The following is a 57,671-nucleotide window of genomic DNA, read 5'->3' on the forward strand; positions in this document are numbered from 1 at the left end:
AGAAAGAATGAGCAATTTCGATTAACTCAACACCTGTGAGTGTCCACACAGATTACTTGATAAATTGTTAAAGAGCGTGGAATCAATTTTTCAGACTCCGCCGTTAGACGCTAGGTCGTTGGCTTGGGATGCGTATTTTACGCAATTCCTTTTTCGCGTCAAGTCATTTTTAAACTTATTTAAAAACAATTTTCAGCGTCACTTTACAGTGAACTGATTTGGCGTGTAACCCATGCTAGTGCGTGGTTTGCCGTGTCAGTGGATGCGCATTATAGGCAGATTCTGAATTGGTGCAAGGGCTTTTTATATAAAAACCGTTTAAGCGAATAGCTTTTGAACAGATCGTTTTATTTTTAACTATTATGGGTATTTAAAGAACACTTTTGTCCTACAGTAACTATCAGTAATATGGTTTTTATCGTGTTTTGAGGTCATATTTTCATCAGAGTATGGTGAAAGCTTCAATAATTCATTACCATAGCAATGTTTTTAACAGTTATTTATCATTTTTCATTTTTATTAGAGACAATCATATGCAAAAGTCATTTGTTATTACCCTAATTATTGCCCTTATAGGTGCAATCGTTATTTATGCTCTTTCTACCAATGTTCAATTAGTCGTGTCTTTCATCGCTGGTGTTATGTTAGCGAGTCTTATATTCACTTTTGTTCCGTCTTCAACTGCAACTGATTCAAATAAGCCTTATGTTGGCCCAACAATGACACTTTATGTTGGTAACTTGCCTTACCGTGTTCATGAAGGTGAAGTGAAAGCTTTATTCGGCGAATATGGACCAGTTAATTCAGTACGTTTAGTTAGAGATAGAAAAACAGGTCGCCGTAAGGGATTTGGTTTTGTTGAAATGTCTGAAACTGGCGCCAAGAAAGCAATGAACAAGTTAAACGATTACAGTTTCCAAGAACGCACACTAAAGGTGCGTGAAGCTAAATCACAAGAGTCAGATCCATCTGAGTCAAATAAAGAAGACTAAACCCCTTCTATTAGCTGCCTACGGAAATGCACTCTAGTTGCTTAAAACCGTAGTCAGCTAATGTTAATGCTAAGCCTTTATCTATCTTCTTTGTAAATCCCGCTGTTAACCTGCCTACTTTGTTCGTTTTACCTTTAGCTGACCTGTTTATTGTTTCTAATAATGACGTCACTCTTATTGCAATGGCTTCGCCGGAATCTAATAGTGTGACTGGATGGCTAATGCACTCAGCTATTTCTTGGCGTAATAACGGAAAGTGAGTGCAGCCTAAAACCAAGGTATCTATATCAGTGCCATTTATCGAAGCCAAGATTGGTTTTATCGCATTTAAGTTTATTGGCTTTCTTTTAGCTTTCTCTTCGGCAATAAGCACTAATTCAGATGAACCAATCAAAGAGACTTTACAGCCACCAGCAAACTCACGGATCAACTCTTTAGTATAAGCTCTTTCAACTGTCCCAGGCGTGGCAAGTAATGCTATGTGTTTGGATTGAGTCAATTGCGCTGCAGGTTTAATTGCTGGCACTACGCCCACCACGGGTATGGTTAGTCGTCTTCGTAAATGCGGTAACACTAAGGTGCTGGCAGTATTGCAGGCAACGACCACAATGGAAGCATTAATGCATGCCACTTGCTTGATGATCAGTGCCACACAACCTTCAATTAATGCTTGTTCTGCTAGGTCCCCATAAGGTAGCCGCGCATTATCAAATAAATAGAAGATATCTTTAGCAGGCATTTTTGTTTGAATGTGTTCTAAAACGGATAAACCGCCGATACCAGAATCAAAAATAAGTATTGGACCTGACAATCTCTTCTCCATAATGCGGGTGATAAAAGCTGTATAGATAAAATTAACCACTTAATCCATTAAGATTAAGTCAATCCGCTGGACATCAGCGTTGTGTAGTATAATATTTGCGCCCTTAATTTACAGCCTATGGTGGAACAAAATGAATTTAGCTGCAATGGATCCTAAAAACTATGATGCGCAACTAGCAGAGAAGCGTATCAAGCTTGAACAGGACTTTGCCGATTTTACGCCGCCTAGTTTAGAAGTTTTTGCCTCAGAACCAGCCCATTACCGTATGCGCGCCGAGTTTCGAGTATGGCACGATGGCGATGACTTATTCTATTACATGTTTGATAAAGTCTTAGATGAGAAAGTGCGCTGTGAGCAATATTTGCCTGCAGGGACTTTAATCAATGAAATGATGACTGCATTAATGGAAGAGCTACGTCCTAATCATGATTTACGCTTTAAGTTATTTCAGGTGGACTTTTTAACCACGCTTAGTGGTGAGATCTTAGTGTCGTTACTTTATCACCGCCAATTAGGCGACACTTGGATAGAGCAAGCGACCCAAATGAAGGCGCGTTTAGCTGAAAAGTTTAACGTCAATATCATTGGCCGAGCACGTAAACTTAAAATCGATTTAGATAAAGACTTTGTGGTTGAGACCCTTAATGTAGCCGGTCAAGAATTACATTATAAACAAATTGAAAATAGCTTTACCCAGCCAAATGCGAAAGTGTCAGTCAAAATGCTCGAATGGGCTATTTCAGCAACCAAAGACAGCACTGGCGATTTATTAGAGCTTTATTGCGGTAATGGCAATTTCACTATCGCTTTAGCGCAAAACTTTGACCGCGTACTAGCAACAGAATTAGCTAAGCCATCTGTTGATGCTGCGCAGTATAATATTGCCATCAACAAAGTCGATAATGTGCAAATCATTCGTATGTCTGCTGAAGACTTTAGTGATGCGATGGCGAAAAAACGCACCTTTAGACGTTTAGAAGGTATTGACTTAGATAGCTACGATTGCAATACCATTTTCGTTGACCCACCACGAGCGGGTATTGACGATGACACCTTGGCATTAATGCAAAACTACGACCGCATTTTATATATTTCATGTAACCCAGAAACCCTAAAAGCAAACCTTGAGGTACTGGGAAGCACCCATAAGATCACCCGTTTCGCTTTATTTGATCAATTCCCATATACCCACCATATGGAATCAGGTGTACTACTAGAACGTAAGTAGGTTCAACACATATTAAAAAGCCGTTATAGGATGAATTATCCATAACGGCTTTTTTATTGCGCAAGTTTTACTATTAATTCACTGATGCTATTTAGTATCAACTTTATGTTGCAGCGCTTCTGCGCCTTTTGCCACCATGCGCAATTGCAGCACTAAGTGATCGGCTAATACTTTTCTGTCAGCTCGTTTCATATCTAAAGCTGATGCCCCAGCGTTAAACACTAGGGTAACTAAAGCTTCTGCTTGTACTCTGGCTAGCATCGGCGTTCTTCCAGCAGTCGCCTCTGTGTAATGAGACAACTCTGAAATAAAGTGTTCTATTTCTCTTGCTACAGCGGCACGAAAAGCCGCTGACGTTCCTGAGCGCTCATGTAATAGAATTCGAAAAACATTGGGATTTGATTCTAATACTTCCACAAACGTGTCAACCGAGATGCGAATGACACTGCCACCCGCTTCTGCGCGCTGGCGACCTTTACGCATCATTTGTCGAAGTGTAAGTCCACCTTCATCAACCATGGTTAAACCAAGTTCATTCATGTCTTTGAAATGACGATAAAAAGAGGTTGGTGCTATGCCCGCTTCCCTTGCCACTTCTCGCAAGCTTAAACTGGAGAAACTACGTTCAGCGCTTAATTGATTAAAAGCGGCATCTACCAATGCACGACGGGTTTTTTCTTTCTGTAATGCTCTTACACCCATGTAAAGATCCATTTAGTAAATGTTATTGCACAGATAATACCGCTTTTAAGCTAAAAACACAGCCCCGAGATACTTGACCGAATAAAGTTGGTGAGCTAAATTAGCTTACAACTGTACGCTCAATAAGAATCATGGATTATCTTAATGAAAAAACCACCGATTATTTGGTTAAATACTGCTTTATTTGCGCTAACACTACTTGGCGCGCTGACTTTAGTGCCGTGGCGTGGCTTTACACATGGCTTTGAAGCTATTGAGTGGATTGCTTTTGTGGTACTTGCCTTTGCTAGCGGCCTTTCAATTACCGCCGGTTACCATAGATTATGGTCTCACAAAGCTTATAAAGCGCATCCTGCAATGCGATTCTTATTTGCCCTTGGCGGTGCATTAGCATTACAAAATAGTGCACTGCATTGGTCATCAGATCATCGCATCCATCATAAGCACGTTGATAATAACGACAAAGATCCTTATTCAGCCAAAATGGGCTTTTGGTATAGTCATATTGGTTGGATGCTACGTGAATACCAAGCCAGTCGTTATCATGATTATAATAACGTCCGCGATTTACAAAAAGATGCCATCGTTATGTGGCAGCATAAACATTATCTTACCCTAGTGGTATTGATGAATATCGCACTACCGGCATTTTTAGGCTGGCTCAATGGCGATATTATTTCAATGGTGCTGATGGCAGGACTATTACGTTTAGTGGTCGTACATCACTGTACTTTCTTTATTAATTCATTAGCCCATGTCTGGGGCAGTCAGCCCTATACCAATAAAAATACGGCTAAAGATAATGGCATGATTGCCTTACTGACCTATGGTGAGGGTTATCATAACTTTCATCACATTTTTGAAAATGACTACCGTAATGGTATTAAGTGGTGGCATTACGACCCAACAAAATGGCTAATTAAGTCAATGCAATGGTGTGGTTTAGCCACTGATTTACGAGTAGTACCGCAAGAGCGAATCGAAAGTGCCAAACTTCAAATGCAATTATTAAGAGCGCAAAATAAGGTCGCACATTTACCAAATTGTGATGAAATAATCGCTAATTTCCAAGCCGAATATGATCTTATGAAGCAACATCTAGTGGATTATTATCAAGCGAAAAAGGTACTGCTAGATGCCAAACGTAAACAACTGAGCAACCAGCAATTAAAATTGCAGGTCGAAGAATTAAAAGCACGTTTGTTAGCCCAAAAGAAAAACTGGAATAGCCTCACTGCTGCTTATTAAAGTCTGTTTTAACCCATTAAAAGTAAACGGCTACCTTGCAAGGTAGCCGTATGTGTTTATGATGGATAATCTTCCTTTTTAAGGGTTACCCATTAATGTCTGAATCGTCAGTTAAACTTACTGAATATAGCCACGGCGCCGGCTGTGGCTGTAAAATTTCCCCGCAGGTACTTAGCACCATACTTGCCTCATCTTTACCCTCTTTTACCGATCCTAAATTATTAGTCGGCAATCAAACCCGTGACGATGCAGCAGTTTACCAACTCAATGATGAAACAGGCATTATCAGTACTACTGACTTTTTCATGCCGATTGTGGATGACCCCTTCACCTTTGGGCGTATCGCGGCCACTAATGCCATCAGCGATATTTATGCCATGGGTGGCACGCCTATCATGGCTATTGCCATACTTGGCTGGCCAGTGAATATCTTAGCTGCAGAAGTGGCTCAAAAGGTTATTGAAGGCGGGCGCCAAGCCTGCGCAGATGCGGGAATAATGTTAGCTGGCGGTCACAGCATTGATGCACCTGAACCGATTTTTGGATTGGCGGTAACCGGACAAATCCCTCTTGAGCAATTAAAGCGCAATAATACGGCAAAAGCTGGCGATAAACTGTATCTCACTAAACCGATAGGGATCGGTATCCTCACTACCGCGCAAAAACAAAAAAAACTCACAGAGCAAGACAGTATGATTGCCATTGATGCCATGTGTCAGCTAAACAAGGCCGGCCAAGATATTGCGGCAATCGCTGGAGTAAATGCACTGACAGACGTCACGGGTTTTGGCTTGGCAGGTCATTTGATTGAAGTTTGCCAAGGCGGCGATGTCACTGCGAATTTAGTATTTAATAACATCCCATTATTAGACCGAGCGCTGCACTACTTAAACTTAGGTTGCACCCCAGGCGGAACCCAACGCAACTTCGACAGTTATCAGCAATACTTACCTAAAATGAGCGAGCAACAAAAAGCGATTCTGTGCGATCCGCAAACCAGTGGCGGCTTGTTGATTGCGGTAAGCGCTGACGCAGAACAACAACTGGTTGCTTTACTTGAGGCGCAAAATATTGCCCCTATTTGCATTGGTGAATTGAGCGCTTCAAATACCAATAGCGCATTAATTACACTGAGATAGAGAGTAACAAATGCTTGCTAACATCATTGCTAAAACCGAGTATCAACGTCTTTTCCTTCAGCAGCGCGCGCTCATTGATGTGCGCGCCCCCATCGAATTTAGTAAAGGCGCCTTCGAGCATTCGGCCAATTTCCCGCTGATGAATGACAGTGAACGTACCAAGGTTGGTACTTGCTATAAAGAGCAAGGACAACAGGCGGCTATCGAATTAGGTCATCAATTGGTTAATGGCAAAACCAAGCAGCAGCGCATTGAAAGCTGGCAGCAGTTTATCGCTAAGCACCCCAACAGCTACCTATATTGTTTTCGTGGTGGCTTACGTTCAAAGTTGTCACAGCAATGGCTGAAAGAGGCCGGCATCGATATCCCTTATATTGAAGGTGGCTATAAAGCCATGCGCCAATATTTAATTGATATCATTGATACCGCGGCGACTTTGCAGCCCTTAGTCATTTTAAGCGGCAGCACCGGCAGCGGTAAGACCGAGCTCTTACAACTGCGACCAGAGTCCATTGACTTAGAAGCCATTGCCAATCATCGCGGCTCAAGCTTTGGTAAGAACCTTGAGCCCCAACCAACTCAAATTAATTTCGAAAATCAGCTGGCGACACAGCTACTACAACATCAGCAATTGCCACAACATAAAATCTTGTTAGAAGACGAAAGCTTCTTAATCGGGCGCTCAGCCATACCCAAAGCTTTTTACCAAGCGATGCAAGCCAGTGAGATGATTGTATTAGAAGAAAGCTTAGCGAATCGTATAAACAGAATACATAAAGACTATGTTATTGATAAGTCAGCCGCCTTTATCAATAAATATGGCGCAGAACATGGAAAAGAACAGTTTAGCCAATACCTGCTTAGCAGCATTAATAGCATCAAAAAACGCTTAGGTGGCAAGCAACACCAACAGCTCAGTGCCATTATTGAAAGCGCCATAAATCGACAGTTTTCAATAAACGATGCTAATGAACATTTTGATTGGATTTCAATACTATTAGAGCGCTATTACGACCCTATGTATCAATACCAAATGAGCAAACGTCAGCAAAGGGTAATATTTAGTGGTGATAAAATTGCGATCCAGCAATATTTAGATCAGCTAGCAGGATAATTCACACACTCTGCACTCATAACAACGAACGGTTGCTGTTATGAGTGTCACATAGCAAAGATAGAGCAACCACTTATACTCGTGTTTTAGCTCCATCACTTAACGACCATTAGCGCTCTCATTTAACGAGTAGTTGTGCTATCAAATAACTCAGTGACCTTAGCTTGTAGCCCATGGCGACCCAGTGAGACCCCATCGACCGCTGCATCAATATTCACAGTCACCCTAGACCAAAAACGCTTCGGTGGTGTTGTCAGTGCATGGCCGCCTTTATGGCTAAAGTATGAGCCCCATAAGCCTTGTAATGACATCGGGATTACTGTGACGGGATCTCTCGCTAAAATCGCTTCGATACCGGGTCTAAACTCAGCAATTTCACCATCAACAGATAAACGTCCTTCAGGGAAAATACACACTAGCTCCTCATTACCAAGGGCTTCATGGATTAGCTCAAATGCTTGCTTGTAGGTGGTTTCACACTTTTTAGGTGAGCAAATAGGAATAACTCCAGCATGGCGAAAGAGATATTTTAATAGCGGAATTTCACTGATGGATTTATCCATCACAAAACGAATAGGACGGGTGGATGCACCCATAATAATTAAGGCATCAACATAGCTAACATGATTACAGACAATCACCCCAGCTCCCTGCGCCGGAATATTGAGACGCCCATTAACACTGACGCGGTACATCAAGTGGCTCAACAAGTAACTGATAAAGCGCTGAGCAAACTCAGGTACCTGAGCATACACATATAACGCCACCGCAGTGTTCAACCCAGCAAGGAGTAAAAATAATTGCGGAATACTCCACTCTAAAACGCCAAGTAACAACATAGATAGTATTGCCGCCATCACCATGAATAAGGCATTAATAATATTGTTTGCCGCAATAGCTTGGGCACACTCCCCTGGTGCAGCCCTAGATTGAATAAAGGCATACAAGGGCACAATGAATAATCCACCACTTAAGCCAATAAACAGCAAATCAACCATCAGCCGATAATGCTGCGGATCTGCGATAAAGCTACTAAAGCTGTAAACAAAACTGCTATCTAATGGCGCTGGCGGAATAGCAAAAATTAAATCACCCCCAAATACCGTTAAACCTAAAACCCCAAACGGCAGCACGCCTAACTCCACATGACCATAGGAAATCCGCTCACATACCCACGAGCCAATGCCGATACCAATGGAAAATAATGCCAACAATAACGACACCACGGTGGCATCGGCATACAGGTGTAATTTGGCAAAGTTAGGAAACTGGGTTAAATAAGTGGCGCCCAAAAACCAAAACCAGCTAATGGCGAGAATAGCCATCCAGATACTTGGGGTTTGCCTTACTTTGGCAATACTGCGCCATGTTCCCGTAAAAGGGGTAAAACGAATTTTACTGATTGTGCCTTGTGGCGGTAATGCAGGAATAGCCCGGCTTGATAAGTAACCAGCAATAGATAACGTCACCACAGTCACCGCAGCGCCAAGTAAACTATGCTCACTTGCCACTAACAAACCTGCAGACAAGGTGCCAGCAAGGATCGAGATAAAGGTGCCCATTTCAACCCAAGCATTACCAGTAACTAACTCATCTTCTTTAAGCGTTTGTGGCAATAAGGAATACTTAACTGGGCCAAAGTAAGCCGATTGACTGCCAGTAAGAAATAGCAGCACCAACATCAGCAAATAGCTTTGCGACAATATGGCAAAAGCCGCGCAAGACATGATGATAAGCTCCAGTAATTTAAGTCGTCTTATCAGTCGCGCTTTGTCCATATTGTCAGCCACGACACCTGCATGGGCTGAAAATAAGAAAAACGGTAAAATAAACACTCCGGCAGCTAAATTAACAAACATATTGACGCTAATCGGTAGTGCATCTACCTGGCTGTAAGTCACCAGTAATAGCAGCACATTTTTATAGATATTATCGTTTAATGCCCCAAGGCACTGAGTGATGAAGTAAGGGAGAAAACGTTTGGTTAATACCATGAAACATCCTTATTTTGCCATTCCTGAGGTATAGCCTTGAATATAAATAGATAACAATTTTGGTAAGTAATTTAAGCCATGAATGAAGCTCTGAGTGAACCCCCCCTCTCCTTCACGCATTGCATTTGCCCTTAAGCCGCTATTATCAATAATGCTTTGAACAACAAACTAACAGCAAACAAAATTAAAACAATGCTCATAACCCATTAATTTATAGACAGCATGAGTATTTTATAAATGGCGGCCACAAAAAAGCCCTCTACTAGAGGGCTTAAATAAGTCATGTCGAGCTGACTAATTAGTGAGGATATCGTCCCAAGGTAAATTCGGGCTACCTACAACAATAAAGTTTGGATTTTCAAGGGTTTCACGTTCATTATAAGTTAACGGTTGCAGGTTAATATCCATTAACGCGCCGCCTGCTTCTTCTAGAATAATTTGCGCAGCGCCTGTATCCCACTCACCGGTTGGCCCTAAACGCACGTAACAGTCAGCTCGGCCTTCGGCCACTAAACAACTCTTTAATGCTGCGCCGCCTAACACCACTAATTCGCAACTGCTAGGATGACTGAGTAACTTTAATACTGATTGTGGGTCTTGACGACGACTTACCGCAAGACGTAAACCTGATTCATTAATATCAGTAAGTGGTTTACTGCTAATACGCACTTCATTGTTAGCATCACGTTTGTAGGCTCCTAAACCTGCAATCGCGTAGTAACACACGTTTGTCATCGGCACATACACTATCCCCATCACAGGGCGATTATGCTCAACGAGTGCAATAATCACTGAAAAGTCACCACTACCAGCAATAAATTCACCAGTGCCATCTAATGGATCCACTAACCAATAACGTGGCCACTCGCTACGCTCATTAAAAGGTATATCGGCAGCTTCTTCACTTAAGATTGGAATATCAGGCGTTAATTTAGCAAGTTCAGTACAAATAATTTCATTTGCAGCCAGATCCGCTGAGGTGACAGGAGTATTATCAGATTTTATTTCGCGATCAAAATCACCTTTCAAATAAATATCGCGGATTTTTTGACCCGCCTCGGTGGCAATACTGATGACTTGTTCAATTACTTCTTCTGGCTTCATAACGACTCCAATCGCCAAATAATACTCTGAATAGTGTCAAGTTAGACTAATTTACGATTTATTTGTAGTTAAATTAGATGAGTAAGCTGAAATATTTTAATCATCAGTCAGTAATAACGCTTACAACATCTCAATTGGCTAAATTTAGCCGCTAACACAGTAACAAGATTAACCTTGTAAATGTTGTTGGGCTAAAAATAATGCACTCACACTTCTCGATTCTGAAAAATCAGTGTTATCCAGTAACGCTTGCCATTCACCAAGCGCCCACGGGATAACCTCAATAGGTTCAGGCTCATCACCTTCTAGCCTGCTTTCATATAACTCTTCAGCGATAAAAATTTGCATCTTACTGGCAAAATAACCCGGCGCTAAACTTAACTCTTTTAGTAAGGTCAGCTTACGACTGGCAAAACCGATTTCTTCTTGTAACTCACGATTCGCGGCTTCAACAGCCTCTTCGCCGGGATCAATCAAGCCTTTAGGAAAACCCAACTCATAATTATCAGTGCCTGCTGCATATTCTTTAGCTAACAGAAATTGACCTTGATGTACTGGCACAATCATGACCGCACCGCGGCTGCCACCACTCATTCGTTCATATTGACGCTCAATGCCATTAGAAAATTTTAGGTGCAGCTGTTCTATCTGAAACAGTCGACTTTTGGCGACAATTTCGCGATGAAGAATTTCGGGCTTTTTATGCCGTGATGTCATTAAAACCTCGTATATGACGAATTTAGTAAGACCAGTTACAATCTTACTACCCTAGCTATATTCTACAACCGGAATTTACATGTTTCCTTGGCATAAGATAGACACAGTTTTGCTCGATATGGACGGCACCTTGCTGGATTTGCATTTTGATAACCATTTTTGGTTAACTTTGGTACCTCAACAGCTTAGTACACAAAAGCAAATTTCCTTAGCCCAAGCGCAGGCGCTAGTCGAGCAGTCTTACCATAAGGTTGTTGGCACCCTAGACTGGTATTGCATTGATTTTTGGCAGCAACAATTAGACATAGATATTCTCACCCTGCATTATTCACTGGTTGAGCGAATTCAAATGCGCCAAGACAGCATGCCCTTTTTAGAGGCGCTCGCTACGGCAGGTAAACAAAGAATCCTGTTAACCAATGCCCATCCTAAAAGCCTAGAACTTAAATTAGAACATACTGAACTGGCAAGAGGCCTAGATGGAATGATGTCGAGCCATGAAACGGGTTATCCTAAAGAGCACCCTGAATTTTGGAAGCAAGCATTCGCGAAGTATGATTTAGATCCAAGCCGCTGTTTGTTTGTTGATGACAATGAAAATATTCTTGAAGCATCACGTTTGGCGGGTGTTGGCTTTCAATTAGGTATTAGCAATCCTGACAGTCAAAAGCCCAATAAGGATTTCATCGATTTTCCTGCCATTGATGATTACCAACTCTTACATCAAGACTTATTAGCTGCAGTTAAAGGCTAAGTGCCTATGGTAGCTAATAATTTATAGCCAATAAAAAAGGCAGCTGATGTGATTCAGCTGCCTTTCAAATTTCTGATGAAGCAGTCGTTACTACAACCCTGGAATCGTGCCCTGATAATTAACAGGGTAATAGCCTTGGCTATCTTGTTTACCCAAAAAGCTTAAAGCTTGGGTTAAATCTTGTGGCTGCTCATGGGTCGGTTTGATCTTAGCACTAACCACAATACGATTATTTTCACCTAAAGTGGCGCTACCTTGAATCCCCATTTTGTTCATTGAGTCATCAGTCATCAATTGCACTTGGCCATCAATACAACTCAATCCTAGGGCGATATCCCCTAAAGGATATTCACCAAACTGATTTTTAACATCAATAGCATTCAAAAATAGCTTGCCGGTTAACTGCTCACACCAAGGCGTACCTTGCTTAAGGCTTTCAACAATTAAACTGACATCACCATCTACCATGGTTCTAAAGGGTAATTTTGCGTTGCCTAATAAAAATTTATTCGGCGCTTCAAAGCGCAAGTTTTCAGCTGAGACACCTGAGAAAGACCAACTAATATCACCCTGCCCACTAACTGGCGTTGCCCGGCTACCAATCTGCAGATCGACATTGAGCCGACCAATAAATAATGTCCAAGGATTTAAATCCCATGACACCTGTTCAATCAAACGGCGATCAATCGACACCAAATCAGCAGAGCCTTGCCACAATGTACCACTAACACCGCTTACCTTGATATTATTGGGTAATGGCGCAATCCCTACTAGCCAATTTGCTGGGATAAATACCACCAAAAAGATCAGGTAAACAAAAACACCTAAAATAATTTTCTTAATCAAACTCACTACTATACCTACTTACTTAGATAACTGAATACGGCGCACTTTGACATAACCTGCCAAGTCAGACTCTGATACATCAACACTTTCTAGGGTTAAGCCTTTTTCTTCAACCAGTTCATGCAAGTAATCAAGTAAGCTGTCAAATGGCACATCGTCCATCCATAATTGGATTTTATTGCCCTGTGGCTGCATACGGGTAATGTCTAAATCATATTGGCCAGCTAATTGGTTCACAATCGAACTTAAGCTGCCTGATGCTCTTGGCCCAGAACCTTGTTGTTTTAAACCGGCAATTTTATTCGCCGATTGTTTAACATAATTTAAGGTTTGCTTGGCTGCTTGATGATCTTTTTCAGCATTGTCTGCCGCAGTTGCAATCGGGCTCCAAATGCCCCAATACAAAATTCCAATAACCACAAACACTGCGCAACTGCCGACTAATTGCTGTTCACGTTGCGCGAGTCCACGCCACCAAATTTGCAAATTTTCCATCTTATTTGCCCTTCAAGGTAATTGTGGTATTCACTTCATTGTCACCGCTATTGATGGCACCCATATCAAACTCATAACGCGCTTCAACCAGTTGCTTGAATTTATCCACGTGATCATAACTTTTTGCCGTCACTTGCATCCGCAGTTCATTACGACTTGCATCAAAACGAATTGAGTTCGGTTTTAAATCGGGCACTTTTTGAAATGACTCTTTCAGGCCATCAAGCATGTCAAAGAAAGCAGCACCGCCACCTTGACCTTTAAGACTGCGCAATTGTGAGTCCAGCTGCGAGCGAATATTAACAATCCGGTTTACCCCTGGACTAACACGCTTAAATATCGCTTCACTTTGCTGTTTTATTTCAGCGGTTTGTTGATTCAACTGATGAATGGTTAAGCCTTTATTCACTAGCCCAAGTACGATAGCAATAACCGCTACAATAGCCGCATTTTTCCATAGCATCAGATGCTTGCTGTATTCACGCTTTGGCTGATACACACCGATTAATAAATTAATCGGTGCCTGTAAAATACCCTTTGCCAATACCATCATCGGAATATCTAATGGTTTCGCTTCCACCTCAGCATTGGTAAACACTAAGTCTTCGCTATAGGCGGCAATTTTTAGCGCAGAATCGGCATCACTTCGACGCGATAGCAGCTCAGGTAAGGCGAAATCTAACCATGTTTTTGGCAAGCTCACACCACTACCTTCACCGGTACGCAGTAACAATTCATCACCCATATCCAGCGCAGCCCAGCTACATTGATCCAACGGTAAGGCTAAACAATCAGGGACAATACTCTTTACTTTAATGCCAGCATCAAGCAGCCAAGATAACCAGTTTTGCATTTGCTCATGGGCCACTGCGGCGACATTTAGCTGCTCACCATCACGGGGGCCAACCACAAAGTGCATGGTTTCAACATCAGAGGCGATGGTTTCTTCTAGCATGAAAGGGAGTGCCTTTAACGCTTGGCGCTGATTTTTTTCAGGCAATGCAATTTGAGTCAATGTCATACTGGCCGCTGGCACCAACACATCCACCGGACGATTGCCCGCGCGCTCAGTCAAACTGGTTAAGCTCGCTGCATCACTTAACTCACCTGAAGCAATAATTTCTTGCTCTTGTTCTGACCATACCAGCCACGAACAAGGACTTGTTGATGTTTTCCCTAATCGGATAAAAAGCCGTTCAGACACTGTCATTCTCCACAAGCTTCAAACTGCCACAGGCCAAACTAGCCAAGGTTAATTGAAGCGGATTGTTACCCATATTCATTATTGCTGATCACCGTATTGACGACTGATCACATCAAACTTGTTATTACTGCGACGCAAAACGCTATCCATTCTAAACATCGCATTATCCACTTTAGCGCCCGCTTTTAATAAGAAGTAATTACTATCGACCACTATGCTCGATTTCATATTACTTTCAGTGGCTAAACTCGCTAAGGAATTATTTTCCCAAAACTCTGCTGCGGTTTCGAAGCCATCTGCAGGTCGTTGGTTAATTAAACTTTCCGCATCGCTTTGGCTAATCTTGTTTTCTAGCATACCCACTAACAATGCTGCTTGTTCAACCTCTAGGGTATTCACATTAAGCAATTGTTGGTTATTACCTGGTATCGCGCAAATATAAGGCAACAAGGTTAAATACACTTGCTGGTTATATCCTAATACCGCCCGCAGCTCACTGCGATGATTCATCAAGGTATTCGCTGCTCGATACGGCGTATTACGAGACTCATAATCGGCATCTTCAGCGCCATAGGGCATTGCTACCGTATCTTCGTCAATATAATCAATCAAAGTATGGGTCAGCCGCTCGGCGCCAAATTCATCCATACCTAGGGCAACCAACAGTGACATATACTGAGTCGCGGCTAATGATAATTTAGGTTGGCCATTTTCAACTTCTGTTGACTTAACTGATAAAGCGTTAAGATTAAAACAAGAACGCATATCTTTAATCTCACCGCCAATTTCGCCGTATTCAGCCGGAAAAATCACATCAGCTAAAGCCCAATATTGCTGTAAATGTACGGTGCCGTCAGCATCTTCCATATCTTGCTTTAAAATCTTTTTACCTAATTCTTCTGCCGAAATAGCATACCAATAGGCTTGATCATACTGGGCTAAATTCAAGGTACGGCGCATGGATAACTGATTGCGGCTGGTAATATTGGTCGCAATAATCACCACTAAAGCGACCACCAGTAACACCACTAATAACGCGACTCCGCGCTGTTTACGCAACCCCGGCGACTGATATTTCATCATCCGTCTTCACCCGTGCTAGAGCCATCAGTATCATTGTCGTTATCAGTATTGTCGTTATCAGTATTATCGTTACTGCCATTATCATCGTTATTGTCGCCGTTACTGGCTGCGGCATCACCGCCACCTTTAGGCAGTAGAAAACGACGCTCAATGATACCTAAGCCTTCAATTTCTAATTTCATCGCGATGCCAAGTGGCAGTTGTGAAGCATCAACTTTACGCTCCCATTTATCACCGACAAAAAACGAATACTCGATGGAGATAACATCTTTAATGATCAAACTTTTTAATGGCTCTGCACCAATTTCTGGCTCAGGGTAAGGATAGTACCAACGCTCTAAGCGGCCTTCTTGCACCACATATGACACCGATTGCAAACTACCCCTTGGCAACATGCCATCAGGGTTGAGCCAACCTAAACGGAAAAACACCAGCGCTTCGGTTTCTGAGTCCAGCATGTTATCGCCCGTTTGAAACACAGTGGTGGTACGCTCGCCGTCTAGGCCACGTTGTGTTCGGGCTACCATCTGGCCTAAATCACGTTCGATAATGCCAAAACCTTGCTGTAAGGCTTTCAAACGGATTGAAAATTCTTTGGTGGCTTCATCGTTTTTCATCACGGTTGACAGTACCGAGTTCGATGCCAGCCCGATCATGGCAAAAATACCAATAGCAATCATCATTTCCAGCAAAGTAAAGCCTGCTTGGCGATGATTGTCGCTGTGTCTTGAGCGCTTAGCCTTCATTGTGAACATAGCTACTCACTTGTGCGACGGTGCGATTAAATCTGTCATCATCACTGACTAATACTCTGATCATTCTGAAATTGTCGTCGGTGGTTTTAATCACTTCCTGACGCCAATACCAATCTTTATCGGCTAACTCTACCTGACCATTTTTAGTGCCCAGCTCAGGAAAAGGCTGCGTTAATCTAACCTCAACCATTTGATTGCTAGCAACCCATTGGGCTAAGGTTCGCTCTTCTAAAATCGGCAGGTTGGCCATTTGATCACCAATGCTTTTGGTGACAGCAACCGCAGCAATAGAAAACACCGCCAAGGCCACTATGACTTCAAGTAAGGTCATACCTTTACTGTATTTCATCAAAGCTTCCTATGGCTAAACGCCCTAATGCATCACCCACCACTAGCACTTCAATCTCTTTACCTTGGTCGTCATCGGTCAAAAAACTCAACTCAAACGTCGACATTTCACCACTGGGAAACAGTAAAATTTGCGGCTCGGGATTTTTCTTTTTATCTTCTTTTGAGGCTTCAATTAATGGCTCATCAAACCAAGATTCATCATCTTCATCTTCTTGAACTAATGGCAAGCCATCAAGCAGTAGACTCAAACTCACACCCGGGTCCATTTGCCTTGGGGCCAGTTGACGATCTTGGGTTATAGGGTGCCATTTTTTTTCATCGTAATAGACAAATTGATATTCATCTTCTTCGACGACGATACCTAAGAATTGACCGCTTAAAATGGTTTCTTCAATCACTAATTCAGTGGTCGCAATAAACTGACGGGCCGTTTTTTTTAACGCTTGCTCAGGCCCTGAAGTACTGGTTGTCATCGTGACGGCAGCCGCAGCTAACCCCATCAATAAGGCAACCAGCAATACTTCTAAGAGGGTGAACCCCGATTGGCGTTTAGATATCATCATCTGCTATTAGACTTCGTGCTTACTGGAAGTTTTGCAGATTCCAGTTGCCGATATCATCTTCAGTTCCCACTTGGCCATCAGGACCGGCACTGAAAATATCAATACGGCCATTTTCGCCAGGACTTAATAGGTAGTAATCGTTGCGCCAAGGATCCTGTGGTAAACGCTTAATGTAACCGTCTGGTCGGTAATTACGTGGCTCAGGTGACGAGGTTGGCTTTTGCACTAACGCATCTAAGCCTTGCTCCGTTGTTGGATACACACTGTTATCTAGGCGGTACATATCGAGGGTGTTTTCTAACGCTACAATGTCAGAAACGGCTTTTTGGATATCAGCTTTATCTTTGTTACCCATTAAGTTAGGTACCACCATAGAGGCCAAAATACCTAAAATAACAATCACGACCATGACTTCAAGTAAGGTAAAACCAGCTTGTTTACCACGGGTTTGATTTCGATTAGTTTGCATTAACAACTTCCTCCGACGCGCACACTCGGTGCGCTAACAATAAATAGTAAATAACTTGGATACTTAAGCGCTGATCAAGTTATTCAATTCTAAAATAGGCTGTAAAATTGCCATCACGATAAATAACACCACCGAGGCCATACTGACCACGAGCATGGGTTCAAATACCCCTAAGGCAATATTCACATTAGATTCAAATTCTCTGTCTTGGTTATCTGCAGCACGTTCTAGCATTTGCTCCAGCTGACCACTTTTTTCGCCTGATGCAATCATATAGAGCATCATAGCCGGAAAAAGTTTGGTATTAGTTAGCGCCGCGCCCAGGCTGGTACCTTCACGCACTCTTGCTGTAGCATCATCCACTGCTGCGCGCACTTTGACGTTTTGCAGCACTTCACTGGCAATACGCATGCCCTCAAGCAAAGGTACAGAACTTGCTGACAAGATACTTAAGGTTCTCGCAAAACGGGCGGTATTCAGGCCTTTACTGACTTTGCCAATAACCGGTGCTTTGAGTAACCAGGTGTCATATTGCATTCTAAAGTTTGGTTTTTTTAGCAGCTGCTTTAGTAGTGCAAACAAACCAATCAGTGCCACAAGCACAAATACCCCATAATTTTGCACAAAATCAGAGGCGAGGATCAAAAACTGAGTTGAACCGGGTAGCTCTTGACCCATGTGTTCAAACTGACCAACCACCTTAGGTACCACTGCTGCCAGTAATACGGCAATTACCCCAATGGCAACAATGGTTAATACCATAGGGTAAATCATTGCCTGAGTTAGCTTAGATTTCAGTTGCTGGCGACGTTCGGTGTAATCGGCTAAGCGGTTTAGTACCACTTCTAAATGACCAGACTTTTCACCTGATGCCACCATAGCGCGGTACAAATCATCAAATACGTGGGGGAATTCGGCTAAAGAATCAGCCAAGCTGTACCCTTCAACAACCCGCGAGCGCACCGCCATTACCAAACTGGCAAGACGATCTTTTTCACATTGCTGGCCTACCGCTTTGAGTGATTCCTCAATGGGTAAACCTGCAGCAACTAAAGTGGCGATTTGACGGGTAATTAAAGCAAGCTCTGCAACCGAGATACCACGTTTGAAAAACTTAAGCCCACCGCTTTTGGCCTTGGCTTCTTTTTCAGCAACCGGTTCTAGCTCTAAGGGCATTAAGCGCTGTTCACGTAGCTGACTACGTGCATGACGAGCCGTATCAGCCTCTATCACCCCTTTTTGCTGTTTACCATTGCTATCAAGGGCTTTATATTCAAACGCTGCCATTGATTACTCCTCGCGGGTCACGCGCAATACTTCTTCAAGGGTGGTAACCCCTTTCAGTACTTTGCTCATGCCATCATGACGGATACTTGGAATCGTTTGACGGACATACTTTTCAATGGCTAACTCACCGCGGCCACCGTGAATTAATTCACGAACGTTGTCATCAACAGTGAGTAATTCATGGATACCGGTACGACCTCGATAACCATTATGACCACAGGCTTTACAGCCTTTAGCGCGATAAATCACTCGGGTATCATTGACCGTTATGCCTAATAATTCGCGCTCACGCTCATCTGGCTCATGCTCGACCTTACATTCGTTACACAAGGTACGAATAAGTCGCTGGGCTAATACACCCAGTAAGCTTGAAGACACCAAGAAAGGCTCAACACCCATATCTTGCAGACGAGTAATCGCGCCCGATGCCGTGTTGGTATGCAAGGTCGAAATAACCATGTGACCGGTTAGTGAAGCTTGCACTGCAATTTGTGCGGTTTCTAAATCTCGGATCTCACCAATCATGACCACATCAGGATCTTGACGTAATATCGCCCGCAAACCACGGGCGAAGGTCATATCCGCTTTCATATTCACTTGAGTTTGGCCAATGCCTTCCAGTTCATATTCAATCGGATCTTCAACGGTTAAAATGTTGGTGTCTTTGGAGTTAATCTCAGTTAACCCCGCATACAGGGTGGTACTTTTACCTGAACCTGTTGGGCCGGTAACCAAAATAATACCGTGCGGTTTACGAATTAACGCTTCAAATTCATCTTGGATAGACAGGGTCATACCCAATAATTTTAAATCTAGGTTGCCGGTATTTTTATCCAGTAGTCGTAATACCACTCGCTCGCCATGGCTTGATGGCATGGTAGAGACACGCACATCAACTGCGCGGCCGGCAATACGTAATGAAATACGACCATCTTGCGGCACACGTTTTTCTGCGATATCTAAACGCGCCATCACCTTAATACGTGAAACCAACAATGAAGACAGTTTACGGTTAGGTTTTAAAACTTCTTTCAAAACCCCATCAATACGGAAACGGACGATTAATTGCTTTTCGTAGGTTTCGATATGGATATCAGAGGCTTCTTCTTTAATGGCTTCTGATAACAAGGCGTTGATCAATTTAATGATTGGCGCGTCATCATCACCTTCGAGCAAATCTTCGGTTTGTGGCAGTTCTTCGGCGAGGGTAAATAAATCCATTTCATTACCAATGTCTTCCATCAGCTGCTGGGCTTCTGATGAATTAGCCTGGAATGTGTGGGTTAATTTCGCTTCAAAGTCTTCTACCGGCAGCTTGACTAACACCAGATCTTCACCGGCATAACGGCGCACTTCAAGCATGGCATCAAGTGGGGTATTACTGGTGTAGTAAAGCTTTAGGGCATCGGCTTCTTTGGCCAATGCCAAATTAAAGCGATGAGAAAAAGCAAATGGCAGGCGTTCACGACTGTTGGAGTGAAACACCTCATCATTAAGCTCTTCGGCTTCTAAGCCTAAATCGGTAGACACCTGTGCCAATTGTTCAGTCATTGCTGCTTCACTCATTGGCATCATCTTCTTGTTCGGTTTCTGCAGCTTCAGTGACTGCATTGTCTAGATCTTTTCTTTCGCTAATATGCTTAAGCGCAGGGTCTGTTTCGCGCATCTTAGTTTCTAACTCTTTACCTTCTTTGTAACGATTAAGCACTTCGTTCACTTCATCAGGTAAGTAAGCTTCTTGATCCCACTCAGTTAACACTGGCACATTGGTCTTAGGCATTAAGTTTACGCCGCGCTCTTGTTGCTCAAGTTGCAGGGCGCGGAAGTAGTTATATTTACGACCAGCGATGCCTTCCATGGTGATACCGTCACGAATAATGGTTGGCTTGATAAATACCATCAAGTTCTTCTTTTTCTTACCGCTTGATGAAGACTTAAATAAGTGACCGATAATCGGTAAGTCACCTAAAAATGGCACTTTTTGTACTGACTCTTGTACTTCTTCATTAATCAAACCGCCCAGTACTACAATCTGACCAGAATCTGCCATAACCGTGGTAGTTAAGCGACGAGTTGCAAAGGTCACATCGACACCAGTTTTACCGTTAATACCTGACACTTCTTGCTCAATGGTCAGCTTAACCGCATTACCTTCATTGACTTGTGGTACCACTTTTAATTTAACGCCCACTTCTTTACGTTCAACGGTTTGGAATGGGTTGCTGTTACCGTTACTTGAGTTTTGGCTACCGGTAAGAATAGGTACTTCGTCACCAACGATGAATGATGCTTCTTGGTTATCAAGGGTGGTAATCGACGGTGTTGCAAGTACGTTTGATTTGGTATCACTTGAAACCGCTTGGATTAAGGCGCCGAAGTCACCCATTGCCACGCCCCAAGCCATGCCGTTCACTTTACCTAATGCTTGCGCCAGTAAGGTAATATCACCACGTGAATCTGGGTTTTCAGTACAAGTACCATTTTCGGTACACACTGTAGTGCCTTCTTCACCTTGTGCTTGCCATACACCTGCGCCAATCTCACCTATGGTTGGGCCTAAGTTATTAAACTGAGTACCACCACCAGCAGCTGATGCCCATTGAATACCAAAGCCAACATCATCGCCTTCTGATACTTCAACAATAATCGCTTCTACCAATACTTGTGCACGGCGAATATCTAACTGGTTAATCACGCTTTCAATGGTGCGCATTTGATCCGGTTCAGCGCTGATCACCAAAGCATTGGTATCAACGTGAGCCATAATATTAATTTCTTTACGCTTGCTACCCGAGGTTTTACCCGCATCTTGATCGCTCACGAGTTGGTCAGCAAAACCGGTTAGCACTTCGACTAAATCTTCTGCTTTAGCGTAGCGTAAGTAGCGTACTTTAGTGTTACCAGTGTTAGCTTGCTCAGCATCTAGACGACGAATTAGATCGACCACGCGTTGACGGCTCTTTTCATCACCACTCACAATAACGGCGTTCATACGCTCATCAGCCACCACTTTTGGCGCTTGACCGGGCATTTGTGCTTGATTAGCGCTGGCGCGATAAAGGGTATCAACAATACGGACAATCTCACCGGCTGAGGCATATTCAAGGGATACCACTTCAACAGCTGTATCACCTTGCTTATCGACACGGCGAACAATTTCTACTAATTTATTTACGACAGCTGCGCGGCCTGAAATCATCAATACGTTAGATGGGTCGTAGTTCACTACGTTACCGCCACCAGCATTATCATTAAGCTGGCGCAGTAATGGCGCTAGTTGTTTAGCTTCGGTGTTGTATAACGCCACAATGCGGGTGACCATTTCATCGCCCAAGCCTGGGGTGTTATCATCAGCGACGCGAATAGCTGCAGTTTTGGCATCTTTATCTTTAATGACTTTAATAACGCGGTTTTCCATTTCAACCACGGCATAGCCATACACCTGCAAAACATTGAGGAAGAACTGGTAGTACTGCTCGTCATCTAATAAGTCGTAACTGCGGACGTTAATTTTGCCGCGAACAGTAGGATCAACGATGATGGTCTTATTGAGGTTTTTACCCACAATATTAATGAATTCCTGAATGTCTGTGCCTTTGAAATTGGCAGCATACTGTTCCGACCAAGCAGCTTGAGAAGCCAGCATGGCAATACCGGCAACCATTCCAGCAAATAACTTGCGTCGAATTCCGTAACTCTTCATTATTTTCAATCCTCTACTGCCCATACTATTCTGGCAAACTAAAAATTATTTCAACTAACTGCCCATCACGTTCGACCATGACGCCAATTTCGGTTAATTCTGCTAATTGCCCCATCACTTCTAACGACTGCCCCATATCAGTTAAGTCGTAGCCGTTGATGGATTTGGCTAAATCATTTGCTTTAAAACCTGCTGAGGCAAATAAAGACTTATTTTTGCCCGGGTTTAATCGATAACCGCTGATGCCATCTGCACCGCTGACTGGTGAGATAGCCAGATAGTCGGTTAATTTACCCGGATCGGCTAGTAATTCATCACGTGAATCGGCTAACTCTTGAGAGAGCACACTGCGCTGAACCGTTTGCACGGTGCGATTTTGTTTTGCTTTTTGAAGTGATTCATTGGCTTGGCTTTGAGTGGTGTAATTTAAGCCATCAAGCATTAAGGTTTCATAGCGGCCCGCATTGGTAATAATAATGCGGTCGGCATAAACTTCTTTTAATGACGCTGAAGTGCCTTTGATTTTGTCACCTAGGCTGTAGGTTTCTTGGCTGCCTTTTGACTCGATAACCGCAAGGCCATGTGAATCAGAAGTTGATGCCACCACACCTGTCAGCAAAATAGACAAGTTAGTTTTAGGGGCATCGGTAATTTGTTCCACTGGAGCGGGCTTTTTCGCTTGGGTATCACTGGCACCTTTTTTACCAAACAGTGATAACTGTTGCACACCACTGAGCTCAATACGTTTCGCGCTAGCAGAAGAAGTTGGCGATGGTTGCCATGCTACAGCTTGAGAATTAACAGGCATTAACTTCCAAGTGATCTGAGCAGCAATTGATAGCACGATCACTAACCCTAACCAAAAGAAGGCCGCGCTCAGCTGCTTTTGAGGAAGAGCCGCAACCTTGGTAATAACTTTATCTAATACATCCATATTTGCTTTGACCCTCAGCACAGGTCGCTGTTCTTATTCTGTTAATTTAGGAAATACTGCATCATGCTAACCTACACGGCTTGTCGCAACAAGCCCATAGCATCTGGATTGGCGAAATACAGCTGATTATGCTACATTTGCGCGCTTAAAAAGGCTGTGAGAAATGCCACTATTTAGGCTCTTGCCTCCATTTTACATGTGAAAAATGTCAACCTTGTGAACTCATACCACTTTTGAGGGGGCTTAATGAGCATAGCTCAAGTTAATACTATGTCAGTAAGGTTAGATAAATGGTTATGGGCGGCACGTTTTTATAAAACTCGCTCGCTAGCAAAAGACATGATCAATGGTGGCAAAGTTCACTATAACGGCCAAAGAGCCAAATCGAGCAAACTAGCAGAAGTCGGTGCAACAGTGCGACTTCGCCAAGGGCACGATGATAGGGAAATAATTATTGCTCAATTGTCTGAACATCGACAAGGGGCTGCTATAGCGCAAACGCTATATCAAGAAACGGCTGAAAGCATCAAAAAACGCGAGTTTAATGCTGAAGCCAGGAGATTAAATATCTTAAATAATCCGGCGCCTGAAACTAAGCCGGATAAAAAGCAACGTCGACAACTTAAACGCTTTAAAGAGTTATAAACTTTTTAACGGCACAACAAATTGAGAGACCACATGAGCAAAGATCTATTACATCGCTACTTATTCGATAATGCCGAAGTCCGTGGTGAAATGGTACAACTGGAAAACAGCTACCAAGAAATTTTAGCCGCCCATGATTACCCTGTTGCATTACAGCACATCATCGGCCAATTAATGGCGGCAACGTCATTGTTGACAGCCACCATTAAATTTACTGGCGACATCAGTGTGCAATTGCAAGGTGATGGCCCAGTATCTTTAGCAGTTATCAATGGCAGCAACTTACAGGCCTTACGCGGCATAGCCCGCTGGAAAGGTGAGTTAGCAGATGACGCTTCACTGGCGGAGCTGTTTGGCCAAGGTATTATGGTGATTACCCTAACCCCTGATGAAGGTGAACGCTACCAAGGTATTGTGTCTCTTGAGCATGCTGATTTAGCAGCCTGTTTAGAAGAATACTTCAATCAATCTGAGCAGCTACCCACAGTGATCCGTTTATTTGCTGACGGTAAACAAGCTGCCGGTATGTTGTTACAGGTATTACCGACTGAAAACAAAGAAAACGAAGAGTTCGAACACTTATCTGCGCTGACTCATACTATCAAGTCAGAAGAGCTATTTGGCTTAACCGCAGAAGAAGTGTTACATCGTTTATACCATCAAGAAGAAGTGCGCTTATTTGATCCTATCGATGTCACCTTTAAGTGCAGTTGCTCTAAAGAGCGTAGCGCTAAAGCGCTGGCTACCTTAGAGCAAGCAGAAGTTGAAGCCATACTCGCTGAAGAGGGTAAAATTGAAATGGACTGTGAATATTGTCCTGCAGTTTACAACTTTGACAGTATCGATATTGCGGCAATCTTTGCTGGTAACATGAGTGCAGACAAGCAGCAATAACTGTTACCTCCTCAAGTAAACTTTCAAAAAAAGCGCCTAAGGCGCTTTTTTTATCGCTAAAAATCCCCCTTTCAACTTAAAAAATGCCACTAATTACAAAAAAGTTACCAAACTGTTACTCCTCCGTGCCGTTATTGCGTTATTATTAAATTGCATAGGGATCGCTAATTTAGTGTTCAACCGAACCTTAATTCAGCCGCACCTAAGCCAAACTTAAGCAAGCTAACGTAAGTCATCCTAAACAAAAAAATCGGCGCCATAGACCGATAAACGACCTACTTATGACGGAGAACCACTCGATGACAGATGAAACCAACAGCGTACACCTTAACCTTACTAGCGCTGAGTTAATTGAACTTGCTTTACAACGTAATGAAGGGACATTAACCGCCAATGGCGCACTGGTAGCAAAAACCGGCGCAAGAACAGGTCGCTCTCCCAACGACCGCTTTATTGTTCAAGAAGCCAACACCCAAGATGAAATCGACTGGGGCTCAGTCAACAAAGGTATCGCTGCCGATACCTTTGATGCACTTTGGGGCCGTGTTGAAGCCTACCTTGCTGATAAAGAGCTTTTTGTTTCTGAGCTTGAAGTTGGTGCCTCTGATGAGCACTACCTTCCGGTTCGTGTTACTACAGAATATGCTTGGCATCAGGTATTCGCCCGTAATCTATTTATCACCCCAGAAAGCTTTAACCGTGGCGATAAAGCAGTATGGCAAATTATCAATGCACCTGATTTTGTTTGCGATCCTGCCCGTGACGGCACCCACTCCGATGCCGTAGTGATGATTAACTTTGCCGCCAAAAAGGTACTGCTTGCAGGACTTAAATACGCCGGCGAAATGAAAAAGTCGATGTTCTCGGTGCAAAACTTCTTATTGCCAGCAAAAGGGGTATTGCCAATGCATTGCTCCGCTAACGTGGGCGCTAAAGGTGACACTACTTTATTTTTTGGCTTATCAGGCACAGGGAAAACCACCCTTTCAGCCGATCCTAAGCGCTTTTTAATTGGCGATGATGAACATGGCTGGGCACCGGGCGGGGTATTTAATATTGAAGGCGGCTGCTACGCTAAATGTATCGACTTAAGTCAAAAAAATGAGCCGGTTATTTGGGATGCGATTCGCTTTGGCACCGTACTTGAAAACGTGGTGTTAGATGACTCTCGCACTCCTGATTACACAGATACTAGCTTGACTGAAAACAGCCGTGCTGCTTATCCGTTAGAGCATATTGGCCAGCGCGTTGAAGAAAATCGTGGCGCTGAGCCTAACTCGGTGGTGTTTTTAACCTGTGACGTATCTGGGGTATTACCACCAGTATCAGTGTTAAGCAAAGAGCAAGCGGCTTATCACTTCTTGTCAGGTTATACCGCCAAAGTTGGCTCAACTGAAATGGGCTCGACCGCAGCCATTCAATCGACCTTCTCAACATGCTTTGGCGCACCATTCTTCCCACGTCCAGCAGGGGTTTATGCTGAACTATTGATGAAGCGCATTGAATCATTTGGCAGCCAAGTTTACTTGGTTAATACTGGCTGGACTGGTGGACCTCACGGTGTTGGTAAGCGTTTTGACATCCCTACGACCCGCGCGATTGTCGATGCCATTGTCAGCGGCGAGCTTAAAGACGTTGAAACCATGCATATTGATAAACTTAACCTTAAGGTGCCTATCGCGGTATCAGGGGTTGAAACTGCATTATTGAACCCAGTAAACACTTGGGCAGATAAAGCTGAATATGCCAAATTTGCTCAGCAACTCGCCGAAGAGTTCACCGCAAACTTTGCTAAGTATGACGTGTCTGATGAGATTAAAAATGCTGGCCCTAATAGCTAGTGTTGAGCCGATGACATATTAACTTGTCATCACGGCGCTACCAAGTTGAAGCCTAATCAAAAAGCCGCAAATCCCCAGTTGCGGCTTTTTTAATGGCGTAATTTACTTTCCTTTAATCAGTATCAATCTGCTATTGCCTCCATAGAGAATTAATTTAAGATGACACAATAAACTTTGGATATATCATAGGGATATCTATGCGCCGCGCCATCATTGCCACTCTAGCGATTAATTCATTCTTGCTGCTCAATAGCAATGCATTCGCCACTGAAAACCTTAGTAAGCATTCGGAAAAAATAATAACTGCCAGCCCTAGCGTTAATAACACCTTTGTAAACGACCCTATTTTACCGCCAATTGCCAGCTGGCAAGGCGCCAGTAAAGCATTAATTCAATCAAAAAATGCACCATGGGCGACCCCTTTTGAGCAAAACGGTTTAATTAGCAGCCCTAATTACAATGATACCCAGCAATGGCTCACCAAGCTGGTCGACAGCAGTGATTTACTGCAACAAGTCTCCATCGGTAAAAGCCCCCAAGGCCGTGATATTTGGATGCTGGTCGCATCGGAAGAAGGGGCTGCCACTGCTAAAGAGCTTAGCGGCAATAATAAGCCCACAGTCCTGGTACAGGCGGGGATCCATTCTGGCGAGATTGATGGCAAAGATGCCGGCATGATGTTGCTACGTGACATTAGCCATGGCGACAAAAAAGCCTTACTGGATAAGGTAAATCTGTTGTTTGTGCCCATTTTAAGTGTCGATGGTCATGAGCGCAGTGATGAGTTTAATCGGGTTAATCAGCGAGGGCCGGTTAATATGGGCTGGCGCACCAACGCCAGAAACCTTAATTTAAACCGTGATTACGCCAAGTTAGATACCCTTGAATTACAGCATATGATCCGTGCCATCAATTTGTGGCAACCCGACTTGTACATTGATGTCCATGTGACTGACGGCATCGACTACCAATACGATGTCACCTTTGGTTATAACGTCAAACAAGGCTATAGCCCAGCAAGTTTTGATTGGCTAGAAAACTATTATCGCCCTGAAGTTGAAGCGGCGCTGACCAAGCAAGGTCATGTCCCTGGCGGGTTAGTATTTGCCATTGATAATACCGATATGTCTAAAGGGCTGTCTTACTGGAATCCAAGCCCACGCTTTTCAAATGGTTACGGTGATGCGCGCCATTTACCGACCATTTTAATTGAAAACCACAGCTTAAAACCCTTTAAACAACGGGTGCTTGGTACCTACGTGATGCTTGAGCAAACCCTTAAAACGGTTGCCGAGCATGGCACTAAATTAACAGCGGCAATTTATGAAGATAAGTACCGCACCCCGCAGCAGCTTGCGTTAACTTGGCAAAGCGTCAAACAACCCCAAGGTTGGGATTTTAAAGGCATTGACTACAGCGTTGAGCAAAGTGACATTAGTGGCACAAATGTGGTCAGATGGAATGGCCAGCCAAAGCTATACCCTAACTTACCGCTAATGGGTAACACTGAAGCCGATATCATCACTCAACGGCCTAAATTCTATTATGTTCCCGCCCAGTGGCAGCAAGTGATTGAGCGCTTAGCCATACATGGCGTAAGAATGACTCGCTTAGAAAAGCCTAAAACCATCAAGGCGGCGCAATACCAATTTAGTCAGCCTGAATTTAACGCAGTAGATTATGAGGGTCGTCAACGGGTTAAAGCTAGCAGCACTAAAGTTAAAATAACAACCACTTTACCAGCTGGTACTATTCAAATTGCCACTAACCAACCTCTGGGTGATTTAGCCATTTTGCTGCTGGAACCTCAATCTGCAGATTCGTTTTTTCAATGGGGGTTTTTCAATAGCATCTTTACCCGTACTGAATACATTGAAGACTATGCCGTCGAGCCATTAGCGGCCAAAATGCTGGCTGAAGACGATAATTTGAAACTAGAATTTGAAAAAGCCTTAGAGGATGAAGCCTTTGCTGCAGATCCGAAAGCCAGACTGCGCTGGTTTTATCAACGTAGCCCCTATTACGATGAGCAATACTTGAAGTATCCAGTACTGAGATCTCACTAACTCAAATTCTAAAGCTAACGATAACCAGCTGCAGCAGCAAACATTGCCACTTAATACGCCATAAGCGCCTGTTAAGTGGCTTTAGCTTGCGCGTTTTCATAACTCGCAATCATGGCTAACTTTTGCCTACGCGTTAACTTCTTTACCGCTATTTCCCGCTTCAATGCACGACTTCTATCAGGCTGTGACTCTTGATATACCAGTGTGAGTGGCCCTTTTCCTTTTAAGAATTTAGCCGCTTTTACGCCACCAGCTTGATGCTCAGCAAAACGGCGACTAACATCTGTGGTAACCCCAGTGTACAAGTGACCGTTATGGCATTTGACCATATATAAAAACCAAGCAGATGCCACGATTGCTGGCTTTTTCGATGTGGTCATTAGACTATTATTGCAGTCACTGGCAGTTTGTTGGTTTTGGGTCGGCATCGATATAAAAAACCTTCGGTCTGATCATAGTTATCTGCTGCCAGCATGGCATAATGCAGAATCAAACATAAATCTTATCATCTTAGCACTCGCTAAGTGCAATCAGTATATGGCAATAGCCATGTGAGGAAGCAACGATGTCAAAGCAACCAGATGCCTGCGCACAACCCGATTTAATGCCGCCACAGGAGGCTATCGAAGCGTTATTAGCGCAAGTTAATGCCACCCAAGACAATGAAATGGTCAGCTTAAATGATGCAGTTGGGCGAGTATTATCTGAGAATTTAGCTTCTTGTATTGATTTGCCTCCCTTTGATAATTCATCAATGGATGGCTTTGCTTTTCGTTTTGAAGATTTAAACCTCAGCGCAGCATCGACTGAACTGACCCTTATCGGCACCTCATTTGCGGGTCACCCTTTTAAAGGGACGCCTCAAGCCAATACTTGTATCAGGATAATGACCGGCGCGCCGGTACCCGCTGGTTATGACACAGTGCAGATGCAAGAAAAAACTACCACCAATGCTGACATCATTAGTATTGAAGCGCCCAAAGCGAAAGGCGCTAACGTGCGCTACCGCGGCGAAGAGTTGCTTGCTGGTACCAATGTGTTAAAAAGTGGCATTCAAATTCGCGCCGCAGAGATGGGCGTACTGGCCACTATCGGTATTAGCCAAGTCAGAGTAAAACGTAAGCTTAAAGTCGCCTTTTTCTCAACGGGTGACGAATTAAGACCTGTTGGTAGCGATCTCGCCCCTGGGCAAATTTATGACTCTAATCGCTACTCAATTAAAGGCTTATTAACCCAAGCAAACGTGGAATGGATTGACCTAGGTGCCATCGAAGATGACAAAGAAGCTATTCGAGGTGCATTCAGAGAAGCAGCAGAGCAAGCTGATATCGTGCTCACCTCTGGCGGGGTTTCAGTGGGTGATGCGGATTACACCAAACAAATTTTGTCTGAAGAAGGTGAAATCACCTTTTGGCGCTTGGCCATTAAACCGGGTAAACCGTTTGCCTTTGGTAAATTAGGTAAAGCGGTATTCTGCGGTTTACCGGGTAACCCTGTGTCATCAATGGTGACGTTCTACAAGCTTGTTTGGCCTATTATCAACAAAATGCAGGGCTTAACCCCTAAAGCACCTGTCATCGTAACAGCGACACTTTCAAGCCCTATCCGTAAACAGCCGGGCCGCGCCGAATACCAGCGTGGGGTGCTTAGCCGTGATGACAATGGCGAGTTAGTTGTTTCCACCACTGGCGGTCAAGGCTCTGGCATGTTGACCTCAATGAGCCTAGCGAATTGCTTTATTAACTTAGCGCAATTTCAAGGCGATGTTGCAGCGGGTAGCACAGTCGAAGTTGAACCCTTTAACAGCGTACTTTGCTAAGGATTAATAATGACCGACAGCAAGGGGCTAGCAGCTTAATGAGCAATGACATGTTAACTGACGATATTCTTACCGATAATGAAATGCTGCGTTATAGCCGCCAAATATCCATTAAAGCCATGGATATCGAAGGCCAAGAGAAACTTAAACAAGCCAAAGTCTTAGTCATAGGCGCTGGCGGTTTAGGCTGCACTGTAACCCAATATCTGGCAGTGGCAGGTGTGGGTGAAATGACCATAGTGGATTTTGATACCGTGGAGTTATCAAATTTGCAGCGCCAAGTACTGCATCATGATGAAAATATCGGCCAAGCAAAAGTTGATTCTGCGAAGCAAACATTACAGCAACTCAATCCACTTATTTACATCAATACCATTAATCAGTTTCTGGATGAAGCTGCCATTGAGCAGTTAGTATCAACACATATGCTGGTGCTGGATTGCACTGATAATGTATTAGTTCGCGAGCAACTTAACCGCAGCTGCTTTAAGCATAAAGTCAGCTTTATTTCAGCGGCAGCTATTCGTATGGAAGGCACGGTGACGGTATTTGATTATCAGTCGCAGTCGCCTTGCTATCAATGCTACAGCAGTCTGTTTGGTGAGCAGCAGCTAACCTGTGTTGAATCAGGAATATTAGCTCCTGTCGTGGGTTTAGTGGGTTGTATTCAAGCCACTGAAGCCATTAAGGCCATTAGCGGTATGGGCCAAGGGCTTAATGGCCGCATTCTAATGATTGATGCCATGACGATGGAGTTTCGAGAAATGAAACTACCGAAGCAAATTCACTGCCCCGTTTGTGGGCAATAGAAGTAATTCACCTAACAAGGCAAACTTGTCTATAGTTGAAGAAGAGATAAAACGGCTTTATAAACAGGAACTCTGTTATGTCAGCTCTTCTTCAACAACTGCATCTAAGCATTCAACAACTGCGCCAGATAACTGGATTTACACCAAGCTCGTCTCAAGAATTTTACTGCCACTTAAGGCCAATGCAAACACTGTGCTTAGGCTGTAGCGTTACCCTTCTCTCGGCCTGCTCAGGTGACGATATTACCCCGTTACACCAAACTAATCCTGCTGCCGATTACTGCCTTAAGCTAGACGGCAGTTTAGCGACCATAGCTCACATCAATGGCGATATCTTACTGTGCACTTTACCCGACGGTGAAGTAGTGGAGTCTTGGGAATTATTTAGACGCGACCATCAAAAATCGTAGTGGCACTGAACGCTAAGCGCAATTGAATTGGCTAGCGCCTAAAATTATAAGTATCAGCGTGATAAAACGGATTAGCTTGTAGTGGTAGCCGTTACCAAGTCACTTTGTAAAACTGCACTATCAGGTTTCACCGCTGCAACTTCAGTGACTGCAACCTCAGTGACTGCAGCTTCATCAAGTTTAATTCTATCGGCTTTAGCAATGTAGGCCGGTTTGTTACTGCCAGCTTTTTTAGCATTGGCTTTTTTGGCTTTCGCTTTCAGGGTTGAGTTGATTTTTTTACGACGATTCATTGCATACTCTCGTTACTGTTACGCCGAAAAAATTCAATATTTTTACTGCAGATATTCAAATGGAGGGCGATTTTACAATTGAACGGTTAAAAATACCAATTTTGAATCATCAAAATTGGTATTTAGATTTTAAGATTAATTAATCTTGTATCACCACCCAAATCGCATGTAGCACACCTGGAAGGAAGAATAATAAGCATAAAATGATGTTGATCAGTAAGTCTTTACCGACCCCTTTTTTCAAGAAAACCGCCACCGGTGGTAATAAAATTGCCAGTATAATCAGAAGAATTTTGTTTGCGTCCATAAGTTTCAGTGTCCTTTTTATCAACAGTAAAAGCTAACTAGTGTAAAAATAATAACCAATTGTGAAAGTCGCTAAATATCATTATGATTATTTTACCTACAATTTCATATTGAAATATTTATAAATTTTTGAAGGCTTAATGATAGAAAATAGTAGTAGCTTAGTGTTAATTCAAGTTATTTGCGTGCTTTGTATTGCAGCAACTGTCGCTTGGATCATCATGGTCGTACCAATGAAGGTCGCGCCCAGTGCCAGCTCACGCTTTGCATTGGCTAATTTTTCTATCCTTGTCGGCATGCAGCTTTACATTCAGCGCACAGATGAACCCAGCTACTTACATTGGCTAGTCGCTGATATGTTCATCCTGATTGGCTTTTGTTTATTACGCTGGGGCGCACAACGGCTGTATCACCTGACCTCTAGCCATCGCAATGATTTAATGCTGCTGTTTATCACTGGCGGGTTAATGCTATTGGCTAAACCACAAGCCTCTAGCTCTGCGTACTTGATGATTATTTTATCCTTTAGTGCCGCCACACTATTTTTTATGCTCGCCAAAGATCACTATGTCGCGTTGAAAGCTAACTTTACTGCTTTTGCAACTTATTGGTTAGTCATCCCCATTGTTGCTATTGGATTCATGTTTTTTATCAGAGCGTTCATTTTGATGCTCTATCCAGAAAAAGTAGCCAATTACGCCGCCTTTAATGCCAAAGAATCTATCCCTATTTTATGGACCTATATCGCACTTATTTTGATCGTGAATATTCTTATTATTGGTAACACTATCAATCGCCTAGTCGTAAAGATTAGAACTCTCGCCAACAAGGATGCCCTCACCGGATTATGGAACCGTAATGCCCTGCAACATAAACTCAATACTGAACATCAACGCTGGTTAAGGGATAAGGTTAGCTTCAGTGTGATGGTGATTGATTTAGATCGCTTTAAAGATATAAACGATAATTATGGTCATGTGGCTGGTGATGAAGTGCTTAAAGCGGTGGCGCAACAATTGAGCTCAGCGACCCGAAAATTAGACTATTTATGCCGCTTTGGCGGCGAAGAGTTTGTGCTGATCTTACCCTTAACCGATGAAGATAACGTGCTACAAGTGGCAAGCAAACTGCAGCATAAATTAGCTCAAATTCAACTGGACTGGCACGGTAACACCATATCCATTGAAGCCAGTATCGGCTGTGTCACCATGAAAGAAGGCGTCGATGCCGAAGCGTTATTAGGACTGGCCGACAAAGCCATGTATCAAGCAAAAAACAGTGGTCGCAATTGTGTTAAATCAGCCAACCTAATGCGCTTACAAAGCGATTCAATTTAACCGCTAACAAATCCATTTTACTGCAAGCGTGATGACTCTGAGCACGTTTACTTTACTGGCGCAGGCCATGGTAAATCATTGGGACTTTGCCATTCATTTGCTAGCTGCTGAGTGACTGCTGCCAGTTTGAATTGCTCACCTAAATGGGGCCATTGAATAAATTGGTACTGCGTAGCTTTATATTCAAACTGCAGCGCCATTGCATGCAGGTAGCATCTATCTGATGCCTCTCCGCCATAAAGGCTATCCCCTAAAATCGGTACCGCTAGACTGGCTAACGCGACCCGTAATTGATGGGTTTTACCACTCAGTGGTTTTAGTAAATATAACCGAGTCCCAGCGGCAATTGAATGGGAAAAAAACTGCGTGATAGCGGGGTTCTCAGTAGAACGTAATAACTTATACATACTGCGACGCGACTTAGCCATATCGCCAATCACCCAACCTTGTTTCTTTTTCGGCTTACCTTTAGCAATGGCCAAATAATATTTTTGGATCTTATGAGCGCTAAACATCTCGGTGAATATAGCAGCCGCGGCTGAAGATTTTGCCAAAATCAATAAGCCTGAAGTTGGCGTATCTAAACGGTGAACCGCATATAACTTAATCCCTAAATCAGCCTCAACTTGAGCGACTACGCCCGCATTACCATCTTGACTGTGAAAATGAACCCCTGCGGATTTATTAATGATAATAAAGTCAGGATGCTGCTCAACTAGCTGATACATAAATGGGCTTCTATTAAGTAATGATGAGTGATGCGAGATAACATTGAATACTGGAAGTGAACATTAGAAATGAATATCGGCAATCAAACCAGGGTTATTATCTACCAATTCAATACTGGCACGATGGCGAGATAAAATCGCTTTTACCATAGATAACCCTAAACCTGTGCCTTGATGGTGACGACTAGGATCTAAACGCACTAAACGCTCAAACACTCGTTCTTTGTCTTGCGCATTTATCCCTGGGCCATTATCAATAATTTGGATCCGCCGACCTTGTTGCACAATGCTAATTTCGGCATCTTCAGGCGCGTACTTAATGGCATTATCCACTAGGTTAAATAATGCTTGGAATAGCAGGTATTTATCCCCTGAAATAGTGACATCATTTTCAATCACTAAATTAAGGGTTTGCTGTTTAGACTCAGCTACCACTTCTGCCATTTCATATAAATCTTGGCAAAGCTGCTGCAAGCTAACGGGTTGCATATCAAGGGTCTGCTGGCCTTCTTCAATGCGCGTTAGTGACAACATGGCATCGAAGGTTGCTAAGCAATGATCTAGCTCTTCTAGCAGCATTGCGGTGAGCTCAGGTACCTGCTCGGCCGGTTTTTGCGGTAACTGCTCGATACCTATGCGCAAATGCGAAAGCGGCGTACGTAAGTCATGGGCGATATTATCGGTCACCCCGCGTACTGACATTAAGTTGTGCTCTAAGGTATCTAATACCCGATTAAACTGTCCTGCGAGCATATCAAATTCGTCTTGATTATGACTAACAGGAAAACGGGTATCGTATTGTCCTTGCTCAATTTTCTGACTCAATAGATTGTATTGAACTAAGCGCCGTAAGATGGCTTTAGAGAAAATAAAACCAACGGCTAAGGTCATTGCTAATGTCAGCGCCACCATCCAAAAGGCCGCATTAACAAATTTATCAATCAATGCAGCTAAGTTATCAGTACGGGTGGCGATAAGCACGGGACCGTAATTGGTTAACACCAATCCTCCGGTCAAAATATGCAGTTTATCTGGTCCGCCAGTGAGAATGGGGAAATCGCGGGTTTCAGGCAATAATGGCATGTTGTCAGGTACAAAACTTAAGGCACCAACCATGTCGACATTATTACGCCAAGCAATTAACGCGGTTTTGGGATCAGCCGCGCGAATTTGCGCCGCAAAACTACGACGGTCCACAGTGAGGGCTAATTGCTTGTAGCGCTGCATTTCAGTCGCGAGATGCTGCTCAACTTGGCTTTCTTGTTCCATGACTAGCTGCCGGTATAAACCCGATACCAGCAGTACAATTAACAAGGTCACCAAAGTAGAAAATATTAGCGTGATCCGCCAAGCACTACTTTGGTAGGGTTTAATTCCCTTTACAGAGGCGATAACCAGCCCCTCGAACGGTTTCGATAATTTCTGGGTGACCTAACTCTTCAAACTTACGACGCAGCTTAGCGATATGTACATCAATCACATTGGTACGAGGGTCAAAATGATAATCCCAAACAGCTTCAAATAATAGCGTACGGCTAATCACTTTATTAGGATGCTCCATCAGATATTTGAGTAATTGAAACTCTTTAGGTTGCAGCATAAGTTCATGATCATCTAAGGTCACTTTGCGCGTGAGTAGCTCCATTTTCAAATTACCGACTTCAAGATCGGTACTATTTGAAGCAGGCGCATTGCGTTGAATTAACTTTTCAGCTCGCACTTGCAACTCTGCAAACGCAAAAGGCTTAGTCATATAATCATCGCCACCAGCACGTAAGCCTTTTACACGCTCATCCACATGACTTAGCGCTGACAAGATTAACACTGGGGTTTCATTACCATTTTTACGCAACGCGGTTAACAATGTTAACCCATCAATTTGGGGCAGCATTCGGTCTAAAATAATAATATCGAAATCATTATTTTTGGCTTTATACAGGCCATCATGGCCATTGGTTGCCGTATCGACTTGGTATTGCTGAGCTGTAAAACCCTCTGCAACATACTGTAATGTTGTTGCGTCATCTTCAACGATTAATACTCGCATAGTGCTGTTCCTTAGTCCCACTGCAGTAGGGGTAATGGACGTAAATTCTCAATATCAAAAGCAATAGTATGCTTACTGGCCGCATTAAGTAGCTTCAATTCTAAATAACTTATGGTCAAATCGTGCTCGAGTTCTGCTTCAATTAAATAACCAGATTGATTTTTTGTCGCTAACTTAATCAAATCCGTAAAGGTCATTTTATGATCAATAAGTACTTTGGCGGCCTTAATTTGGTCTAAATCATCTGAGGCAAAATGACTTAATTTCTTACTCATCAAGCTGCCATCTTTGGCATCAAATTCAAACGCTATAAGTTCGTTTGTATCAAGGTTGATAAGTTCTATTTCATAAATTAACTGATCTTTTTCAATATCCATATCAAAAGCTGAAACCAAGCCATTGTGATCCATTTCAACTTGCTGGATCACCACAATAGGTTCAACGTACTCACCTTGAGATAACAAAGTATGCATACTAGGCGTTGCCATCACCATTGAAGGGAATACCACAAGCAATGATAGAACAATACGGAACATGAGAGCCTCAAAAGACATTGATAATTGAGCTACTTTACCTAAGCCGATTAAAAGACCCAAGCTTTGTAAGATTAATAATTGATCATGATTCTAGAATATGAACTTGTTCTGACTTCAATGCTATTGTGGTGGCTAAACCTTGTTGTAGCTCAAGTTTAGTCGCTAAGTGAGCTGGCACATCCATATTAAACGTCTCATCAATCCCTGCCATACGCGCTTTTATACGTACAGATTCCCCCATCACCAACATAGAATCAATCACGATATCGAGTTTATTGATACTGCGGCAAAGGCGGCCGCTGGTAATAGCGCTGAATCGAATGCCCTGATTAGGGATCACCCAGCGTACGGTTTGACCAACTTCGCAATCTGGGGCGCTATCGCTAGCAATAATCTGGTCGCCCATTTTAAGCCAAGTAATATTGGCTTTTTCATCACGACCAGACACTTGGGCATTAAAGATATTACGTAAGCCCATTTGCCTCGCCACGGTTTCATTGCGAGGATGAGACAAGACATCAAACGGTTTACCTTGCTGGAGCATCTTGCCTTGGCTGATTAAAATCATTTTATCGGCCAGTAATAAAGCCTCATTCATATCATGGGTCACCATAATCACTGGAATTGATAATTGCGATTTTAACCGTGCTAACTCAATATATAACCTTTCTCGGGTTTCTCTATCCACCGCAGAAAAGGGTTCATCCAGCAATAAAACTGCCGGCTCTCTGGCAAGCGCTCTGGCTAAGGCGACGCGTTGGCGCTGGCCCCCTGAAAGCTGAGCCGGTAAGCGTGCGGGTAAGCCATGTAAATTCACTCGCTCTAACCAATCTAACGCCCGGGCTTTACGCTCATGCTTTGCAATATGATCGAGCCCAGAAATGACATTTTCCAGTGCAGTTAAGTGCGGAAATAAACCAAAGTGCTGTGGCACATAGCCGATATGACGTTGCTGCGGCGATAAATTGATGCGCTTCTGATGACAAAACCAAGTTTTATCTCCACTTTGAATCGCTCCTTGTTGAGCTGAACCTAAGCCCGCAATCATTCGCAGCAAGGTGGTTTTACCACCACCTGAAGGGCCAACGACGGCTAATACTTCTCCCGCTTTACAACTAAAGTCAGCCTCTAACGGGATCGGTGCTTGTTGGGAAATATGGCAATGTAAATCAACGTTGCGGATTGGCATGCTCGCCTCCTAAACGCCTTGAAAGACTGGTGGTGATTGCCAAGACACTAACGGCAAAGACCAATAACACTAACGACATGGTACCAGCCGCTTCAAAATCAAAGGCCTGCACACTGTCGTAGATGGCAATAGATATGGTTTTGGTTTCACCGGCAATATTACCGCCTAACATTAGCACTACACCAAATTCACCCAGCACATGGGAAAAACACAGCACCACTGCGGTTAACACCCCAGGCCAAATCATCGGTAGCTCAATTTTGACAAAAATTCGCCACCAACTCATGCCACAACAGGCGGCGGCATCAGGAATATCGTGAGGGATAGTTTCAAATGCCCGCTGGATTGGCTGCACTGCAAAGGGAATATTGACTAAAATAGAGGCAATAACTAAACCGGAGAAGTTAAACACTAATTGCGCGCCAAAGAGTGACTCAACCCATTGGCCGATGAGGCTTTGACTGCCAAGGCCAACCAGTAAGTAATAGCCTATTACTGTGGGAGGCAGCACTAAGGGCACCATGATTAACGCTTCAACCCATGACTTCCCTTTGAACTGACGGTAAGCCAGTAGTCGACCAACTACAATGGCCAATGGCACTAAAATTAGCACAGTAACGCTACTCAGCTTGGCTGATAACCATAACGATTGCCAATCCATAGATTAATTCTCGACTTGCATAAAAGCGCTTGAATTAGCACGCTGAGGAAAACCAAAACCATAATTGAGCAGTACATCTTTTGCGGCTTGGGTTTGCATATACTGATAAAACTGCTGAGTGGTAGCACCAGCATTGGGCATCATCACCATTCGCTGATTAATCGGCTCATATAACGACTGGGGTATTTCGATATAATTGCCCATTTTGCGAAACTGCTCAGATGACGCTAACGATAGCGCCACTATGCCACCTTGTGCAGAACCACTTAAGGCAAATTGCGCCGCTTGCGAGACATTTTCGCCCATGATGATTTTAGACTCTAACTGCGGCCATAAGCCTTTTGCTTGCAATAAACTTCTGGCTCTTTCGCCATAAGGCGCGTGAGCAGGGTTAGCAATAACAAAGCGGGCAATCTTGCCGTCAGTTAACTGCTGTTGTAAGCCGTTAAGTTCAACATCAAGCACTAGGGAGGAGTTTTTCGGGGCAACTAGGGCTAACTTACCAACAGCATAAATGGTGCCATCAGAGTCTGTTTTTCCAGCTTTATGCAGCTGCTGAACATAAAACTCATCAGCACTTAACAGCATTTCAAAGGGAGCCCCATGTTGGATCTGGGCGACAAAATTACCCGAAGATCCATAGGATACTCTTAATGGCAATCCAGTTGAGGCAGTGAAGTTGGTAACAATTTCATCAAGGGCAAATTTAATATTCGCAGCGGCGGCAATCGCTGGAGGTTTGGCCGCCAGCGATGAAAATGACACCAATAACACTAGGCTAGATAACGCCCTGATAAAAGCGGTTCGACGCCTTTGACTCAATGAAAAACAACGGCGAATCGTGCTTAACGTCATCATGTCAGCATCCTATGCTATTTAGATTCATTCCACATAGTGGCTGCTTGCTCATCTGAATCACGGGCTTCAACCCAATTATTGCCTTGCTCACCAGCTTCTAGTTTCCAAAATGGTGCTTTGGTTTTTAAAAAGTCGATTAAGAACTCGCAGGCTGCAAAAGCGGCTTTACGGTGGGCACTGGTAACACCGATAAACACGATTTGCTCACCAAGCTCCATACGGCCAACACGGTGAATAATTGTGACATAATTCAGCGGCCAGCGAGCATAGGCTTGCTCAGCCAGTTGCACTAATACCGCTTCAGTCATGCCAGGGTAATGCTCAAGGGTGAGATCAGTCACTGCGCTGCCGTCATTAAAGTCACGCACTTTACCGGCAAAGGTCACCACTGCGCCATCACTGTTATCTTGTGCAATAGCGGCGTACTCATCGGCGACATTAAAGTCTTCGGTTTGCACTCTCACCACTTGTTTAGTATTCACTTGGCTCATGGTTAGCCTCCAGTGACAGGTGGGAAAAAGGCCACTTCATCGCCATCTTTAACCGCTGCATCCCATGAACTCATAGTTTGATTAACGGCAACTAATAATTTATCTGAGGTGAGTACTTTAGCCCACTTTTCATCTTTAGCGGCTAGGGCTGCACGTAATTGTTCAGTATTGCTAACGCCATCAGCAGCAACTTCTACTTTAGCGGTGCCGAGTAACTCTCTTACTTGTGCAAAAAAAAGGACCTGGATCATGTCAATCTCTCGTCTTTCAAAATTTTAAAATGGCTAATATTTTATCTTTATAGCTGATGTTGCTAACTCGCATTGATAACTAGCGTGATAGTGCAAGTTAAGCGCTGCCGGCTAATCTTCAGCTTGGAAATGACCTGATTTGCCGCCACGTTTTTCAAGTAAACGTACTTGGGAAATGATCATGTCTTTTTGCACCGCTTTACACATATCGTAAATGGTTAATGCAGCGACTGAGGCAGCTGTTAATGCTTCCATTTCAACGCCCGTCTTACCTGATAACTTACATAAGCTGGTGATCCTGACGCGATTAAGTTCTGGCTGCGCTTCAAGGTCTACTTCCACTTTGGTCAGCATTAATGGATGACATAATGGGATCAGATCTGAGGTCTTTTTCGCGGCTTGGATACCGGCAATACGCGCAGTAGCAAACACATCACCTTTATGGTGACTACCGCTCATGATCATCTCTAACGTACTTGGCGCCATATCAATAAAGGCTTCGGCGCGAGCTTCACGCTCAGTGATATTTTTTTCTGTGACATCAACCATGTGGGCATTGCCATCGGCATTGATATGGGTAAAACAATTGCTCATGCTAACTTGCCTTATAGAATCTTGAGAGTAAAAAATTATTCAAATATAAGTAAACCTCAGCAGCTTAACCGCCAATAGAGGCTAAGTGCTTGGTGACACCCGTGATACCTTGGTGGAGATAATGGGTTTCTTTTTTCTGGGCTAATTGGCCATGTAAGCGCTCAATTAACTCGGCGCGCTGAGACTCGTGTTGCAATAAGTCACGTAAGTCCAGACCGGTTTCGGTAAATAAACACAAATGCAATTTACCTTTGGCCGACACTCGTAAACGGTTACAGCTGGCACAGAAGTTCTTCGCATAAGGCATGATAAGCCCTATACGACCTTGGTAATCTGGGTGACTGAAATTTTGCGCAGGACCATCATCTACATCAGGAAGATCATATAACCAACCTTCTGACTCAAGTTTTAACTTAATATCGAGTCCAGCTAGATGATGAGCGTTGAAATAATCATGGCCTAAGCCTGTTTCCATCAGTTCGATAAAACGCAAATCAATCGGCGTATTCTTTATCCACTGTAGAAAACGGGGCAAATCTTTATCATTAAGCCCTTTGAGTAAGACTGCATTGATTTTGATTCGCTCAAAACCTGCATCAAGTGCAGCATCAATGCCACGCATGACTTCATCAAATTTGTTCTCACCAGTGATTTGATAAAACATCTTAGGATCTAAGCTATCAACCGACACATTGATGCGTCTAAGTCCGGCGTCATACCATTCTTTGGCATTTTTCTCGAGACGATAGCCATTAGTGGTGGTAGCAATGGTTTTGATATTGTCATTGTCTGCAACGATACGAATGATATCTGTGAAATCTTTACGTAAGGTTGGCTCACCACCGGTGATGCGGATTTTTTGGGTGCCTACTTCACCAAAAGCTGCCACTAAATTTTCAATTTCATTTAACGCGAGAAACTTAGGTTTGCCATCAGGTCTGTAACCATCTGGGAGGCAATAGGTGCATTTGAAGTTACAAACATCAGTGACTGACATTCGCAAATAGTGAAACCTTCGACCGAAACTGTCTTGTAATTGGGACATGTTAACCTTTCCAAGTGTGGGAGGTAAGCGCATTTCTTTGCTGACCCCGGTGGCATAATTACCACGGCTAAATATCCATATCTGTGGACGTAGGACATAAAGCTCGGAGAACCGTCAGACTTAATTATAGGCCTAAATTCGCTCGAATCAGTATCTTTTTATGACATTTTGTCCCAGTTAGTCAAAAATCTGTAAATATTTGCGAGCCAGCTCACGAGCTTAAAATCTCACTTGCTACTGTGACCTTTAGCAATTTTAAGGTAAGGTGAGTAAAACAAAAAAATAACAAACCCGCCAAAAAACGGGAAATTAAGAACTAAGGTGAAATGATGGAACGCGAATCAATGGAATTCGACGTAGTTATCGTTGGTGCTGGCCCTGCCGGACTCGCGACTGCTTGTCGATTAATGCAAATATCACAAGATGCAGGCAAGGAAATGACTGTCTGCGTGGTTGAGAAAGGATCTGAAGTCGGCGCTCATATTCTGTCCGGTGCCGTATTTGAACCAACGGTATTGGATGAGCTATTCTCTGATTGGCGCGATTCAGACATTCCACTTAATACTAAAGTCTCTCACGATGAAATCTACCTATTGAGCTCTGATAGTAAATCTCAGCTTATGTCCAATAGCTTAGTACCAAAAACCATGCACAATGATGGCAACTACATCATCAGTGTCGGTAACCTCGCTCGCTGGTTAGCTGAGCGCGCTGAAGCATTAGGGGTAGAAATTTTCCCTGGTTTTGCGGCCAGTGAGGTACTTTACAATACCGATAATAGCGTTAAAGGTATTTTAATTGGCGATATGGGTGTTGGCATTGATGGTCAGCCTAAAGACAGCTATATGCCGGGCATGGAACTTCACGCTAAATACACGGTGTTTTCAGAAGGTTGTCGTGGTCATTTAGGTAAAGAGTTAATTGCAAAATATCATCTAGATAATGGTAAAACACCACAGCATTACGGCTTAGGCTTTAAGGAAATGTGGAAAATCCCTGCTGAACAGCATCAGCAAGGTAAAGTGGTACACACAGGTGGCTGGCCCTTAAATGATGGTGCATCTGGTGGCGGCTTCTTATACCACATGGAAGATAACCAAGTGGCAGTTGGACTGATTATCGACCTTAACTATAAAAACCCTCACATCAGTCCGTTCGATGAATTTCAGCGTTATAAACAGCATCCGGTTATCGCACAAACTTTATCGGGTGGTGAGCGTATTACTTATGGCGCAAGAGCAATTGCAAAAGGTGGGCTTAATTCATTACCTAAAATGAGCTTTCCTGGCGGCTTATTAATTGGTTGTGATGCAGGTACGCTAAACTTTGCCAAAATTAAAGGCACCCATACCGCAATGAAGAGCGGTATTGTCGCTGCAGAAACCTTAGCGGAAGCATTAATGGCTGGGGTTGAAGCAGGTAAAGATTTAGATTGTTTCCAAACGCGCATAGAAAAAAGCTGGCTCCATGAAGAGCTGGTTAAATCTCGCAATTTTGGCCCTGCTTTACATAAGTTTGGTACTTACCTTGGCGGTGCATTTAACTATATCGACCAAAACTGGTTCGGCGGTAAATTTCCAATCACCTTACGTGATGAAGCTCCAGATCATGCAGAAATGGGCTTAGCTAAAGACTTCAAAGAAATTCAGTACCCTAAACCTGATGGCAAATTAAGTTTCGATAAATTATCGTCAGTTTACCTATCTAATACTTACCATGAAGAAGATCAGCAGTGTCATTTACATTTAAAAGACCCTTCGATCCCTATCGCGGTAAACCTAGTTAAGTTCAACGAGCCAGCCCAGCGTTACTGCCCTGCTGGCGTGTATGAAGTGGTTACCGACGGCGCTGAAAACAAGTTTGTGATTAATGCGCAAAATTGTATTCACTGCAAAACATGCGACATTAAAGATCCAAGTCAAAATATCACTTGGGTCACCCCTGAAGGTGGCGGTGGTCCAAACTACCCGAACATGTAATCTTTATTTAGATGTGTTTCAGCCACTAAAAAGCCGCATATAAACAATGCGGCTTTTTGTTGCAAGCAATATAGGCTCTAAATGATTTTCAACGTCATTACTTTATGAAGTTAATCGTTAATGGATAGCGATATGCGATACCTTCGCCTGCCCTGATAATGGCAATAATGGTACAAATGATATCCATCAACCCTAAAAGAATAAGCAATATAAAGCCAATACCAATAAAGGCTAAAATAGAACTGACGATGGCATAAATGAGTAAGCTCAATTTAAAGTTGAGACAGTTTTTCCCGCACTCATCAACAAATTTAAATTCATCACGTTTCATCAACCACACGATTAGTGGTCCAATAATGCTGCCCAGTGGAATAATATAACCAGCAAAACTTGCCGCATACACTAACAAGCCCATATTACGTGCTTCTTTTTCTACTGTATCCACTGAATCACTCATGATTTTCCCTATTATTTATATTACTGATTTGATTTTGATGTCGCTGTTTCTAGTTTTACGCTGGCCCATATAAACGGTAATGCCAGTTCTCTATTGTTTGTGCTTGAATTCGTTTTTGTAAGCTAGCAACCCAAGTTTGCGCTAGCCCTTCACATTGCAACAGAGTCGAATATTGTTCGATATCCACTTCTGCTAGAAAGTAAATTCTCATCGCCTCGGCAATACTGACATTCGATTTTCGGTCAATCAAATAAATGCTGTCGCTGGCGTTGATTTCACCTTCTTGCAAGACTTTATAAAACCAGCCGCACATAGCAGTTTGTTGCATAGCAAGGGCAAATTGAGGATGACCAAACTGTAAGTTAAGCTTAAAACAGGGCGAACGAGGTTGGGTGACTTGCAATAGCGCAGTGCCAATTTGAATAATATCGCCAATATTGACCTGTGATTCATCTAAGCCAACGCTACTGATATTTTCGCCCATGGCAGGCGCATCTTTAAAGCCTGCCATTAAATCCCAACGACGATATTGGCCATAATGCTCTCGAGGAAAGTGATGTAACACCCGATCGCTGCCGCCATGATGCTGTGGATCTGCTTGGCTATCGCCTTTTACGCCCAGCTTGGAGACGATAAGGGTTTGGGCGAGTTGTTTATTGTTAATGCCACTATCAATAAGGTGCGTCTGATCACCAAGAGCACTAACTTGTTCTCCTTGATATAAAGCGGAAATTTTTTTAACCAGCAACTGAGCATCCATGAGCAGTAACTCTTAATTAACAAGGGATTGGATTATTTAAGAATATAGCAGGCTTATAGTAGTGCTTACTATAGGGAATTTTCAAAGCGCATTTTTCGCCCTAACACAAAAGAGCGATGCTAAACAAAAAGCCCCTGCAAATGGGGGGATTGAAGGGGCATAAATCTTTCAAATTACATTGGGCATTAACGTATCCCAGAAATGGAAGAAACTTTTTCAACAAAAAGCCATATAAAGCATCCTGTTCAATAAGTTACCTTGTCATAATAATCGTCTCACATGACAGAACAACGACACTTTTATGATAAAAATATGACCTGAGGCGACAGTAAAATGATAACTAACAGCAATTAGCCTAAAATATTCGCCCACTATTTAAACTGAGTTAATTTCAGTTACTCACTATGTTTTTTTGATTGAAGATAATGCTGCAGCGCATCTCCTGGGACTGAGCTGGCAGTAGCCACGGCAATGGCGGCCCATCTTGCCCCTTCTTCCATGGCTTGGGTAATGGCTTTTTGCTGGCATAAATAATGGATTAAGCCTGCGGCAAAGGCATCTCCAGCCCCTGTAGTATCTAACACTTGCGCTGTTACTGCTGGTACATGAAACTGTTCATTGGCACTATAGGCTATCGCCCCATTCTCGCCATCGGTGACCACAAAGTATTGCAATGACTCACCGGCAATTTTAGCGGCAAAATCCCACTTATTGTCATCACAGCGGCCATGCATATCGGTAATTGAAGCAATTAAAATATGGCATGGTCGTACCCGCTCATCTTTAGCTAACTGCGATACGACCAAGCAATGATCAAGGGCTGATGCGGTCCATTGACTAATGCCTTTAGCTGATGAGTTAGTGTATAGCGCATCCCATTGTTGCCAGTTTGGCGGCGTGCTTAGTTCAAATAGGGGTCTTTGTGGGCGGATAATAGTGCGTTCACCATCGGGCGTCATCACCAATAACATTTCACAGGTTGCGCCATCAAAGCGTTCCACTAAGCGGCAATCTAGCCCCTTGGTGCTGGCTTGAGCCAAAATCCAATTACCTATCTTGTCAGAGCCCACTTGGCTCACTAACGAGACATTGTGCCCAGCCCATACCAAACCGATGCCGGTATTAGCACCACCGCCACCGAGCCGTAAGCCGCCATCTTGATAATGAAAGCGACCTCCGGTTTGCAGCGGTTTATCTAATTCCAGTAAGCGGTCACAGTTAATGTTGGCAAGCAGTAAAATATTAGCCATAGCGGTCTCTTTTAACAATCCAATGTCCAATGCACCAAAATCATCATGATAAAAATGACGAGGATGGTGGGACAGTGATGATGCATTCAAAATCAGTATACTGCAAATAACAAAAAAGGCAGTGACCATGGTCACTGCCTTTCATTAACTTATTTCTCAAGCTTGGGGCGCTTACATATCAGCGGCTTGCAAGGGTTTACGTAATTGAGCGCGAACATTATCCATGCCTGAATAAAATTCTTTCATCATCAATAAGCCCATCATTTTACCGTTATCGGTCCAAATGAGGTTATCAGGATCGTTCGGGTCATTTTTAATTGCACCTATGGCTCTCATTGAGGCCATTTCTTTAAACAATGCGGTATCTAAGTTAACGCCGAAGGTTTCACGGAAATACTTACGTGATAAACGACCAGAGAACATGCCCAGTAAGAAGCGATATTGCATCACTTCTTTCTTGCCATATTGCTTTTGTTGCTCGACACCCATTTTGCCATTGGCAATGCGCTCTTGGTATTTTTTAAGCGAGAAGGTATTCACGTATAAGGTGTCATCTAAGAAACTAAATGAACCTGAACCTACGCCTAAGTATTCATCATAATCAATAACATACTCATCAAAGCCTTCGTTCTGCGCTTTACCAAATGCCCAACCTGATAGCTGAGTATATTGACCATTTAAGGTATTAAGAATTTGACGATACTGACGGGCCATATCACCATGAGGAGCGGCTAATTTACCCTTAACACTCTTACGTGTTTGGTGAGTAATCATCAATGGATAAGTGGTGATTTGACGAGGGTCTAGCTTAGACGCCATATCTAAATCATGCTGAATAACTTCATCGGTTTGACCGCGGAAACCAAAAATCAAATCAACATTGATAATCGGGAACAGCTCTTTTGCCGCCATAATTTTATCAAATGTTTGCTGACCGGTACCGAATTTCTCAATGCGGTCTGTCATCGCTAAAATGTCATCATTAAAGCTTTGCACACCAATAGACATACGATCGACTAAGCCTTCTAACTGCTTAAAGCCAGGGCTGTCTAAGTGCTGAGGATCGGATTCACACGATACCTCTTTAATGTTCGGGAATAGGGTTTTGGCGTGTTCAATAGTGCGAGCTAATTCATCTTCTAATACTGTGGTGGTGCCACCGCCGATATACATAGATTCAAAGTCGTAACCGAGGTTTTTAACCATATCCATTTCTTTGCGTAAAGACACGAAATAGCGACGAGCTTTATCTTCATTAAATAAGAAACGATGGAAAGTACAGTATGAACACAAGGTATGACAAAAAGGTACATGAGCATACAGCATGTACTTTTTACCTTCTACTGGCGCTGGCATCATTTCCGCTGAAACCGTGTCTAAACGCAAATTACGATCAACGTAAAATTGCATCACTTTTTCCATCGCACTGATCATCCAATCTGGCGTGGTGATATTGGCCTGATAAGGTGATTGGATAATGGTATCTGATGGACGGATAATTGATGACATGGCAATTCCTAGTTAAAAAGGGACTCGCAAACAACGCTAATGAGTTGCTACTCAAGTAGAAAATTTCGATATACGCTACAAGGATGTTAACTATCTAGAAGTTATCAGTTAAAAACAACCAAATCTGTCGATTTTTACAGCCACGATCACAAATTAGGAGTGATTAAATAACCAATAGCTAATACAAGGTATCACATTGTTAAAAATCATAAAAAGTTGTGTTAAAACACGGTTAACCTAAAGCCGAAATAAAAACACCTCCAAAACCGAAGTCATTGGAGGTGCTTTTTAAGCTTTAGCTAAAAATACTGCAGACCTATTAGTCTTTATATTTTAACTCGCCATTCGCTTTAATTTCATCATACCAAAGGTTGTGATGCTGTTTCGCCCACTGCTCATCACAGTAACCTGAAACCATACAATCCATACCACCTTCTGACATAGCAGTTGCCATGAAGATATGCACGATTGAGAAGGCACAAATCACGATAGCGCTCACTGAGTGAATAACTAACGCAATTAAGCTTAAGGTACGGCTTGGTTCAAATAAGTTCGGGAACAGTAATAACATTCCTGATACTGAGATGAATAAACCAAACAATGCGAATGCCCAAAACCACAGTTTTTCACCAGCATTAGCAAAGCCCGCATCTGGATGCTTGCCTTTAAATGGACCGAAGTTGATGTAGCCACCAACAACCAGCATCCATTTAACATCGTACATTTTTGGCATTTGGTTTTTAGCCCAAAGACCTACCATTAACGCCCAACCCAACATGAATGGGATAGCCATATAATCGTGAACTTCTTTAGCAACGTAGACTAAATTAGACCACATCCCTTCACTAATATACGGTTGGAAGAAATAACGGCCAGCCAATAGTACTAAACCAGTCAGAATCAATAACAAGCAAGGGATCGCACCTAACCAATGAATTGATACATCAAATTTAGACCAGCGATACACCATCTTACCGGTGAAACCACCGTGAAGCTTAGAAATACCGTTTATCTTGATAAACAGTAAGAAGACGATGATCATGCCAAATAACGACGCCATTAACGCAGGCGCTAGTAAGTCACTACGGAGTTGAAATACACGCATATCATAAGTATTGATAGGCTGTGCATGGAACTCGCTGGTTGAAGTAGTACGCCCTTCAACACCGTCTTTAAGCTGTGTCCAAATTTGAACATTGCTGTCTTGAGATGTTGTCGGTTGCTCACCACTTGCATGGGCAAATGTGATCACACTGAATACCAGTGCGACTGCGATGCCTATTTGTTTGAACCACTTGTTCATAATACTTCCTCTATGCTGCTTGATGCCCAAGTGACCTTGGGCATCATAGCTATGCTTACTAACTCAGCTGGAGATTAACCCCAAATAGCCTTGTTAGAACCGCGATAAGCCACACGCTCACGGAAGATAGCAGAAACGATTTCTGCATCACCAGCAAGTAGGGCTTTGGTTGAACAAAGCTCAGCACACATTGGAAGCTTGCCTTCTGCAACACGGTTAGCACCATATTTCTGACGCTCTTCATTAGAGTGATCAGCTTCTGGGCCACCAGCACAGAAAGTACACTTGTCCATCTTACCGCGAGCACCAAAAGCGCCGCCTTGAGGGAACTGAGGCGCTCCAAATGGACATGCATATAAACAGTAACCACAACCGATACAAGTATCTTTATCGTGTAGTACGATACCGTCTTCAGTTTTGTAGAAACAGTTTGCAGGACAAACAGCCATACAAGGTGCATCACTACAGTGCATACATGCCACTGAGATAGACGCTTCACCTGGTTGACCGTCATTGATAGTCACTACGCGACGACGTTGAATTCCCCACTCTAAAGCAGAGTCGTTTTCGTTTTTACAAGCTGTGACACAACCATTACATTCGATGCAGCGCTTGGTATCACATAAAAATTTCATTGTAGCCATTCGGCAATTCTCCTAGCTTAAACTGCTGTTACGCTTTCTCTACCTGACAAAGCGATGCCTTAGTTTCCTGCATTTGTGTCACAGGGTCATAACCGTAAGTCATTGCAGTGTTACAAGACTCACCTATTACGTAAGGAACAGTACCTTCTGGATAGTTAGGCGCTAAGCTTTCGCCATGCATAACACCCGCGAAGTGGTAAGGCATCCAAGTAACACCTGGTTTAACGCGTGGAGTAACCATAACTTTAATCTTAATACGGCCACCTTCAGCACCTTCTAACCACACAGTATCACCGTCACGTAGACTACGATCTGCGGCATCAGCAGGGTTCATTTCAACAAACATTTCTTGTTGAAGCTCTGCAAGCCAAGGGTTAGAACGAGACTCTTCACCACCACCTTCATACTCAACCAAACGACCAGAAGTCAGTACTAATGGGTACTTAGCTGACGTGTCTTTCTCTTGGATTGACTTGTAAAGAGTTGGTAAGCGATGTACTTGCATATCATCGTAAGTTGGGTACTTAGACACAAGATCACGACGAGATGTGTATAACGGCTCACGGTGAATAGGTACGATATCTGGGAAAGTCCAAACGATACAACGCGCTTTAGCGTTACCGAATGGAATACAACCGTGATTAATAGCAACACGTACGATGCCGCCTAGCAAATCAGTTTTCCAGTTTTTACCTTCAGCTGATGCTTTTTCTTCAGCTGTTAGTTCGTCCCACCAACCTAATTGCTTAAGCATTTGTGCAGAGAACTCTGGGTAACCATCAGTGATTTCAGCGCCTTTAGAGAAGCTGCCATCAGCAAGAATGTTCTCACCTTTGTATTCAACACCGTAACGTGCACGGAAGTTACCACCACCGTCTTTAACGTGTTTGCTTGTGTTATACAGGATTTGAGTACCAGGATGCTTCTGCTCTGGCGTACCCCAACAAGGCCAAGGTAAACCATAAGTTTCGCCTTTAGCAGGTCCGCCAGCAGCTTCAAGAGTCTTGTTGCTGAACGTGCCCCAGTTTTGAGTGTGCTCTTTGATACGCTCAGGGCTTTGACCTGTCATACCAATAGTCCACATACCGCGGTTGATTTCGCGAGTGATGTCTTCAATAACTAGGATGTCATTGGCATCTTTAGCGATACGTTTAGTGTATTGCTCTGCAAAACCAAGCTTTTGAGATAGACGGTACATGATCTCAAGGTCAGTTTTTGATTCGAATAAAGGCTCGATAACCTTTTCACGCCACTGCTGACTACGGCCAGAGTTAGATACTGAACCTTCAGTTTCGAACTGAGTCGCAGCTGGAAGCAAGTAAACACCGTTCTGACGACGATGCATAACACCCGCCATAGTTGGGAATGGATCCACAACAACAACTGTGTCCATCTTATCTAATGCATCACGCACTTCGCTTTGACGAGTTTCAGTGTTAACAGATTGACCCCAGAAGAATGCCATACGGATGTTGTCATTCTGCGCTAGTTTACCCTTCTCTTCTAACACACCATCGTGCCAGCGAGAACAAGGAATACCAGGAGTGGTCATTGGGTCGCGACCTAAGTAAGTACCTTGGTCGAAACGATTACTAACCCAAGATTTTTCAAGATCCCAAACGTTCGTCCAGTGATCCCAAGCGCCAGAAGTCAGACCGTAGTAACCTGGTAAGTTATCAAATAACAAACCTAAGTCAGTTGCACCCTGTACGTTATCGTGACCACGGAAAATGTTTGTTCCGCCACCAGATACACCCATGTTACCAAGGGCTAATTGAAGGATACAGTAAGCACGAGTGTTTGCGTTACCCACGTGATGCTGAGTACCACCCATACACCAAACAACAGTACCTGGACGGTTATCTGCCATCATTTTCGCAGCTTGGTAAACTTCTTCTTCGCTACAGCCAGTTACATCAGCAACTTCTTTAGGCGGGAATTTTTTCACTTCTTCGCGAATTGATTCCATTTCGAAAACACGTTCTTTGATGAACGTCTTGTCTTCCCAACCATTTTCAAAGATGTGCCATAGCATACCGTAAATGAATGGAATATCAGTACCAGGACGTAGACCACAATGTAGGTCAGCGTGCGCTGCAGTACGTGAGAAACGAGGATCAACAACGATGATTTTCGCGTTGTTTTTCTCTTTCGCTAATAAGATATGCTGCATTGCAACTGGATGCGCTTCAGCCGGGTTTGCACCGATGAAGAAGATTGCATTTGCATTTTGGATATCATTGAAAGAGTTAGTTTGCGCACCATAGCCCCAAGTGTTTGCAACACCAGCTACAGTGGTAGAGTGACAAATACGTGCAGAGTGATCGATGTTGTTCGTGCCCCACATAGCCGCAAATTTACGGTACATGTAACAACCTTCGTTCGAGAACTTAGCACTACCCATGAAGTAAACTGAATCAGGACCTGACTCTTCACGGATATCTTGCATCTTGTCGCCAACTTCGTTGTAAGCTTGCTCCCAAGATAGTTTCTTCCACTTGCCATCAACCAATTTCATTGGGTATTTAAGACGCTTCTCACCGTGACCATGTTCACGTAATGCAGCACCTTTAGCACAGTGTCCACCAGCATTAAATGGGTGATCGAATGCAGGCTCTTGACCTGTCCAAACACCATTTTGTACTTCAGCGTATAAACCACAACCAACAGCACATGCAGAACATACGGTACGTTTGATTTCAGTTGGTGCATCATGAGCAATTTCTTTTGCTTCAGCTCGACGCATCATGCCAGTGCCCATTAATGAAGCAGCGGCGATACCACCAGTAGCAATACCTGCATTCTTCATAAATTGACGACGGTTGATACCGAGCGACTTGCTAGCAGCTTTAGGTGCTGCTGTAGACTTGCGAGTTAACTTCATCGCTTATTTCTCCTGAATTATCCGCGTAAGCTATCGTAGTAGCTACGAATATGCGCAGTTTCTTTGTAACCATTAGAACCTTTGATACTAATGTTACTCTCGGTTGCTTTTGCCACACTCACACCTGAAACAGCAATTGCTGCAGTAGCAGCGCTACCTACGGTGATGGCTTTCAGCAAAGATCTGCGGTTCAGATCAGGCTGTTGCTTCTTCATCTTTACTCCTGGGTTTAATACACATCTGCTTATCATGCAGATGCCCTCTTAGGCCTTTTTAGTTACCAAACACCATTGTTAATTAATGGTTAAGTGGATGAACTAAAAAGGTAAAAACACATATAAATGAATCTAGTCCACAAATTTACGCCGCTAATATATAGAGAGAGAGGCTGAAATAATATGATCTAACACCTGTTCATTGGCCTAAAATAACCAATAAATAAAGAAAGCGTTAACTGGGTCATGTTTTCAAATCATGCCGTGTGAGAACAAAACTTTTGGGTGGGATTTTAGCAGTGCTTACAATGTTAAATTACTTAACAAGTAGATTGAGTCAAAAGGATTTTTATACGGTTTTTGTCTAAATAAACACCACAATCACTATATAACTTTTAGTACTTAAAAGCTGTACTTGCAGTGCTTTTCGTTATTAAAATAGCCAATAGTTAGCTGACCACAAATGCCTCTGTAAACATTAACAAGCAAGTTACTTTTGAGCATAGGTAGCGCACAAAAAGCGGCCGTAAAAATTCAGTAGTAACAGCAATCAATAAGCCACTAAAATTGGTCAAAATAACTATTGAAATAACTATTGAAATAACTGTTGGAATAGCAGCCTAAATTAAGCGATTTATTCGCCTGCTGCGAGCAATAAAATAGGTACTGACAAAACTACCCGTTCCGCCAACAGGCAGATATAAAAACACCTCAACAAGATAGACTCAGTTGAGGTGTTTTGAAAGTAATTAAGTGACTAAATCAGCAAAAGGCTAACTCACTATCACTTCTGATATTTTATCGAACCGTTAGCTTTGATTTCATCGAACCAAACATTGTGATGCTGCACTGCCCAATTTTCATCACAATAGCCTGAAACCATGGATTCCATACCACCTTCACTCAATGCTGTTGCCATCCAAATATGCACAATGGTAAATGCAATGAGAATCGCAGCACTAATGCCGTGAATAAGTAGCGCGGCCATTGAAGCTTCACGGGGTAAATCTAATCCCGGTAACACTAGCATGATGCCTGATACGCTGATAAAGAGGCCAAAGAACACTAAGGTCCAAAACCACATTTTTTCACCGGCGTTGGCAAAACCACTGTCTGGATGCTTACCTTTAAATGGACCGAAGTTGATGTAACCCCCAACCACTAAAAACCATTTTAAGTCATACATCTTAAAGGTTTGCAGTGGCATCCATTTAACAATACATAGCAACCAAGATACGATAAAGACTGGACCAACCCAATCATGCACTAGCTTGCAAAAGGCTATAATTCCAGCCCAAATACTCGCACCGACATAGGGCTGAATAACAATTTTACCTAGTATGATCACCAGACCAGTTAGCATTAACGTTAAACAGGCAACGGCCATAATCCAATGCAGCCAAATATCTGCTTTAGACCATCGCTCAACCATCTTGCCTGAATACCCCTTCGCCAATTTTGCTGGGCCATTAACAAAGTAGAATAGTAAAAATGCAGCAAATACACCTACGAGAGCTAACGCCACTCCGGGAGTAATATAGTCATCTCTGATTATTCGACCTTGATTGCCCGCAACATTAATCAGTACGCCGGGTTCAATACCTTGAGCTGTTGTAAAGCCAGAGTCGCCAGCTTTCACTGCTCGCCATAATTCAGCCGGGTTTTCCTTCCCTGCCTGCTGCTTACTTGATTGTTCATCTGCCGCTAAGGTTGTGGTTGCAAAACCTAACCCCATCACCAGAACCAACAGAGCAAACAAGCTACGCAGTGATTTGTTTAACTGTTTGTTTAACATTGTCACTCCTTGCTTGGTTACGGACAAAGCCCGTAACCTTTGCACTGTCTAAACCATATCACCCGTTTTAGGATCATAGCCCCAAATGGTATTCGGATTACCGCGCTTAGACATACGTTCGCGATAGATACTCGATACGATTTCGGCATCACCAGCAAGCAGGGCTTTAGTTGAACAAAGCTCAGCACACATAGGTAACTTACCTTCAGCAATACGGTTTGCACCGTACTTCTGACGCTCGGCATCGGAATGGTTTTCTTCTGGGCCACCGGCACAGAAAGTACATTTATCCATTTTACCGCGGCTACCAAATGCGGTCTTTTTCGGGAACTGTGGCGCTCCAAAAGGACATGCATAAAAACAGTAACCACAACCGATACAAGTATCTTTATCGTGTAGCACAATGCCATCGTCGGTTTGATAGAAACAATCCGCCGGACATACGGCCATACAAGGAGCATCGGTACAATGCATACATGCAACAGAAATTGACGCTTCACCGGGTTCACCATCATTGATAGTAACCACGCGGCGACGCTGAATACCCCACTCTAAAGCGGAATCGTTTTCGTTCTTACAAGCTGTGACGCAACCGTTACACTCGATGCAGCGTTTTGTGTCACACAAAAATTTCATGACTGCCATAATGGCTTATCTCCTCATCAAGTTAATTAGGCTTTGCTGATCTGACACAAGCTAGACTTAGTCTCTTGCATCTGAGTCACAACATCATAACCATAGGTCATTACGGTATTGGCAGCTTCACCAATAATGTAAGGTACGGTTCCTTCAGGGTAATTTTTCTCTAGGCTCTTGCCTTCGAATACACCCGCGAAATGGTATGGCATGAAACATTCACCAGCAATGACTCGTGGAGTCACCATTGCTTTAACTGTGATTTTAGCGCCTTCTGGACTGTGAACGAATACATCATCACCATCACGTAAGCCGCGGTCGGCTGCATCAGCAGGGTTAATCTCAATAAACATTTCTTGCTGCAATTCTGCAAGCCATGGATTTGAGCGTGTTTCTTCACCACCACCTTCATACTCAACTAAGCGACCCGTAGTTACCGCTAATGGGAAGTCTTTAGCAAAGTCTTTTTCTTGAATAGACTTATACAGAGTTGGAAGACGTGCAACCATACGATCTTCGTAAGTTGGGTACTTAGCCACTAAGTCGCGGCGAGGGGTATATAACGGCTCGCGATGAATCGGGATATCATCTGGGAAGTTCCACACAATACAACGTGCTTTGGCATTACCGTATGGGATACAACCGTGATTGATAGCAACACGTTGAATACCACCAGAAATATCTGTTTTCCAGTTTTTACCTTCAGCGTGAACTTTCTCTTCAGCAGTTAAGTCATCCCACCAGCCAAGCTGTTTCAGCATGTCAGCGGTGAACTCTGGGTAACCGTCTTTGATTTCAGATCCTTTTGAATAAGAACCTTCAGCAAGAATATTATTACCGTTATGCTCAACACCGTAACGTGCACGGAAGTTACCACCACCATACTTAACTTCACGTCCAGTGCGGTAAAGAATTTGCGTACCTGGATGTTTGTTTTCTGGCGTGCCCCAACAAGGCCAAGGTAAACCGTAGGTTTCACCTTTAGCTGGACCACCTGGCGCTTCTAAGCTTTCCATATCGAATGTGCCCCAGTTTTCTTGGTGCATTTTCAAACGCTCAGGGCTCTGGCCAGTGTAACCAATGGTCCACATACCTTTGTTGAACTCACGGGTCATATCTTCAATCAACGGCTCATCGCCATTAACTTTAATATGCTTACAGAACTCAGCATCGATACCCCATTTTTTCGCCAGCTTGTACATGATAATGTGGTCAGCTTTTGACTCAAATAATGGTTCGATAACTTGTGAGCGCCACTGCAGTGAACGGTTTGAAGCAGAGACTGAACCGTATGTTTCAAACTGAGTTGCAGCAGGTAATAAATACACACCGTCAGTTCGTTCGTGCATGACACCTGCCATCGTTGGGAATGGGTCCACAACAACAACTGTATCCATTTTGTTCAATGCTTCACGCACTTCACGACCACGGGTTTCAGTATTGACTGATTGCCCCCAGAAGAATGACATACGAATATTATCTTTCTGCGCAATCTTAGATTTGTCTTCAAGGACACCATCATGCCAGCGAGAACATGGAATACCCGTTGAAGTCATTGGATCTTGACCTAGACGTTGCTCTTGATCGAAACGGGCTTTAACCCACTCGTAATCCAAGTCCCATACATTACACCAATGTTTCCATGAACCTGTTTTAAGGCCATAGTAACCTGGCAATGTATCAAACAATAAGCCAAAGTCAGTTGCACCTTGAACGTTATCATGGCCACGGAAGATGTTAGTTCCACCACCAGAAACACCCATATTACCAAGGGCTAATTGGAGGATACAGTATGCACGAGTGTTAGCATTACCTATGTGATGCTGAGTCCCACCCATACACCAAACCACAGTACCAGGCTTAGTTTCAGCCAGTAACTTGGCGACACGATGCATCTGCGCTTCAGGCACGCCA

At 43.3% G+C, this 57,671-nt stretch carries 57 protein-coding genes and 1 riboswitch (1 of these 58 running past the window's edge); of the genes, 15 read left to right on the plus strand and 42 right to left on the minus strand.

What is annotated here, in order from left to right; genetic code table 11:
- Window positions 1-533: 533 nt before the first annotated feature.
- A complete protein-coding gene (locus Q4546_RS09015) occupies window positions 534-992 on the plus strand; it encodes an RNA-binding protein (RefSeq protein ID WP_102436057.1) in 459 nt (152 codons plus the stop codon).
- Window positions 993-1,002: 10 nt separating this feature from the next.
- Here Q4546_RS09015 and murI read toward each other — a convergent pair whose 3' ends face one another.
- On the minus strand, window positions 1,003-1,803 hold the full coding sequence (gene murI, locus Q4546_RS09020; protein ID WP_303446138.1) for a glutamate racemase: 801 nt from the start codon (window positions 1,801-1,803) through the stop codon (window positions 1,003-1,005).
- 142 nt (window positions 1,804-1,945) lie between these two features.
- Between murI and trmA the strand changes: the two genes are divergently transcribed.
- Window positions 1,946-3,043, plus strand: a complete 1,098-nt coding sequence (gene trmA / locus Q4546_RS09025; protein WP_102436053.1) for a tRNA (uridine(54)-C5)-methyltransferase TrmA — start codon at window positions 1,946-1,948, stop codon at window positions 3,041-3,043.
- A gap of 87 nt (window positions 3,044-3,130) precedes the next feature.
- Here the strand turns inward: trmA and fabR are convergent, their stop codons facing one another.
- Complete coding sequence (fabR, locus tag Q4546_RS09030) at window positions 3,131-3,745, minus strand: HTH-type transcriptional repressor FabR (RefSeq protein WP_076541308.1); 615 nt, start codon at window positions 3,743-3,745, stop codon at window positions 3,131-3,133.
- A gap of 144 nt (window positions 3,746-3,889) precedes the next feature.
- On the opposite strand from fabR, the gene Q4546_RS09035 reads away from it, so the two are divergent.
- The 3 genes from Q4546_RS09035 (at window position 3,890) to mnmH (ending at window position 7,246) form a co-directional block, all read left to right on the plus strand.
- Window positions 3,890-4,993: a fatty acid desaturase gene (locus Q4546_RS09035; RefSeq protein ID WP_102476453.1), complete on the plus strand. Its 1,104-nt coding sequence runs from the start codon at window positions 3,890-3,892 to the stop codon at window positions 4,991-4,993.
- 95 nt (window positions 4,994-5,088) lie between these two features.
- Window positions 5,089-6,132, plus strand: a complete 1,044-nt coding sequence (gene selD / locus Q4546_RS09040) for a selenide, water dikinase SelD (RefSeq protein ID WP_303446139.1) — start codon at window positions 5,089-5,091, stop codon at window positions 6,130-6,132.
- A 10-nt stretch (window positions 6,133-6,142) separates the two neighbouring features.
- Window positions 6,143-7,246: a tRNA 2-selenouridine(34) synthase MnmH gene (gene mnmH / locus Q4546_RS09045; RefSeq protein WP_102476455.1), complete on the plus strand. Its 1,104-nt coding sequence runs from the start codon at window positions 6,143-6,145 to the stop codon at window positions 7,244-7,246.
- A 122-nt stretch (window positions 7,247-7,368) separates the two neighbouring features.
- Here mnmH and Q4546_RS09050 read toward each other — a convergent pair whose 3' ends face one another.
- The 3 genes from Q4546_RS09050 to nudE all read right to left on the minus strand — a co-directional run bounded on the left by Q4546_RS09050 (window position 7,369) and on the right by nudE (window position 11,061).
- Entirely contained in the window at window positions 7,369-9,240 is a 1,872-nt protein-coding gene (locus tag Q4546_RS09050; protein WP_303412818.1) for an MFS transporter, read from the minus strand.
- A 294-nt stretch (window positions 9,241-9,534) separates the two neighbouring features.
- Entirely contained in the window at window positions 9,535-10,344 is an 810-nt protein-coding gene (gene cysQ / locus Q4546_RS09055; protein WP_102436043.1) for a 3'(2'),5'-bisphosphate nucleotidase CysQ, read from the minus strand.
- 168 nt (window positions 10,345-10,512) lie between these two features.
- A complete protein-coding gene (gene nudE / locus Q4546_RS09060; RefSeq protein WP_102476457.1) occupies window positions 10,513-11,061 on the minus strand; it encodes an ADP compounds hydrolase NudE in 549 nt (182 codons plus the stop codon).
- A gap of 79 nt (window positions 11,062-11,140) precedes the next feature.
- Here nudE and yrfG point away from each other — a divergent pair, with 79 nt between their 5' ends.
- Window positions 11,141-11,815 (plus strand): GMP/IMP nucleotidase, encoded by a 675-nt coding sequence (gene yrfG, locus Q4546_RS09065; RefSeq protein ID WP_102436039.1) that lies wholly within the window; start codon window positions 11,141-11,143, stop codon window positions 11,813-11,815.
- 90 nt (window positions 11,816-11,905) lie between these two features.
- On the opposite strand, the gene gspN is transcribed toward yrfG, so the two are convergent.
- The 12 genes from gspN to gspC form a co-directional block, all read right to left on the minus strand.
- The gene (gene gspN / locus Q4546_RS09070; RefSeq protein ID WP_102531926.1) at window positions 11,906-12,667 is read right to left on the minus strand and encodes a type II secretion system protein N; all 762 of its coding nucleotides are present in this window, start codon (window positions 12,665-12,667) and stop codon (window positions 11,906-11,908) included.
- Between the two features lie 12 nt (window positions 12,668-12,679).
- Window positions 12,680-13,156: a type II secretion system protein M gene (locus tag Q4546_RS09075; protein ID WP_102436035.1), complete on the minus strand. Its 477-nt coding sequence runs from the start codon at window positions 13,154-13,156 to the stop codon at window positions 12,680-12,682.
- Window position 13,157: 1 nt separating this feature from the next.
- Window positions 13,158-14,360 (minus strand): type II secretion system protein GspL, encoded by a 1,203-nt coding sequence (gene gspL / locus Q4546_RS09080; protein ID WP_303446140.1) that lies wholly within the window; start codon window positions 14,358-14,360, stop codon window positions 13,158-13,160.
- Window positions 14,361-14,438: 78 nt separating this feature from the next.
- Window positions 14,439-15,440, minus strand: coding sequence for a type II secretion system minor pseudopilin GspK (gene gspK / locus Q4546_RS09085; protein WP_102436065.1), 1,002 nt, complete (start codon window positions 15,438-15,440; stop codon window positions 14,439-14,441).
- Window positions 15,440-16,189 carry a type II secretion system minor pseudopilin GspJ gene (gene gspJ / locus Q4546_RS09090; protein ID WP_303446166.1) on the minus strand — a complete coding sequence of 250 codons (750 nt, stop codon included), beginning with the start codon at window positions 16,187-16,189 and terminating at the stop codon, window positions 15,440-15,442. The genes gspK and gspJ overlap by 1 nt, the downstream gene beginning before the upstream one ends.
- Window positions 16,179-16,547, minus strand: coding sequence for a type II secretion system minor pseudopilin GspI (gene gspI / locus Q4546_RS09095; RefSeq protein WP_076541330.1), 369 nt, complete (start codon window positions 16,545-16,547; stop codon window positions 16,179-16,181). The genes gspJ and gspI overlap by 11 nt, the downstream gene beginning before the upstream one ends.
- Complete coding sequence (gene gspH / locus Q4546_RS09100) at window positions 16,534-17,109, minus strand: type II secretion system minor pseudopilin GspH (RefSeq protein ID WP_102476459.1); 576 nt, start codon at window positions 17,107-17,109, stop codon at window positions 16,534-16,536. Before gspH ends, gspI begins: the two co-directional genes overlap by 14 nt.
- Window positions 17,110-17,131: 22 nt before the next feature.
- Window positions 17,132-17,581, minus strand: a complete 450-nt coding sequence (gspG, locus tag Q4546_RS09105; RefSeq protein ID WP_102436029.1) for a type II secretion system major pseudopilin GspG — start codon at window positions 17,579-17,581, stop codon at window positions 17,132-17,134.
- Between the two features lie 63 nt (window positions 17,582-17,644).
- The gene (gene gspF / locus Q4546_RS09110) at window positions 17,645-18,868 is read right to left on the minus strand and encodes a type II secretion system inner membrane protein GspF (protein ID WP_102436027.1); all 1,224 of its coding nucleotides are present in this window, start codon (window positions 18,866-18,868) and stop codon (window positions 17,645-17,647) included.
- A gap of 3 nt (window positions 18,869-18,871) precedes the next feature.
- On the minus strand, window positions 18,872-20,434 hold the full coding sequence (gene gspE / locus Q4546_RS09115) for a type II secretion system ATPase GspE (RefSeq protein WP_102436025.1): 1,563 nt from the start codon (window positions 20,432-20,434) through the stop codon (window positions 18,872-18,874).
- Window positions 20,427-22,571, minus strand: a complete 2,145-nt coding sequence (gspD, locus tag Q4546_RS09120; RefSeq protein WP_102436023.1) for a type II secretion system secretin GspD — start codon at window positions 22,569-22,571, stop codon at window positions 20,427-20,429. The genes gspE and gspD overlap by 8 nt, the downstream gene beginning before the upstream one ends.
- Before the next feature lie 25 nt (window positions 22,572-22,596).
- Complete coding sequence (gene gspC / locus Q4546_RS09125; RefSeq protein ID WP_102436021.1) at window positions 22,597-23,505, minus strand: type II secretion system protein GspC; 909 nt, start codon at window positions 23,503-23,505, stop codon at window positions 22,597-22,599.
- 246 nt (window positions 23,506-23,751) lie between these two features.
- Between gspC and hslR the strand changes: the two genes are divergently transcribed.
- The 4 genes from hslR (at window position 23,752) to Q4546_RS09145 (ending at window position 28,951) form a co-directional block, all read left to right on the plus strand.
- The gene (gene hslR / locus Q4546_RS09130; protein WP_102436019.1) at window positions 23,752-24,150 is read left to right on the plus strand and encodes a ribosome-associated heat shock protein Hsp15; all 399 of its coding nucleotides are present in this window, start codon (window positions 23,752-23,754) and stop codon (window positions 24,148-24,150) included.
- Window positions 24,151-24,183: 33 nt separating this feature from the next.
- On the plus strand, window positions 24,184-25,044 hold the full coding sequence (gene hslO, locus Q4546_RS09135; RefSeq protein WP_076541343.1) for an Hsp33 family molecular chaperone HslO: 861 nt from the start codon (window positions 24,184-24,186) through the stop codon (window positions 25,042-25,044).
- Window positions 25,045-25,343: 299 nt separating this feature from the next.
- Window positions 25,344-26,885 carry a phosphoenolpyruvate carboxykinase gene (locus tag Q4546_RS09140; protein WP_303446141.1) on the plus strand — a complete coding sequence of 514 codons (1,542 nt, stop codon included), beginning with the start codon at window positions 25,344-25,346 and terminating at the stop codon, window positions 26,883-26,885.
- Window positions 26,886-27,082: 197 nt separating this feature from the next.
- Window positions 27,083-28,951 (plus strand): M14 family metallopeptidase, encoded by a 1,869-nt coding sequence (locus Q4546_RS09145; protein ID WP_303446142.1) that lies wholly within the window; start codon window positions 27,083-27,085, stop codon window positions 28,949-28,951.
- Between the two features lie 71 nt (window positions 28,952-29,022).
- Here Q4546_RS09145 and Q4546_RS09150 read toward each other — a convergent pair whose 3' ends face one another.
- Complete coding sequence (locus Q4546_RS09150) at window positions 29,023-29,379, minus strand: GIY-YIG nuclease family protein (protein WP_102476462.1); 357 nt, start codon at window positions 29,377-29,379, stop codon at window positions 29,023-29,025.
- Between the two features lie 137 nt (window positions 29,380-29,516).
- Between Q4546_RS09150 and glp the strand changes: the two genes are divergently transcribed.
- The 3 genes from glp (at window position 29,517) to Q4546_RS09165 (ending at window position 31,989) form a co-directional block, all read left to right on the plus strand.
- Window positions 29,517-30,770: a gephyrin-like molybdotransferase Glp gene (gene glp / locus Q4546_RS09155; RefSeq protein WP_303446143.1), complete on the plus strand. Its 1,254-nt coding sequence runs from the start codon at window positions 29,517-29,519 to the stop codon at window positions 30,768-30,770.
- A 38-nt stretch (window positions 30,771-30,808) separates the two neighbouring features.
- Window positions 30,809-31,579, plus strand: coding sequence for a molybdopterin-synthase adenylyltransferase MoeB (gene moeB, locus Q4546_RS09160; RefSeq protein WP_102476464.1), 771 nt, complete (start codon window positions 30,809-30,811; stop codon window positions 31,577-31,579).
- 77 nt (window positions 31,580-31,656) lie between these two features.
- On the plus strand, window positions 31,657-31,989 hold the full coding sequence (locus Q4546_RS09165) for a DUF333 domain-containing protein (RefSeq protein WP_102436007.1): 333 nt from the start codon (window positions 31,657-31,659) through the stop codon (window positions 31,987-31,989).
- Window positions 31,990-32,060: 71 nt separating this feature from the next.
- Here Q4546_RS09165 and Q4546_RS09170 read toward each other — a convergent pair whose 3' ends face one another.
- A complete protein-coding gene (locus Q4546_RS09170; protein ID WP_102436005.1) occupies window positions 32,061-32,282 on the minus strand; it encodes a DUF2986 domain-containing protein in 222 nt (73 codons plus the stop codon).
- Window positions 32,283-32,421: 139 nt separating this feature from the next.
- Complete coding sequence (locus Q4546_RS09175; protein WP_076541354.1) at window positions 32,422-32,589, minus strand: YqaE/Pmp3 family membrane protein; 168 nt, start codon at window positions 32,587-32,589, stop codon at window positions 32,422-32,424.
- A 139-nt stretch (window positions 32,590-32,728) separates the two neighbouring features.
- On the opposite strand from Q4546_RS09175, the gene Q4546_RS09180 reads away from it, so the two are divergent.
- Window positions 32,729-33,925, plus strand: a complete 1,197-nt coding sequence (locus tag Q4546_RS09180) for a GGDEF domain-containing protein (protein ID WP_102436003.1) — start codon at window positions 32,729-32,731, stop codon at window positions 33,923-33,925.
- 47 nt (window positions 33,926-33,972) lie between these two features.
- Here Q4546_RS09180 and Q4546_RS09185 read toward each other — a convergent pair whose 3' ends face one another.
- The 11 genes from Q4546_RS09185 to moaA form a co-directional block, all read right to left on the minus strand.
- Complete coding sequence (locus Q4546_RS09185; RefSeq protein ID WP_102531521.1) at window positions 33,973-34,653, minus strand: TIGR01621 family pseudouridine synthase; 681 nt, start codon at window positions 34,651-34,653, stop codon at window positions 33,973-33,975.
- 63 nt (window positions 34,654-34,716) lie between these two features.
- On the minus strand, window positions 34,717-35,973 hold the full coding sequence (locus Q4546_RS09190; protein ID WP_102435999.1) for a HAMP domain-containing sensor histidine kinase: 1,257 nt from the start codon (window positions 35,971-35,973) through the stop codon (window positions 34,717-34,719).
- 49 nt (window positions 35,974-36,022) lie between these two features.
- Window positions 36,023-36,700: a response regulator transcription factor gene (locus Q4546_RS09195; RefSeq protein WP_076541362.1), complete on the minus strand. Its 678-nt coding sequence runs from the start codon at window positions 36,698-36,700 to the stop codon at window positions 36,023-36,025.
- Between the two features lie 11 nt (window positions 36,701-36,711).
- Window positions 36,712-37,236 carry a PepSY domain-containing protein gene (locus Q4546_RS09200; protein WP_303412836.1) on the minus strand — a complete coding sequence of 175 codons (525 nt, stop codon included), beginning with the start codon at window positions 37,234-37,236 and terminating at the stop codon, window positions 36,712-36,714.
- 82 nt (window positions 37,237-37,318) lie between these two features.
- Window positions 37,319-38,425, minus strand: a complete 1,107-nt coding sequence (locus Q4546_RS09205; protein WP_303446144.1) for an ABC transporter ATP-binding protein — start codon at window positions 38,423-38,425, stop codon at window positions 37,319-37,321.
- Complete coding sequence (modB, locus tag Q4546_RS09210) at window positions 38,406-39,086, minus strand: molybdate ABC transporter permease subunit (protein ID WP_102435991.1); 681 nt, start codon at window positions 39,084-39,086, stop codon at window positions 38,406-38,408. Before modB ends, Q4546_RS09205 begins: the two co-directional genes overlap by 20 nt.
- A gap of 3 nt (window positions 39,087-39,089) precedes the next feature.
- Entirely contained in the window at window positions 39,090-39,944 is an 855-nt protein-coding gene (gene modA, locus Q4546_RS09215; protein ID WP_303446145.1) for a molybdate ABC transporter substrate-binding protein, read from the minus strand.
- A gap of 14 nt (window positions 39,945-39,958) precedes the next feature.
- Window positions 39,959-40,435, minus strand: coding sequence for a molybdopterin synthase catalytic subunit MoaE (moaE, locus tag Q4546_RS09220; RefSeq protein WP_102476470.1), 477 nt, complete (start codon window positions 40,433-40,435; stop codon window positions 39,959-39,961).
- A gap of 2 nt (window positions 40,436-40,437) precedes the next feature.
- Entirely contained in the window at window positions 40,438-40,686 is a 249-nt protein-coding gene (gene moaD / locus Q4546_RS09225) for a molybdopterin synthase sulfur carrier subunit (RefSeq protein ID WP_076541374.1), read from the minus strand.
- A 111-nt stretch (window positions 40,687-40,797) separates the two neighbouring features.
- Entirely contained in the window at window positions 40,798-41,280 is a 483-nt protein-coding gene (gene moaC, locus Q4546_RS09230; protein ID WP_102476471.1) for a cyclic pyranopterin monophosphate synthase MoaC, read from the minus strand.
- A gap of 64 nt (window positions 41,281-41,344) precedes the next feature.
- Window positions 41,345-42,325 carry a GTP 3',8-cyclase MoaA gene (moaA, locus tag Q4546_RS09235; protein WP_102476472.1) on the minus strand — a complete coding sequence of 327 codons (981 nt, stop codon included), beginning with the start codon at window positions 42,323-42,325 and terminating at the stop codon, window positions 41,345-41,347.
- Window positions 42,313-42,446: riboswitch (molybdenum cofactor riboswitch) on the minus strand. Its footprint overlaps the gene before it by 13 nt.
- 208 nt (window positions 42,447-42,654) lie before the next feature.
- Between moaA and Q4546_RS09240 the strand changes: the two genes are divergently transcribed.
- Window positions 42,655-44,304: an electron transfer flavoprotein-ubiquinone oxidoreductase gene (locus Q4546_RS09240; protein WP_102435984.1), complete on the plus strand. Its 1,650-nt coding sequence runs from the start codon at window positions 42,655-42,657 to the stop codon at window positions 44,302-44,304.
- 97 nt (window positions 44,305-44,401) lie between these two features.
- Here the strand turns inward: Q4546_RS09240 and Q4546_RS09245 are convergent, their stop codons facing one another.
- The 11 genes from Q4546_RS09245 to Q4546_RS09295 all read right to left on the minus strand — a co-directional run.
- Complete coding sequence (locus Q4546_RS09245) at window positions 44,402-44,761, minus strand: DUF4870 domain-containing protein (RefSeq protein ID WP_102435982.1); 360 nt, start codon at window positions 44,759-44,761, stop codon at window positions 44,402-44,404.
- 55 nt (window positions 44,762-44,816) lie between these two features.
- Window positions 44,817-45,521, minus strand: a complete 705-nt coding sequence (locus Q4546_RS09250; protein WP_303446146.1) for an MOSC domain-containing protein — start codon at window positions 45,519-45,521, stop codon at window positions 44,817-44,819.
- Between the two features lie 395 nt (window positions 45,522-45,916).
- Window positions 45,917-46,771: a PfkB family carbohydrate kinase gene (locus Q4546_RS09255; protein WP_102520223.1), complete on the minus strand. Its 855-nt coding sequence runs from the start codon at window positions 46,769-46,771 to the stop codon at window positions 45,917-45,919.
- Between the two features lie 171 nt (window positions 46,772-46,942).
- Window positions 46,943-48,280 (minus strand): coproporphyrinogen III oxidase family protein, encoded by a 1,338-nt coding sequence (locus Q4546_RS09260; RefSeq protein WP_102435978.1) that lies wholly within the window; start codon window positions 48,278-48,280, stop codon window positions 46,943-46,945.
- Window positions 48,281-48,599: 319 nt separating this feature from the next.
- Complete coding sequence (locus Q4546_RS09265; protein WP_303446147.1) at window positions 48,600-49,583, minus strand: formate dehydrogenase subunit gamma; 984 nt, start codon at window positions 49,581-49,583, stop codon at window positions 48,600-48,602.
- A gap of 74 nt (window positions 49,584-49,657) precedes the next feature.
- Window positions 49,658-50,227, minus strand: coding sequence for a formate dehydrogenase FDH3 subunit beta (gene fdh3B, locus Q4546_RS09270; RefSeq protein WP_102476477.1), 570 nt, complete (start codon window positions 50,225-50,227; stop codon window positions 49,658-49,660).
- Between the two features lie 28 nt (window positions 50,228-50,255).
- Window positions 50,256-53,111, minus strand: a complete 2,856-nt coding sequence (locus tag Q4546_RS09275; RefSeq protein ID WP_303446148.1) for a formate dehydrogenase subunit alpha — start codon at window positions 53,109-53,111, stop codon at window positions 50,256-50,258.
- A gap of 17 nt (window positions 53,112-53,128) precedes the next feature.
- Window positions 53,129-53,326, minus strand: coding sequence for a twin-arginine translocation signal domain-containing protein (locus tag Q4546_RS09280; RefSeq protein WP_102435971.1), 198 nt, complete (start codon window positions 53,324-53,326; stop codon window positions 53,129-53,131).
- A gap of 784 nt (window positions 53,327-54,110) precedes the next feature.
- Window positions 54,111-55,121 (minus strand): formate dehydrogenase subunit gamma, encoded by a 1,011-nt coding sequence (locus Q4546_RS09285; protein ID WP_102476479.1) that lies wholly within the window; start codon window positions 55,119-55,121, stop codon window positions 54,111-54,113.
- Window positions 55,122-55,169: 48 nt separating this feature from the next.
- The gene (gene fdh3B / locus Q4546_RS09290) at window positions 55,170-55,766 is read right to left on the minus strand and encodes a formate dehydrogenase FDH3 subunit beta (RefSeq protein WP_102435967.1); all 597 of its coding nucleotides are present in this window, start codon (window positions 55,764-55,766) and stop codon (window positions 55,170-55,172) included.
- Window positions 55,767-55,792: 26 nt separating this feature from the next.
- Window positions 55,793-57,671, minus strand: the 3' portion of a protein-coding gene (locus Q4546_RS09295) for a formate dehydrogenase subunit alpha (protein WP_102435965.1). It continues 971 nt past the right edge of the window; 1,879 of the gene's 2,850 nt are visible here — the last part of the coding sequence; its start codon lies off the right edge, out of view; its stop codon occupies window positions 55,793-55,795.

Source organism: Shewanella sp. 4_MG-2023 (assembly GCF_030548015.1).
Classification (GTDB): Bacteria; Pseudomonadota; Gammaproteobacteria; order Enterobacterales; family Shewanellaceae; genus Shewanella.

Coding starts and splice junctions, on each gene's coding strand:
- Q4546_RS09015 (WP_102436057.1), top strand. CDS start 534: ATGCAAAAGTCATTTGTTATTACCCTAATTATTGCCCTTATAGGTGCA.
- trmA (WP_102436053.1), top strand. CDS start 1,946: ATGAATTTAGCTGCAATGGATCCTAAAAACTATGATGCGCAACTAGCA.
- fabR (WP_076541308.1), bottom strand. CDS start 3,745: ATGGGTGTAAGAGCATTACAGAAAGAAAAAACCCGTCGTGCATTGGTA.
- Q4546_RS09035 (WP_102476453.1), top strand. CDS start 3,890: ATGAAAAAACCACCGATTATTTGGTTAAATACTGCTTTATTTGCGCTA.
- selD (WP_303446139.1), top strand. CDS start 5,089: ATGTCTGAATCGTCAGTTAAACTTACTGAATATAGCCACGGCGCCGGC.
- mnmH (WP_102476455.1), top strand. CDS start 6,143: ATGCTTGCTAACATCATTGCTAAAACCGAGTATCAACGTCTTTTCCTT.
- Q4546_RS09050 (WP_303412818.1), bottom strand. CDS start 9,240: ATGGTATTAACCAAACGTTTTCTCCCTTACTTCATCACTCAGTGCCTT.
- cysQ (WP_102436043.1), bottom strand. CDS start 10,344: ATGAAGCCAGAAGAAGTAATTGAACAAGTCATCAGTATTGCCACCGAG.
- nudE (WP_102476457.1), bottom strand. CDS start 11,061: ATGACATCACGGCATAAAAAGCCCGAAATTCTTCATCGCGAAATTGTC.
- yrfG (WP_102436039.1), top strand. CDS start 11,141: ATGTTTCCTTGGCATAAGATAGACACAGTTTTGCTCGATATGGACGGC.
- Q4546_RS09075 (WP_102436035.1), bottom strand. CDS start 13,156: ATGGAAAATTTGCAAATTTGGTGGCGTGGACTCGCGCAACGTGAACAG.
- gspK (WP_102436065.1), bottom strand. CDS start 15,440: ATGAAATATCAGTCGCCGGGGTTGCGTAAACAGCGCGGAGTCGCGTTA.
- gspJ (WP_303446166.1), bottom strand. CDS start 16,189: ATGAAGGCTAAGCGCTCAAGACACAGCGACAATCATCGCCAAGCAGGC.
- gspI (WP_076541330.1), bottom strand. CDS start 16,547: ATGAAATACAGTAAAGGTATGACCTTACTTGAAGTCATAGTGGCCTTG.
- gspH (WP_102476459.1), bottom strand. CDS start 17,109: ATGATATCTAAACGCCAATCGGGGTTCACCCTCTTAGAAGTATTGCTG.
- gspG (WP_102436029.1), bottom strand. CDS start 17,581: ATGCAAACTAATCGAAATCAAACCCGTGGTAAACAAGCTGGTTTTACC.
- gspF (WP_102436027.1), bottom strand. CDS start 18,868: ATGGCAGCGTTTGAATATAAAGCCCTTGATAGCAATGGTAAACAGCAA.
- gspE (WP_102436025.1), bottom strand. CDS start 20,434: ATGAGTGAAGCAGCAATGACTGAACAATTGGCACAGGTGTCTACCGAT.
- gspD (WP_102436023.1), bottom strand. CDS start 22,571: ATGAAGAGTTACGGAATTCGACGCAAGTTATTTGCTGGAATGGTTGCC.
- gspC (WP_102436021.1), bottom strand. CDS start 23,505: ATGGATGTATTAGATAAAGTTATTACCAAGGTTGCGGCTCTTCCTCAA.
- hslR (WP_102436019.1), top strand. CDS start 23,752: ATGAGCATAGCTCAAGTTAATACTATGTCAGTAAGGTTAGATAAATGG.
- hslO (WP_076541343.1), top strand. CDS start 24,184: ATGAGCAAAGATCTATTACATCGCTACTTATTCGATAATGCCGAAGTC.
- Q4546_RS09140 (WP_303446141.1), top strand. CDS start 25,344: ATGACAGATGAAACCAACAGCGTACACCTTAACCTTACTAGCGCTGAG.
- Q4546_RS09145 (WP_303446142.1), top strand. CDS start 27,083: ATGCGCCGCGCCATCATTGCCACTCTAGCGATTAATTCATTCTTGCTG.
- Q4546_RS09150 (WP_102476462.1), bottom strand. CDS start 29,379: ATGCCGACCCAAAACCAACAAACTGCCAGTGACTGCAATAATAGTCTA.
- glp (WP_303446143.1), top strand. CDS start 29,517: ATGTCAAAGCAACCAGATGCCTGCGCACAACCCGATTTAATGCCGCCA.
- moeB (WP_102476464.1), top strand. CDS start 30,809: ATGAGCAATGACATGTTAACTGACGATATTCTTACCGATAATGAAATG.
- Q4546_RS09165 (WP_102436007.1), top strand. CDS start 31,657: ATGTCAGCTCTTCTTCAACAACTGCATCTAAGCATTCAACAACTGCGC.
- Q4546_RS09170 (WP_102436005.1), bottom strand. CDS start 32,282: ATGAATCGTCGTAAAAAAATCAACTCAACCCTGAAAGCGAAAGCCAAA.
- Q4546_RS09175 (WP_076541354.1), bottom strand. CDS start 32,589: ATGGACGCAAACAAAATTCTTCTGATTATACTGGCAATTTTATTACCA.
- Q4546_RS09180 (WP_102436003.1), top strand. CDS start 32,729: ATGATAGAAAATAGTAGTAGCTTAGTGTTAATTCAAGTTATTTGCGTG.
- Q4546_RS09185 (WP_102531521.1), bottom strand. CDS start 34,653: ATGTATCAGCTAGTTGAGCAGCATCCTGACTTTATTATCATTAATAAA.
- Q4546_RS09195 (WP_076541362.1), bottom strand. CDS start 36,700: ATGCGAGTATTAATCGTTGAAGATGACGCAACAACATTACAGTATGTT.
- Q4546_RS09200 (WP_303412836.1), bottom strand. CDS start 37,236: ATGTTCCGTATTGTTCTATCATTGCTTGTGGTATTCCCTTCAATGGTG.
- Q4546_RS09205 (WP_303446144.1), bottom strand. CDS start 38,425: ATGCCAATCCGCAACGTTGATTTACATTGCCATATTTCCCAACAAGCA.
- modB (WP_102435991.1), bottom strand. CDS start 39,086: ATGGATTGGCAATCGTTATGGTTATCAGCCAAGCTGAGTAGCGTTACT.
- modA (WP_303446145.1), bottom strand. CDS start 39,944: ATGATGACGTTAAGCACGATTCGCCGTTGTTTTTCATTGAGTCAAAGG.
- moaE (WP_102476470.1), bottom strand. CDS start 40,435: ATGAGCCAAGTGAATACTAAACAAGTGGTGAGAGTGCAAACCGAAGAC.
- moaD (WP_076541374.1), bottom strand. CDS start 40,686: ATGATCCAGGTCCTTTTTTTTGCACAAGTAAGAGAGTTACTCGGCACC.
- moaC (WP_102476471.1), bottom strand. CDS start 41,280: ATGAGCAATTGTTTTACCCATATCAATGCCGATGGCAATGCCCACATG.
- moaA (WP_102476472.1), bottom strand. CDS start 42,325: ATGTCCCAATTACAAGACAGTTTCGGTCGAAGGTTTCACTATTTGCGA.
- Q4546_RS09240 (WP_102435984.1), top strand. CDS start 42,655: ATGGAACGCGAATCAATGGAATTCGACGTAGTTATCGTTGGTGCTGGC.
- Q4546_RS09245 (WP_102435982.1), bottom strand. CDS start 44,761: ATGAGTGATTCAGTGGATACAGTAGAAAAAGAAGCACGTAATATGGGC.
- Q4546_RS09250 (WP_303446146.1), bottom strand. CDS start 45,521: ATGGATGCTCAGTTGCTGGTTAAAAAAATTTCCGCTTTATATCAAGGA.
- Q4546_RS09255 (WP_102520223.1), bottom strand. CDS start 46,771: ATGGCTAATATTTTACTGCTTGCCAACATTAACTGTGACCGCTTACTG.
- Q4546_RS09260 (WP_102435978.1), bottom strand. CDS start 48,280: ATGTCATCAATTATCCGTCCATCAGATACCATTATCCAATCACCTTAT.
- Q4546_RS09265 (WP_303446147.1), bottom strand. CDS start 49,583: ATGAACAAGTGGTTCAAACAAATAGGCATCGCAGTCGCACTGGTATTC.
- fdh3B (WP_102476477.1), bottom strand. CDS start 50,227: ATGGCTACAATGAAATTTTTATGTGATACCAAGCGCTGCATCGAATGT.
- Q4546_RS09275 (WP_303446148.1), bottom strand. CDS start 53,111: ATGAAGTTAACTCGCAAGTCTACAGCAGCACCTAAAGCTGCTAGCAAG.
- Q4546_RS09280 (WP_102435971.1), bottom strand. CDS start 53,326: ATGAAGAAGCAACAGCCTGATCTGAACCGCAGATCTTTGCTGAAAGCC.
- Q4546_RS09285 (WP_102476479.1), bottom strand. CDS start 55,121: ATGTTAAACAAACAGTTAAACAAATCACTGCGTAGCTTGTTTGCTCTG.
- fdh3B (WP_102435967.1), bottom strand. CDS start 55,766: ATGGCAGTCATGAAATTTTTGTGTGACACAAAACGCTGCATCGAGTGT.